Here is a 56,448-nt window from a genome sequence, read left to right on the forward strand (position 1 = left end):
GCTCGGCGCCGGCCATATCCCCGATTCACCGCTTCTCTGGTTTGCAAGCAACGTGGCGGAGCAGGCTTCGTGGGTGTGCGTAGCCCTGATGGCATGGGCCGCCTGGCGGTTGCCCGCGCAGCGGCTCTATGCACTGGCAGTGCTGGTCGCGGCCGCCGCAGCCTCCCTGCTGGCCCATGAGCTGGCGGATGCCTTCGCCATGCCGCGCCCTTTCGTCCTGGGCCTGAGCCCCGCACATATCGAGCATGGTGCCCGCGGTTCGCTGCCGAGTGCGCACGCCACCGTGATGTTCACCGTCGGCCTGGTGTTCTGCCTGCGGGCGGCGCTCAGGAAGATCGGCCTTGCAATCCTGGCAATCGCCGCCCTGACGGGCTGGGCCCGGATCTATGTGGGCGTGCATTTCCCCTTCGACATCCTGGCCGGCCTGCTGCTGGCAGGCGCCATCGCCGCGGTGTTCTGGTCGCTCCACAAGCTTGGCCGGCGATTCATCGCGCCGCTGATCACGCGCATCAGCCAGCGGGCCTAGAGCCGGGCTCAGCGCCCGCGACGGCGCCGGTTGGAGCGGCTGGTCAGCAGGCCCATCTGGCTGCGTTGCCGATCGATGCGCGCCTGCCGGCGCGCGTTCTCGCGCTCGACCACCTTGCGCTTGGTGTAGCCCGAGGCGTCGGCCCAGGCCCACCAGGCAGCGGCCAGTGCGAAGGGGATGAGCACGACCCACCAGCTCCATTGCGCGACGAAGCCGACCTCGAAGAACTTGAGGGCCACGCCAAGCAGGCCGAGGAAAAGAAACCACATGACAGAACCCCTCCGATCGTCCGGCCCGCATCAGAATGGGACCGTGCACCGCGCTACCTACAATCGCGTGGATCGACTTTAACGCACCCGCGTCATCGAACCCCATGAAAAGAACGCTTCTCGTCGCCCTCTTCGGCCTGGCCGCAACGTCCCCAGCGCTGGCCGACCTCGCACTGGCCACCTCCAAGAACTGCATGAGCTGCCATGCCGTCGACCGCAAGATCCTCGGCCCCTCCTTCAAGGAGGTCGCAGCCAAGTACAAGGACAACAAGGGCGCCGCCGACATGTTGGCGACCAAGATCGTGAAGGGCGGCTCCGGCGTCTGGGGCGCGGTGCCAATGCCCGCCAACAATCAGGTCAGCGAGGCCGAGGCCAAGAAGCTCGCGGCCTGGGTCCTGTCGACGAAGTAGCGGCGCCGGCTTCCTCAGACGGGCGGCGGCATGCCGCCGCCAGGCGTCACCACGGCTGGCGACCTCCGGTCGAAGCGGTCCTCGAGCTGGCCGATGTGAGCCGCCAAGGTGTTGTCGGTCTGGTCGGACCGTACCTTGATCATGGTCTCCAGTTGCTCCACGCGTGCCAGCAGCGCGGCATGCCGCTCGGCGTTGCGCGCCATGTGAGCGTTCTCCTGGGCTTCCAGGAAGTTGCGCAGCTCGGTAAAGCGCGAGGCCTCGGCGCGGTCGGCCAGGTCACGCTGGGCCTGCATCTCCTTCGTGTGGCGCCGCGTCTCGAGCAGCACCGTGGTCTGCAGGTAAACCACGTAGGCCACGAACAAGATGCCCAGGAGCACGGTGAGGCCCAGCATGATCAAGCCGAGCGGCGCCGTCACCTGCATGAAGCCGATCGACATCGCGGAGGGCGTGGCGAGCACGCTCCAGTTCAGGGCCGCGAGCGCCGCGATCAGCAGCACGACCACCAGCAGTACGGCTGTTCTCAGTCCCATGAAAGTGTCCCCTCAACATTCATTCGATGGACTGGTTGTAACGCATCCAGCGTCCCGCCCCTGTCGGACGGGGGCGCGGGGTGCCGGGCGTGGCGCGGTTAGTAGGCTTGCCCCAATTGCTCCAGGATGGCCGGATTCTCGAGGGTGGAGGTGTCCTGCGTGATGGCCTCGCCCTTGGCGATGCTGCGCAGCAGGCGCCGCATGATCTTGCCGCTGCGGGTCTTGGGCAGGTTCTCGCCGAAGCGGATGTCCTTGGGCTTGGCGATCGGCCCGATCTCCTTGGCCACCCAGTTGCGCAGGTCGGCTGCGATCTGCTTGGCCTCGTCTCCGCTCGGACGGCCGCGCTTGAGCACGACAAAGGCGCAGACCGCCTCGCCCGTGAGGTCGTCGGGACGGCCGACCACCGCGGCCTCGGCCACGAGGTCGGTCTTGGCGACCAGCGCCGACTCGATCTCCATGGTGCCGAGCCGGTGGCCCGAGACGTTGAGCACGTCGTCGATGCGTCCGGTGATGCGGAAGTACCCGCGGTCGGCACTGCGCACCGCGCCGTCGCCGGCGAGGTAGATGGTGCCGCCCATCTCCTCGGGGAAGTAGCTCTTCTTGAAGCGCTCGGGATCGTTCCAGATGGTGCGGATCATCGAGGGCCAGGGCCGCTTGATCACCAGCATGCCGCCGGCGCCGTTCGGAATGTCCTTGCCGGTCTCGTCGACGATCGCGGCCATGATGCCGGGCAGCGGCAGCGTGCAGGAGCCGGGCACCAGTGGCGTCGCGCCGGGCAGCGGCGTGATGACGTGGCCGCCGGTCTCGGTCTGCCAGAAGGTGTCGACAATGGGGCACTTCTCGCCACCGACGTTCCGGTGGTACCACATCCAGGCTTCGGGGTTGATCGGCTCGCCCACCGTGCCGAGGATGCGCAGCGAGGACAGGTCCCAGTTCTTCGGGTGCACCTTCTCGTCGCTGTCCGCGGCCTTGATGAGCGAGCGGATGGCGGTCGGCGCGGTGTAGAAGACCGTGACCTTGTGCTTTTCGATCATCTGCCAGAAGCGGCCCGCATGCGGGAAGGTGGGCACGCCCTCGAACACCACCTGCGTCGCGCCGGCAGCCAGCGGGCCATAGGCAACGTAGGTGTGGCCGGTGATCCAGCCGATGTCGGCGGTGCACCAGAACACGTCTTCGGGACGGATGTCGAAGGTCCAGTCCATGGTGAGCTTGGCCCACAGCAGGTAGCCGCCGGTGGCATGCTGCACGCCCTTGGGCTTGCCCGTCGAGCCCGAGGTGTAGAGGATGAAGAGCGGATGCTCGGCGCCCACCGGCTCCGGCGGGCATTCGCTGCCCTGCCCCTGGAGCACCTCGGCGAAGGTCTTGTCGCGGCCCTCGACCATGTTGCAGGCGGTCGCGGTGCGCTGGTAGACCAGCACGGTCTTGAGCGACGACTCGCAGCCGCCGAGCGCGATGGCGTCGTCGACGATCGCCTTGAGCGGCAGCTCCTTGCCACCGCGCAGCTGGAAGTTGGAGGTGATCACCGCCACCGCGCCGGCGTCGATGATGCGCTCCTGCAGCGCCTTGGCCGAGAAGCCGCCGAACACCACGCTGTGCGTCGCGCCGATGCGGGCGCAGGCCTGCATCGCGACCACGCCCTCGATGGTCATGGGCATGTAAATGATGACGCGGTCGCCCTTGCGGATGCCCTGCGCCTTCAGCGCGTTGGCGAACTGCGAGACCCGCGCCAGCAGTTCCTTGTAGGTGACCTTGGTGACCACACCGTCGTCGGCCTCGAAGACGATGGCGGTCTTGTTCTCGACCGGGGTGCCGATGTGCTTGTCCAGGCAGTTGGCCGAGGCGTTGAGCTCGCCGTCCTCGAACCACTTGTAGAAAGGCGCCCGGGATTCGTCGAGCGTGCGCGTGAAGGGCTGGGTCCACACCACGTTGGCCTTGGCCTGCCGGGCCCAGAAGCCCTCGAAGTCGTCGGCGGCCTCCTTGCACAGCGCCTCGTAGGCGGCCATGCTGTCGATGCGTGCGCCCTTCATCGCGCGGGCATCGGGCGGGAACACGCGGTTCTCGACCAGGAAGGACTCGATCGTGCTGCTCATTCTTTGCCTCCGGTATGTAGCTGGGAACTGACGGGCGCTAATGTCATCGCCCGCACTTACGGATGACTGACGCTCCCCATGTTAGCGGCTGCATCGTGACACGTCGGTGCCCCGGGGGCACTCTAGAATCGCGCGTTTCCCGCCCTCCACCCACCGGCCTGCCCACCGATGTCCAACCTCGACCCCACCCTCCAGCAACACGCCGGCAAGGCCTCGCCGCTGCGCCCCCTGCCCAACCTCATCTTCGCAAGCCGCTGGCTGCAGCTGCCGCTGTACCTGGGCCTGATCGTCGCGCAAGGCGTGTACGTGGTGCATTTCCTGGTCGAGCTGCTCCATCTCGTCGAAGCGGCCTTCGGCAGCGAGGAAGCGCTGAAGTCGCTGATTACCAGCATCGGCTATAAGACCACGGCGCCGGTCACCACGCTCAACGAGACGGTGATCATGCTGGTCGTGCTGGCGCTGATCGACGTGGTCATGATCTCCAACCTGCTGATCATGGTGATCGTCGGCGGCTACGAGACCTTCGTAAGCCGCATGAACCTCGAGGGCCACCGCGACCAGCCCGAGTGGCTGAGCCACGTGAACGCGTCGGTGCTGAAGGTCAAGCTGGCGACCGCCATCATCGGCATCAGCTCGATCCACCTGCTCAAGACCTTCATCAACGCCGACAACTACACCGATCGCGTGTTGATCGCGCAGACGGTGATCCATATCGCCTTCCTGCTGTCGGCGATGGCGATCGCGTTCACCGACCGGCTGATGGCACCGCCGCCCTCCGCCGGTCATTGAGACGGCGGGCATCTTCGCCGCGCTGATTCGCTCCTACCCCTTGCCCAAAGGAGGCCGTCCGAACAGGGTCGAGGCGTTGCTGATCGGCCCCAGCTCCGCAGCGGCCTGGAGCAAGCCGGGCGCGAGTTCGTGCATTCGCGCTGCGCTCAACCGCAAGCGTGGACCGGCGATGCTGATGACACCAATCGCTTCCCTGCGCCTTACGACCGGGGCGGCCATCGCGCTCATGCCGGGCGCGAAGACCTCGTCGATCATCGCGTATCCACGCACCCGCGCAGCATGTAGAGAACCGAGCAACGCCTTGATGGTTGTCGGCGCCTTCGGGCCGTAGTCGTCCGGGAGGCCGAAGCCCTGGCGCGACACCAGTTCGAGCGCGCGCTCGTCACTCAGTGTCATCAGCCAGGCATGGCCCGAGGCGGTGCAGGACAGGCGTGCATCCATTCCCATGTCCGGGTCGTAACGCAGGCCGGCTTGCCGCATCCCCTGCGCCTTCGCCACCCACGTGAGGCGGTCGTCGTCGACGATGGACAACCGCACCAGCTCGCCCGAAGACTGCGCCAGCCGCTCAAGCAAGGGCTCGGCAATATCGACGATGCCGGCACTGCTGAGAAACCCCAGCCCCAGCGAAACGATCTTGGTCGTGAGCACGTAGTCGCCCTGCGCCCGAGCTTGACGAACATAGCCGTGCCGCTGCAAGTCCACCAACAGTCTGTGGCAGGCGCTGAGCGGGATGTCCAACTCCGAAGACAAGGACGAAAGCGGAACGCCTTCCGGGTAGCGGGTGAGGTGCTCCAGCACGCCCAGGCAACGATCGATCGCAGTGCTCATCTCACTATACGGAATAGTTTTCCAGCCCGGAAAGACTTTCCCTATTGGGAGAAAGAATCGGAGCGAAGGCGGATTTTGCACTCCCCAGACCTGCCAGGAGATTCACTGTATGCGCAAGACCCTGCCAAAGGCCGATGCACCATGAGCGGCGCCCTCTTTGTTTTGAACGGCCCCAACCTCAATCTGTTGGGAGTGCGGGAGCCGCATCTCTACGGCGCGACCACGCTTGCCCAGGTCGAGCAGCTATGCCGCCGAGTCGCGCAAGAACTCGGCTTCGAGTGCGAGTTCCGCCAAACCAATCACGAAGGCGTCATGGTCGACTGGGTGCAAGAGGCGCGCGAGCGCGCCGTGGGCATCGTCATCAATCCGGCCGGACTGTCGTTTCGCTCCATCCCGCTGCTGGACGCGCTCAAGACGGTGGAGCAGCCGATCGCCGAGGTGCACGTAACTAACATCCACCGGCGCGATCCGCTCTACCAGCATTCGCTGGTCTCGCTCGCAGCCACCGGCGTGATCTGCGGCTTCGGCGCCGCAGGGTACGAACTGGCCATCCGTGCGGTGGCGAGCCGGCTCGCTCCAGCCGCCGGCTGACAATTCCGGCTGTTCCGATCCACAGACGACAAGGAGACCACAATGACACGTCCGATCCACCGCCGCATACTGCTGGGCGCAGGCGCCACGCTGGCCGCGGGAGCCGTCCTGCCCGCCTGGGGTCAAGCCGCACCGAAGACACTGCGCTTCGCCGCCGTGTTCTCGGACAAGGACATCCGTGCCGACATGATGAAGATGTTGGCCAAGGACATCGAACCCGATTTCAAGCTCGAGCTGCACCTGAACTCAACGCTGTTCCGCCAGGGTACGGAACTCGTCGCCCTGCAGCGCGACAACCTCGAGATGGGCAACATCGCCCCGCAGGACATCGCCAAGCAGGTGCCGGCATGGTCCGTGCTGACGTCGGCCTACCTGTTCCGGGACCCCAGCCACCTGAACAGCTTCTTCGCCAGCGACCTGGGTGCCCAGATGAAGAAGATGGTGGAAGACCAGGTAAAGGTCAAAATCCTCGGCCCGACCTTCTTCGGCACCCGCCACGTCGGCCTGAAGCCCAAGAAGAAGATCAACACCCCCGCCGATCTCGCCGGCATGAAGCTGCGCATGCCCCCTGGGGATGCATGGCAGCTCCTGGGTCGCTCGCTGGGCGCCAACCCTACGCCCATGGCCTACGCCGAAACCTACACGGGCCTGCAGACGGGCGCGGTCGACGGACAGGACAACCCGCTGCCCAATGTGCAGAACATGAAGTTCAACGAAGTGATGTCGCAGATCGTGCTGACGTCCCATCTCGTCGGCTTCGACCTCTTGACCCTGAACATGAAGGTCTGGCAGGGCATGGCGCCGGCAAGGCAGCGTGCCTTCCAGGAGGCGGCCGACAAGGCGATCGCCTGGAGCACGGCGGAGCACCAGAAGCGCGAGGCCGAACTGGCCGAGGGCTTCCGCAAGCAGGGCCTGGATGTCTACGTCCCCAGCATCAGTGCCTTCCGCGAGCATGCCCAGAAGGTGTACCTCGCCTCGGACGAGGCCAAGCAGTGGCCCGCGGGCATGCTCGACAAGATCAATGCAATGAAGTGAGCAGGCGCGTGCTGTCTCACCTGCTGGGGCGGCTGCACCGCTTCGCCGAAGCGGTGGCCGCCCTCATCCTGGCGATGATCTTCATCGCCTTCATCCTGCAGATCGTGCTGCGGTACGCATTCAACTGGCCAGTCGGCTGGACCACCGAGTTGTCGCTGGCCGGATGGCTTTGGCTGGTGCTCTGGGGCGCCGCCTTCGTGCTGAAGGATGACGAGGAGATCCGCATCGACTTCATCGCGGGCCGCGCGGGTCCGATGGGACGCCGCGTCATGGGCGTCATCGGGGCAGCGAGCATCATTGCACTGTTCGGCATGTCGCTGCCCGCATCGTGGTCGTACGTGACTTTCATGAAGGTGGAGAAGAGCTCCTACCTCGGCGTGCGGATGGACTTCATGTATTCCATCTACATCGTCTTCGCAATCGCCGTGATCCTGCGCAGCGCCCGCCACCTGGTGCGACTGCTTCGCGGCAAGGAGCCGGCACGGCCCGATCCCTCCACTTCCAGCTCTGCCCTGTGAACTTCACCAGTCCGTTTTCGCTGGCGCTCGCCACCATCGTGGGACTCAGCTTCCTGGGCGTCCCGGTGGGCCATGCCATGATCGGCGGCTCCGTCCTGTACCTTTATCTGAAGGGGATGGACATGGGGGCAGCCGCAGAGCAGCTCCTGAACGGCACCTATTCGAGCTTCCTGTTGCTGGCCATCCCGTTGTTCATCCTGGCGGCCACGATCATGAGTTCCGGCAGCATCCTGGACCGGCTGCTGCGCTTCTGCAACGCGATCGTAGGGCGCTTTCCCGGCGGGCTGGCGCAGGTGAACGTCCTGCAAAGCGTCGTGTTCGCCAGCATGTCGGGCTCTGCCCTGGCCGACGCCGCCGGCTCAGGCAAGCTGATGCAGGCCATGATGACGAAGGACGGCAAGTACACCCCCGGTTTCGCCGCGGCTCTGAGCGCCGTGTCTTCCGTCATCGGGCCGATCCTGCCGCCTTCGATCCCGCTGGTGCTGTACGCGCTCGTGTCCGGCACGTCCATCGGCTATCTCTTCATTGGCGGCGTGCTGCCGGGGCTCCTGCTGGGCGGCGTGCAGATGGCGCTCATCTACGTGCTCGCGAAACGCAGGCGCTTCCCGGTCGAACCCAAGGTCCCGCTGCGCGAGATGCCTCGCATCACGCGCGAAGCCTTCCCGGCGCTGATGCTGCCGGTCATCCTTTTAGGCTGCCTGTACAGCGGCATCACCACGCCCACGGAGGCCGCGGGAGTGGCGGCGGCCTATGCGTTGCTGATCTCGGCGGCGCTGTACCGCAGCATGCGTTGGGCTGACCTCTACCAATCGCTGCTGTCCAGCGCACGCATGAGCATCTCCATCGGCATGCTGATCGCCGGCGCCCTGGTGTTCAACTACGTCATCACGTCCGAGAACATCCCGGCCAGCCTCAGTGCCTTGTTGAAGGGCCTCGACCTGTCGCCGCTGGCCTATCTGTTGCTGGTCAACCTGATCCTGTTGGTGCTGGGTGCCTTCCTCGAAGGTTCCACCATCATCCTCGTCATGCTGCCCGTGCTGCTGCCGACTGCCACCGCGCTGGGGATCGATCCCGTGCACTTCGGCGTCATGGCCGTGCTGAACATCATGATCGGGCTGGTCACGCCACCCTATGGTCTGCTGCTGTTCATGATGACCAGGATCGCCAACGTGCCGTTGCATGAACTGCTGCGCGAAGCCTTCCCGTTCCTGATGGTGATGCTGGGCGCGCTCGCCATCGTCACTCTGTGGCCCGATCTGGTGCTCTTCCTGCCGCGGCTGGCGGGATATACGGGCTAAGGGCACCGGACCCGGCCGCGGCAGGGCCTCAGCGCCCCGTCATCTTCTCCGGCACCACCCACTGGTCGAACTGCTCGGCCGTCACATGGCCCGAGGCGATCGCCGCCTCGCGCAGGCTGCTGCCTTCCTTGTGCGCCTTCTTCGCAATGAAGGCCGCCTTGTCGTAGCCGATGTGGGTGTTGAGTGCCGTCACCAGCATCAGCGAACGCTGCACCAGTTCCGTGATCCGCTCGCGATTGGGCTCGATGCCGACCGCGCAGTGGTCGTTGAAGCTGCGCATGCCATCGGCCAGGAGCCGCACGCTCTGCAGGAAGTTGTGCGCCACCATCGGCCGGAACACGTTGAGCTCGAAGTTGCCCGAAGCGCCGCCGATGTTGATCGCGACGTCGTTGCCGAACACCTGCGCAGCCAGCATGGTGACCGCCTCGCTCTGCGTCGGATTGACCTTCCCGGGCATGATCGACGAGCCCGGCTCGTTCTCCGGGATGCTCAGTTCGCCGATGCCGCTGCGCGGTCCGCTGGCGAGCCAGCGCACATCGTTGGCGATCTTGTTCATGCTCGCTGCCAGCGTCTTGAGCGCCCCGTGCGCGTGCACCAGGGCATCGACCGAGGCCATGGCCTCGAACTTGTTGGGCGCGGTGACGAAAGGCAGGCCGGTGAGCTTCGCAAGCTCGGCGGCCACCTGCTCGGCATAGCCCTGGGGCGCATTGAGCCCGGTGCCGACCGCAGTGCCACCCAGCGCCAGCTCGCACAGATGCGGCAGCGCGGCCCGCACATGGGCTTCGCCGTGAGCCAGCTGGGCCACGTAGCCCGAGAACTCCTGGCCCAGCGTGAGCGGCGTTGCGTCCTGCAGGTGGGTACGCCCGATCTTCACGATGTCGGCGAACGCCTCGGACTTCTTCTGCAGAGTCTCGCGCAGCTGTGCGATGGCCGGGAGCAGCCGGTGCGTGAGCGCCTCGACCGCTGCCACATGCATGGCCGTCGGGAAGACGTCGTTGGATGACTGGCTGCGGTTCACGTCGTCGTTGGGATGCACCAGCCGCCCTTCCCCGCGCTCGCCGCCCAGCAGCTCGCTGGCGCGGTTGGCCAGCACCTCGTTCACGTTCATGTTGGTCTGCGTGCCGGAGCCGGTCTGCCAGACGACCAGCGGAAACTCCTCGGCGTGCTGCCCCGCGATGACCTCGTCGGACGCGGCGGCGATGGCCTGCGTCTTCTTCTCGTCCTGCAGGCCCAACGCGTGGTTCACCACCGCCGAAGCGCGCTTGACCTGCGCCAGCGCCTTGATGATCTCGCGCGGCTGCCGCTCGCCCGAGATGTCGAAGTTCTGCAGCGAGCGCTGCGTCTGCGCCCCCCACAGCTTGTCGGCCGGCACCTCGATGGGGCCGAAGGTGTCGCGTTCGATGCGGGTCTGGGTGGATATCGCCATGAAAAAAGCTCCGCTGTCAAAATGGAGGGCGCACCTGGCGCACCAGGGCAATCGCCCAGTATCGTTGCAAACAAGAATGGCTCGCATTGAGCGAGTGCTTTCCCCTCCCACGGACACAGCCATGACCATCATCCAGCAAGCCGACCTGATCGAATCGGTTGCCGCCGCGCTCCAGTACATCAGCTACTACCACCCGACTGACTACATCGCCCACCTGGCGCGCGCCTACGAGCGCGAGCAGAGCCCTGCAGCCAAGGACGCAATGGCGCAGATCCTCACCAACAGCAAGATGAGCGCCACCGGCCAGCGGCCGATCTGCCAGGACACGGGCATCGTCAACGTGTTCCTCAAGGTCGGCATGGAGGTGCGCTGGGGCGGCTTCACCGGCAGCCTTGACGACGCCATCAACGAAGGCGTGCGCCGCGGCTACAACCACCCCGACAACATGCTGCGCGCCTCGGTGGTCGCCGATCCGCAGTTCGACCGCAAGAACACCAAGGACAACACGCCGGCGGTGATCTTCACCGAGATCGTGCCCGGCAACACCGTCGAGGTCACGGTGGCCGCCAAGGGCGGCGGCAGCGAGAACAAGAGCAAGCTGGTGATGCTGAACCCCGGCGACAGCGTGGTCGACTGGGTGCTCAAGACCGTGCCGACCATGGGCGCCGGCTGGTGCCCGCCGGGCATGCTGGGCATCGGCATCGGCGGCACGGCCGAGAAGGCCGCCCTGCTCGCCAAGGAAAGCTTGATGGACGACCTCGACATGCACGAGCTGCTGGCCAAGAAGCGCTCGGGCGCAGAGCTCAGCAAGGTGGAGGCACTGCGCGTCGAGCTCTACGAGAAGGTCAATGCACTGGGCATCGGCGCGCAGGGACTGGGCGGCCTGGCCACGGTGCTGGACGTCAAGATCAAGATGTACCCGACGCACGCGGCCAGCAAGCCGGTGGCGATGATCCCGAACTGCGCGGCCACGCGCCACGCGCATTTCGTGCTCGACGGCTCGGGGCCGGTCTACCTGGAGGCGCCGTCGCTGGACCTCTGGCCCAAGATCGACTGGGCTCCCGACTACAACAAGAGCAAGCGTGTGGACCTCGACAAGCTCACGCCGGCCGAGGTCGCGAGCTGGAAGCCGGGCGACACGCTGCTGCTCAACGGGAAGATGCTCACCGGCCGCGACGCAGCGCACAAGCGCATCGCCGACATGCTGGCCAAGGGCGAGAAGCTACCGGTGGACTTCACCAACCGCGTGATCTACTACGTGGGGCCGGTCGATCCGGTCAAGGACGAGGCCGTGGGCCCCGCCGGCCCGACCACCGCCACGCGCATGGACGGCTTCACGGAGATGATGCTCGCGAAGACCGGGCTGATCGCGATGATCGGCAAGGCCGAGCGCGGCCCGGTCGCCATCGAGGCAATCCAGAAGCACAAGAGCGCCTACCTGATGGCCGTGGGCGGCGCCGCGTACCTGGTGAGCAAGGCGATCAAGACCGCCAAGGTGGTGGGCTTCGCCGACCTCGGCATGGAAGCGATCTACGAGTTCGACGTGGTCGACATGCCGGTGACGGTGGCGGTGGACGCCGGCGGCACCAGCGCCCACATCACCGGCCCGGCCGAATGGCAGAAGCGCATCGCCAGCGGCGAGTTCAAGACCATCATGATGGAAGCGGCTTGAGCATTCCGGGTGCTCTTTCCGATCGTCCGATCGGCGTCTTCGACAGCGGCATCGGCGGCCTCAGCGTGCTCAATGCGCTGCGCGACGCATTGCCGCACGAACGCTTCGCGTACTTCGCCGACACGGCCCATGCGCCGTACGGCGAGCGCGGCGACGCCTACGTCGCGCAGCGCACAGGCACGGTGGCGCGCTACCTGTGCGAGCGGCATGGCATCAAGGCGCTGGTGGTCGCCTGCAACACCGCGACCGCAGCGGCCATCCACGAACTGCGCGCCGAGCACCCGGGCCTCCCGGTCGTGGGCGTCGAGCCGGCCCTCAAGCCCGCAGTGGCCGCCAGCAGGACCGGCCGCATTGCCGTGCTCGCGACCCGCGTGACGGTGGAGAGCCGCAAGTTCGAGGCGCTGCACGCCTCGCTGGCCGGACAGGCGGACTTCCGCATCATCCCCTGCGACGGCCTGGCGGGCGCCATCGAGCGCGGCGACGGCGCCGGCATCGCGGCGTTGAGCGAGCGCTATTTGCGTCAAGCCGGCAGCTTCGGCATTGCGCCCGGCCAGATCGACACGCTGGTGCTGGGCTGCACCCACTACCCCTTCATCGCGGCCGAGCTGCGTCGCCATTGCGGCGAGGCGGTGCGCTTCATCGACACCGGCGCACCGGTCGCGCTGCAGACGCAGCGGCTGCTGGCGCAGACCGGGCAGCTGGCCACGGAAGGCGAAGGCGCCGTGGCGCTCCTGAGCAGTGCCGCGCCCGAAGCACTCGATGCCGCAGCGGCGCGCTGGCTTGCGCGGCCGGCCGCGCCTGCAGCCCAGGCCGGCGCCTGACCCCGCGGCGCGCGCATGCCTCGACGACTACTCGTTGGCTTCCTGCTGGCCCTGCTGAGCGCCGTTGGCCACGCGGCCTGCGACACCGGTCTCGCGGAGCGCATGCATGCCAAGCTGCACGCCAAGCGGGCTTTGGACCACGAACGTGCCATGTGCCAGCCCTGGCGCGGCTTTGCGGGCCGCTTCATCGTCGTGCTGCCGCTGCCGCGCCCTTCCACCGCCCCAGGCGTCACGCAGTTCGATCTGGACGTGCTGGTGGTGCAGCAGGCCGACAACGGCAATACCGAGCGCGCTACAGTCGTCAGCCGGTTGTTCGAGCCCGCGGCGATGAGCGAGGATGCCGTTCGCGTCGGCCAGATCAAGGTCGACACGGCGCGCTACACGCTCGCCAGCGACGCGCGCGCATTCGGCCTGCGCATCGTCCGCCAGGGCTCGTCGCGCGTGAATCCCTACTCGAACGAGACGCTGACGCTATACGTCCCGCGCGGGCCCAGGCTCGCCAAGGTGCTCGACGGGCTCGAGGTGGCGCTGGAGCGCGGCGAGTGGGATGCCAACTGCGCCGGCAATTTCGAGACCGTGCGCGGCAACCTGTCGATCGCTCGCGACACGAGCAACGGCTACGCCGACCTGCTGCTGCGCCAGACCCGCACCGAGACCCGCTCCAGTGCGCAAGGCGACGAATGCGTGACGCAGGAGCGCCCGGCGAAGTTCTCGTCGAGGATGCTGCGCTACGACGGGACGACCTACCGCGCCGCCAACAGCCCCGCCGCCGACTGAGGAGCCTCCCCGCGCAGCGCCGCCGCCCGGCCGCGCCGCATGTCGATGGGCAGCAACAGGAGCAGCCCCCCGATGAAAAGCACGCTGGTCGCCAGGATCGCGATGCGCTGGTTGCCACCGGTCGCCCAGGTGATGGCGCCGTAGCTCAGCGGACCGATGATCGCGGCCAGCCGCGTGGCAAAGCTCCACAGGCCGAAGAACTCCGCCAGCTGCTGCGGCGGCGCGAGCACGCCCGTCATGGCGCGCCCGGCCGACTGGCTCGAGCCCATGGCCAGGCCGGCGATGGTTGCAGCCCACCAGAACCCGCCCTTGGTCGTGACCGAGGCGGCAATGACGCACACCGCGATCCACGCCAGCAGCGCGCCGGAAAGCGCGCGCCGGTGGCCGATGCGATCCTGCAGATAGCCGAAGCCGAAGGCGCCGAGCGCCGCCGCGATGTTGAGGACGAAGATCAGCACCATCGTCTCGCTCGGGACGAAGCCGATCACCTGCTCCGCATAGATCGCCGCGAGCGTAATCGCCACCGCCACGCCGCCCTGGTAGCAGACGGTGCAGGCCAGCAGCCACATGAAGTCGCGGTAGGCGCGCGCCTTGCGGAAGGTGTCGCCCAACTGCTGCCAGGCGCTGCGACTGTCCGCCGCCGCCTGTGGCTGCGCGCGCTCGGGCAGCAGTGCAAAGGTGGCGCATGCGGCGAGACCGTAAATCGCCGCCGTGATCAGCATCGTGACCGGCACAAAGTGCGCAGCGGGCAGCCCTTTCGCCTGGGCCGACAGCACATAGGCCAGGCACAGCCCGAGCGCAAGCATGCCGCCGATGTAGCCGAAGCCCCAGCCCCAGCCGCTGACCTTGCCCATGCCTTCGGCCGTCGCGAGCTCCGGCAGGAAGGCGCCGGTCAGCGACTCGCCGTAGGAGTAGAAGGTGTTGGAGAGTACCACCAGGCCCATCGCCAGCGCGACTGCGAACGGGCCGCTGAACCTGGGCGTGATCGCCAGCGCCACGGTGCCGAGCACGCAGCCGGCGGTGACGATCGCCAGCACCATTTTCTTCGCCGCATGGAGGTCGGCCCAGGCGCCGATGGCCGGCATGCTCAGCATCACGATCGCGTAGGAGATGCTCAACGCGACCGTCCAGGCGAACGGGCCCCAAGGCGCCCCCTTGGCGATTCCGCCGACGAAATAGGCAGCGAACACCGCCGTGATCACGACAGTCGTGTAGCCCGAGTTGGCGAAGTCGTACATGGCCCAGCCGAAGACTTCGCGCTTACGCACGCCGGGACGAAGGGCAGACTGGGAAAAAAGGGCCAAGCGACTCTCCTCGAACAGAAGGTCGCCGAGCATAGCGGAGCGGCTTGACCGCCCCGTGGCTGGGACTCCAGCGCCTTCCGCTCAGTGCAGGTGGCGCGGGCGGCGTCCGCCGCCATGGCTGCCGCTGCCGGAGCCACCTGTGCCGCCACGCGGTCGCTTGCCGATCTCGAGGGAGTTCACCAGCGCGTCGAAGCGATCGCCGAAAAGCTTGTCGATTTCCGCCACGACGCCGCCGAGTTCGGCACCATCGAAGTGGCGCTCCATGAGATTCACCACATCCTCGACCAGGAGGTCGCGCTGCACCTGCATGATCGCGGCCGGGTTGGGGCCGATGAAGAGCATGAGGAAGTCATCGCGGGACTCTTCCTCGGGATCGCCCTCCTCCTCATCGAAGTCGGTGTCGTAGAAGGTGACCTCGATCGCAGCGCCCTGCTCGGCCAGCTCGTTGAGAGCCATGCACATTTCGTCGAGGGCCTGTCGAAAATCCTCGTCGCCGGCCACGGTCCAGCAGATCTGGAGCATGTGGTCCTTCTGCTCGAAGCGGATTCCCGGCTCCTCTTCATAGACACTGTTCGCGCCATCGGCCAGCGAGCGGGCACCGGCGTATTTCCAGAGGGGTTTCAGAGCTTCCTGAATTTGCTCGAAGCTCACATCGGAGCGAAGCGGCACATCGCCGTGGACGTGGATTTCGAACGGAGCGTTGTAGCGAGGCATGTCATGCTCCCTTGTGATGTGGTGGTGCCCGGAACCGGGATCGAACCGGTATGCCCCTTATGCAGGAAGCGGCGGATTTTAAGTCCGATGTGTCTACCAATTTCACCATCCGGGCGTCCGGTTGGATATGGACGATACCCGAAACAAAACAGCCCCGACAACGACGGTTGGAGGGGCTGTCTGATCGATACGGCTGGAGGGTGGAGGCGCGACCCGGAGTCGAACCGGGCTAGACGGATTTGCAATCCGTTGCATAACCGCTTTGCTATCGCGCCATGCGTTCAATCGTCGTTTTCTTCTTGGTCAGAACTCGCGAAAAAAAGGGAAGCTTGAAGCTTCCCTTTTTGAAAACTGGAGCGGGAAAAGAGTCTCGAACTCTCGACCTCAACCTTGGCAAGGTTGCGCTCTACCAACTGAGCTATTCCCGCGTTTCAAGCCTTCAATTATAGGGCATTTTCCGGAGGTCCCGCAAGACCGCCGCTCAATGCTTGATCGAGCCTTCCGCAGGCTGCGGGGCGCGCTGCTTCGCCTGCTCGGCCATGGCCGCGGCCGAAGCCGCGACCTCCTCGTCGGACAACGGCGTGGGCTGCTTCTCCAGCGCAATCTCGAGCACCTTGTCGATCCACTTCACCGGCACGATCTCGAGGCCGTTCTTCACGTTCTCGGGAATGTCCTGCAGGTCCTTGGCGTTCTCTTCCGGAATCAGCACCGTCTTGATACCGCCGCGCAGGGCAGCCAGCAGCTTCTCCTTCAGCCCGCCGATCGCCGTGACTTCGCCGCGCAGCGTGATCTCGCCGGTCATCGCGACATCGGCACGCACCGGAATGCCGGTGAGCGCGGACACGAAGGCGGTCGTCATCGCGGCGCCTGCGCTCGGGCCGTCCTTGGGCGTGGCGCCATCGGGCACATGGATGTGGATGTCGCGCTTCTCGAACACCTCGTCCTTGATGCCGAGCCGCCGCGCCCGGCTGCGCACCACGGTGCGTGCGGCCTCGACCGACTCTTTCATCACGTCGCCGAGCGAACCGGTTCGGCTGATCACGCCCTTGCCGGGCATCGTCACTGCCTCGATCGTGAGCAGGTCGCCACCCACCTCGGTCCACGCAAGGCCGACCACCTGGCCCACCTGATTCTGCTTCTCGGCCAGACCGAAGGTGTACTTGCGCACGCCGAGGAAGTCGTTGAGGTTCTGTCCCTCCACCACCACCTTGGGCGTCATCTTCTTGAGCAGCAGGCCCTTGACCGTCTTGCGGCAGATCTTGGAAAGCTCGCGCTCGAGCGAGCGCACGCCGGCCTCACGGGTGTAGTAACGCACGATGTCGCGCACGGCCTCTTCGGTGATCAGGAGCTCTTCCTCCTTCACGCCGTTGTTCTTCATCTGCTTGGGCAGCAGGTACTTGAGCGCAATGTGCGTCTTCTCGTCCTCGGTGTAGCCCGCCAGGCGGATCACTTCCATCCGGTCCAGCAGCGCCGGCGGGATGTTCATCGAGTTCGAGGTGGCGACGAACATCACGTCGGAGAGGTCGAAGTCCACCTCGACGTAGTGGTCGCCGAAGGTGTGGTTCTGCTCGGGATCGAGTACCTCGAGCAGCGCGCTCGACGGATCGCCGCGGAAGTCGGTGCCCAGCTTGTCGATCTCGTCGAGCAGGAACAGCGGATTGCGCGTCCCCACCTTGTTCAGGCTCTGCAGCACCTTGCCCGGCAGCGCGCCGATGTAGGTGCGGCGGTGCCCGCGGATCTCAGCCTCGTCTCGCATGCCGCCAAGCGCCATGCGGGTGTACTTGCGACCGGTCGCCTTGGCGATCGACTGGCCCAGCGAAGTCTTCCCCACGCCCGGCGGGCCCACGAGGCACAGGATGGGCGCCTTCACCTTGTCGACGCGTTGCTGCACGGCAAGATATTCGAGGATGCGGTCCTTGACCTTCTCCAGGCCGTAGTGGTCCTCGTTGAGCACCTCTTCGGCGTGCGCGAGGTCGTGCTTGATCTTGGTCTTCTTGCTCCAGGGCAGGCCGATCAGCACGTCGATGTAATTGCGCACCACCGTGGCCTCGGCCGACATCGGCGACATCAGCTTGAGCTTCTTGAGCTCGCCCTCGGCCTTCTTGAGCGCTTCCTTGGGCATCTTGGCGAGCTTGATCTTCTTCTCGATCTCCTCGATGTCCGCGCCCTCTTCGCCTTCGCCCAGTTCCTTCTGGATCGCCTTGACCTGCTCGTTCAGGTAGAAGTCCCGTTGGTTCTTCTCCATCTGGCGCTTCACGCGGCCGCGGATTTTCTTGTCGACGTTGAGGATGTCGACCTCGCGCTCCAGCTGACCATACAGGTTCTCCAGCCGCGACTTGATGTCGTCCAGGTCGAGCACCGCCTGCTTGTTGTCGAGCTTGAGCGGCAGGTGGGCGGCTATGGTGTCGGCCAGGCGGCCCGGGTCGTCGATGCTCGAGATCGAGGTCAGGATCTCGGGCGGGATCTTCTTGTTGAGCTTGACGTACTGGTCGAACTGCTGCATCACCGCGCGGCGCAGCGCCTCGACCTCGGTGCCCTTCTGCGCCGCGGCCTCAGGCGCTTCCACCGGCGTCACATTGGCGGAGAAATGGGTCTCGCCGTCGTCGATGCGGTTGACGCGCGCACGCTGCTGGCCTTCGACCAGCACCTTCACGGTGCCGTCGGGCAGCTTGAGCATCTGCAGGATGGTCGAGATACAGCCCACTTCGAACATGTCCTCGACCGAGGGCTCGTCCTTGGCGGCAGCTTTCTGGGCCACCAGCATGATCCGGCGCTCCGCTTCCATCGCGAGCTCCAGCGCCTTGATGCTCTTGGGGCGGCCAACGAAGAGCGGGATCACCATGTGGGGGAAGACGACCACGTCGCGCAGCGGCAGCAGCGGCAGGTCGATCTCGGTGGCAGGCAGGGGGGTATGACCGGACATGGAAATCCTTTGGTTGATCATGGAAAGATGGTCGGCCGCGCGCGCTTTTCAAGCCCGCGGGCACGGTAATCGCCGAAGACGCCGGTCGCCGGTATGGGAGGGGCCGGCCTGAAAGTCACTCAGTCAGGCCTTCTTGGCCGCCTCGCGATACACGAGGAGCGGTGGCTTGTTTTCGTCGATTGTGGATTCTTCGACCACGACCTTGTCGACATTGGTGGCATTCGGCAGCTCGAACATGGTGTCGATCAGCGACTGCTCCAGGATCGAGCGCAGTCCCCGGGCACCGGTCTTGCGGGCCAGCGCCTTGCGTGCGATCGCCTTGAGGGCCGCCGGTCGGATCTCCAGGTCGACCCCTTCCATCTGCAGCAGCTTGGTGAATTGCTTCACCACCGCGTTCTTCGGCTCGGTCAGGATCTGCACCAACGCGTCCTCGCTGAGCTCGGCGAGCGAGGCAACGACCGGCATGCGGCCGACCAGCTCCGGAATCAGGCCGAACTTGATCAGGTCCTCGGGCTCCACCTCGCGGAACACCTCGGTCAGGCTGCGCTGCTGCTTGCTCTTGACCGAGGCGCCGAAGCCGATGCCCGAAGCCTCGGTGCGGTTTTCGATCACTTTCTCGAGCCCGGCGAAGGCTCCGCCGCAGATGAACAGGATGTTGGTCGTGTCGATCTGCAGGAAGTCCTGGTTGGGGTGCTTGCGGCCGCCCTGCGGCGGCACGCTGGCCATGGTGCCTTCGATCAGCTTGAGGAGCGCCTGCTGCACGCCCTCGCCCGACACGTCGCGGGTGATCGAGGGGTTGTCGGACTTGCGGGAGATCTTGTCGATCTCGTCGATGTAGACGATGCCGCGCTGGGCGCGCTCCACCTCGTAGTTGCAGCTCTGCAGCAGCTTCTGGATGATGTTCTCGACGTCCTCGCCCACGTAGCCGGCTTCGGTCAGCGTAGTGGCGTCGGCCATCACGAAGGGAACGTCCAGCATGCGCGCCAGGGTCTGGGCCAATAGGGTCTTGCCCGAGCCGGTGGGGCCGATCAGCAGGATGTTGCTCTTGCTGAGCTCGACGTCGTCACCCTTGGCCTTGTCCTTGTGGCGCAGGCGCTTGTAGTGGTTGTAGACCGCCACCGAGAGCATGCGCTTGGCAGGTTCCTGGCCGATCACGTAGTTGTCGAGGTTGGCCTTGATCTCCAGCGGAGTCGGCAGGTCGCTGCGCGCTTCCCGCGATTCGTCGCCCGCGGGCAGCTCGTCGCGGATGATCTCGTTACAGAGATCGATGCACTCGTCACAGATGAAAACCGACGGACCGGCGATCAGCTTCTTGACCTCGTGCTGGCTCTTCCCGCAGAACGAGCAATAGAGCGTTTTTTCGCTGGAAGAGCCTTTTTTCTCGGCCATGGACAGGTGCCTCGTAACGGGGGTTTAACAATGATAGCGAAGAAGGAAGACCCTCGGCCCATCCCCGATCCGAACAAAAACGGCGTTTTCCGTGCGGAAAACGCCGTTTGTCGCCGGGGCGCCGCAGCGCTGTACGCGTCAGCTGCGCTTGGCGATCACCTGGTCGACCAGCCCGTAGTCCTTGGCCTCGTCGGCCGTCAGGAAGTAATCGCGTTCGGTGTCGCGGGCAATCTTGTCCAGGGGCTGGCCGGTACGCTCGGCAAGGATGCGGTTCATCTGCTCGCGAGTCTTCAGGATGTCGCGGGCGTGGATCTCGATGTCCGTGGCCTGGCCGCGGGCGCCGCCGAGCACCTGGTGGATCATGATCTTGGAGTTGGGCAGCGAGAAGCGCTTGCCCTTCTCGCCGGCCGCCAGCAGGAAGGCGCCCATGCTGGCAGCGAAGCCAACGCACAGGGTCGACACGGCCGGCTTGATGAACTGCATGGTGTCGTAGATCGCCATGCCCGCGCTCACGCTGCCGCCGGGCGAATTGATGTAGAACGAAATGTCCTTGTCCGGGTTCTCGCTCTCCAGGAAGAGCAGCTGCGCCACCACCAGGTTGGCGGTCTGGTCGTTGACCTCGCCCACCAGGAAGATCACCCGCTCCTTGAGCAGCCGCGAATAGATGTCGTAGGAACGCTCGCCGCGGCCCGATTGCTCGATGACCATCGGGATCATGCCGAGGCCTTGAATTTCCTGTGCGCTCATGTGTGCTCTCCAGAGAGGTTTGTACTGTACCCAGACGACATGGGGCCCATGCCTCGAAAGCACAAGCCCCCGGCAATGGCCGGCTGCGATCAGCCCTGCTGGGCCATCAGTTCGTCGAAGGACACCGACTTCGCGTTGACCTTGGCCTTGCCCAGCACGAAATCGGTCACGTTGTTCTCGATCACCACCGCCTCGACCTCGGCCAGGCGGCGGTTGTCGCTGAAGTACCAGCGCACCACGTCGGCCGGCTTCTCGTAGCTGGCGGCCAGCTCGTCGATGTGGGCCTTGATCTGCTCCGGCTTGGCCTGCAGGTTGTTGGCGCGCACCAGCTCGGCCACCACCAGGCCCAGGCGCACGCGGCGCTCTGCCTGCGGGCGGAACACGTCGTCGGGGATCGGCGCCTTGTCGGCATCCTTGATGCCGCGCTGCTTGAGCTCGGCGCGGGCGCCTTCGACCATACGGTCGACCTCGGCCTGCACGCTGGACTTGGGCAGGTCCAGCTCGGCGTTGGCGATCAGCGCGTCCATCACCGCGTTCTTGTTGCGCGCCAGCAGGCGGAACTTGACCTCGCGCTCGAGGTTGCGCTTGATGTCGGCGCGCAGGCCCTCGACCGTGGCCTCGGCGATGCCGAGCGCCTTGGCCAACTGCTCGTTGACCTCGGGCAGGTGCGAAGCCTCGATCTTCTTCACCGTGACCATGAAGTCGGCCTGCTTGCCCGCCACGTCCTTGCCGTGGTAGTCGGCCGGGAAGGACAGGGGGAAGGTGCGGCTGTCGCCGGCCTTCAGGCCACGCACGGCGTCCTCGAATTCCTTGAGCATCTGGCCTTCGCCGACGATGAACTGGAAGTCGTCCGCCTTGCCGCCCTGGAAGGTCTCGCCCTCGATCTTGCCCTCGAAGTCGACCGTCACGCGGTCGCCGTCCTGCACCGTGGCGTCCTGGGCGCGCTGGGCGAAGGTGCGGCGCTGCTTGCGCAGGATCTCGAGCGTCTTGTCGATCGCATCGTCGCCCACCTCGGCGCTGAGCTTCTCGACCTCGGCGCTGGACAGGTCGTTGATCTTGACGTCGGGGAAGACCTCGAACACCGCATCGAAGGCCAACTGGCCCTCGGGCGCCTCTTCCTTCTCGGTGATGCGCGGCTGGCCCGCCACGCGCAGCTTGGCCTCGTTGGCCGCCTGCGAGAAGGCCTCGCCGACCTTGTCGTTCATGACCTCGTAGTGCACCGAATAGCCGTAGCGCTGGGCCACCACCGTCATCGGCACCTTGCCGGGACGGAAGCCGTCCATCTTGACAGTGCGGGCCAGCTTCTTGAGGCGTGAATCGACCTCGGACTGGATGGTGCCGACGGGCAAGGTCAGCGTGATCTTGCGCTCGAGCTTGTCGAGGGTTTCAACGTTCACGGTCATTTGTGTCTTCCTTGAGAGGGTCTTGTTCTGGTGCGCGGGGCCGGACTCGAACCGGCACGTTCTTGCGAACGTCAGGACCTAAACCTGGTGCGTCTACCAATTTCGCCACCCGCGCGGTTCCAGTTTTTCAGGTGATGAATACGGAAGGCGGCCCGGAGGCCGCCTGCGCATTCGAGAAGCAGCCGGCCGGAAAAGCCGACCGCCTGAAATCGGTCAACCGCGTATTTTAAGCGCGAACCAGAGCCTCTTCGGCCTCCTTGGCCGGGTTGTGCTCATCCCGCCGGACGCGGAACCAGGCCGCGTACATCGCCGGCAGGGCGAGCAGCGTCAGGACCGTGGCAACGATGAGGCCGCCCATGATCGCGATCGCCATCGGCCCCCAGAACACGCTGCGCGACAACGGGATCATTGCCAGCACCGCGGCCGCCGCGGTCAGCACGATCGGCCGCAGCCGGCGCACCGCCGATTCGACGATCGCGTCCCAGGTGGGCACGCCGGCAGCCCGGTCGTGCTCGATCTGGTCGATCAGGATCACCGCGTTGCGCTGGATCATCCCCATCAGCGCGATCACACCCAGCAGCGCGACGAAGCCGAAGGGCCGATTCGACACCAGCAGCGCACCGGCCACGCCCGCGATGCCCAACGGGCCGGTCAAGAAGACCAGCATCGAGCGGCTGAAGCTGTGCAGTTGCAGCATCAGCAGCGTGAACACCAGGAACAGCATGATCGGCACGCCGGCCACGATCGAGGACGAGCCCTTGCTGCTCTCCTCCACCGCCCCCGCCACCTCGATGCGGTAGGCGCCCTGCCCTTCGGCACGCCACTTCGCCTCCAGCTTGCGCAGCGCCGGCAGCAACTGCTCGGTGACGGTGGCGCCCTGCAGGCCCTCGACGATGTCGCCCTGCACGGTGATCGCATAGTCGCGGTTCTCGCGCCACATCACGCCCGGCTCCCAACCGAACACCGGCCTGGCGATCTGCGTCAGCGGGATCGAGCGGCCCGAGCTGGTCGGCAGGTAGGCGTTGCCGATGTCCGAGATCGCCTCGCGCTCGTCGGGCTGCTGGCGCAGCACGATGTCGATCAACAGGTCGTTCTCGCGGTACTGGCCGATGTTGGTGCCACTGAACATGGTGCGCGACGCCTGCGCGATGGCCTGGCTGGTGACGCCGAGGGCGCGTGCCTTGTCCTGGTCCACCTCGAGCCGGATCACCTTGACCGACTCGTTCCAGTTGTCGTTCACGCCGCGCATGTTGGCGTTGTCGCGCATGATCGCCTTGACCTCGTCGGCATGCACGCGCAGCTGCTGCGGCTCCGTGCCGATCACGCGGAACTGCACCGGATAGGCCACCGGCGGACCGTTGGGCAGCAGCTTCACGCGCCCCCGGACCTCGGGGAATTCCTGGGCCAGCAGCCCCGGCAGCTTGAGCCGCACCGACTCGCGGTACTTGAGGTCCTTGGCCAGGAGGATCAACTGCGAGACGTTGGTCTGCGGAAACACCTGGTCCAGGGGCAGGTAGAAGCGCGGCACGCCGGAGCCGACCCAGGTGCTGACGGTGGTGATGCCCTCCTCCTTCAGCAGCCGCTGCTCGACCCGCTTCGTCACCTCCTCGTTGGCTGCGAAAGACGTGCCTTCGGGGAACCACAGCTCGACCATGATCTCGGGGCGGCTGGAGTCGGGGAAAAACTGCTGTTGCACCTTGCCCATGCCGACGATGCCGAGCGCGAAGGTCAGCAGCGTCGCGCCGATGGTCAGCCAGCGGTGCTCGACGCACCAGTTCACCGTGCGCCGGAAGGTGCTGTAGAACGGCGAATCGAACAGCTCGTGCGGTGGCTCCTCCGGGTCGTGCGGCTTCACCTTGAGGAGCAGGGTTCCGAGGTAGGGCACGAAGTACACCGACACCAGCCAGCTCAGCACCAACGCGATCACCGTCACAGCGAAGATCGCGAAGGTGTACTCGCCGGTCACCGACTTGGCGATCCCGATCGGCAGAAAGCCCGCGGCCGTGATCAGCGTACCGGTCAGCATCGGCTTGGCGGTGACGTCGTAGGCGAAGGTTGCAGCGCGCACCTTGTCGTAGCCCTCCTCCATCTTGCGCACCATCATCTCCACCGCGATGATCGCGTCGTCCACCAGCAGGCCGAGCGCGATGATCAGCGAGCCCAGCGAGATCTTGTGCAGCCCGATGCCGAAGTAGTTCATCGCCAGGAAGGTCACGGCCAGCACCAGCGGGATGGTGATCGCCACCACCAGCCCCGGGCGGATGTCGATGTAGTACCCGAAGCGCCCGCCCTTGTGCAGCCCGAGCGAGATGAAGCTCACCGCCAGCACAATCGCCACCGCCTCGATCAACACGCGCACGAACTCGTTGACCGAGGTCGACACGGCCACCGGCTGGTCCTGCACCTGCGCCAGCTTCACGCCCGCGGGCAGGCGCTTGTCGATGTCGGCGGTGGCCGCGCGCAGCGACTTGCCCAGCTCGATGATGTCGCCGCCCTTGGCCATGGAGATGCCCAGCGCGATCACCTCCTTGCCCTGGTGCCGCACCTTGACCTGCGGCGGATCGACGTAGGCGCGCCGGATCTCCGCGATGTCGCCCAGCCGGATCTGGCTGCCTGAACTGCCGCGGATCGGCATAGAGCGCAGTTGCTCCACGTTGGTGAACTGGCCGGCCACCCGCACCTGCAGCACGTCCTGGGGCGCCTGGATCGTGCCGGCGCTCTCGACGGCGTTCTGCTGTCCGAGCTGCGACAGCACGGCGTTGAAGTCCAGCCCCAGCTGCGCCAGGCGCTTCTGCGAGACCTCGACGAAGATCTTCTCGTCCTGCACGCCGAACTGCTCGACCTTGGCCACGTCCTTCACACGCAGCAGCCGCTGGCGCACGTCGTCGGCGAAGGTCTTCAGTTCGGCATAGCTGAAGCCGTCGCTCTCGAGCGCGTAGATCACGCCGTAGACATCGCCGAATTCGTCGTTGAAGAAGGGCCCCTGGATGCCCGCCGGCAGCGTGCCGCGGATATCGCCGATCTTCTTGCGCACGGTGTACCAGACGTTGGCGACATCGCCGGGCTTCGACGAGTCCTTGATCTGGAAGATGATCTGCGACTCGCCCGGCTTGGAGTAGCTGCGGATCTTGTCGGCGTAGGGCGCCTCCTGCAGCGTGCGCTCGAGCCTGTCGGTCACCTGCTCGGCCACCTGCTGCGCCGTCGCGCCCGGCCAGTAGGTGCGCACCACCATCGCGCGAAAGGTGAAGGGGGGGTCCTCGTCCTGGCCCAGCTGGAAGTAGGCCGCAAAGCCCAGCAACATCAGCACCAGCATCAGGTAGCGGGTCAGCGCCGGATGGTCCAGCGCCCATTTCGAGAGATTGAAGCCGGCCTTGCCGGCACCGGAAGCGGTGGTCTCGGAGGACGTCATCCCAACATCCTCAGCGGGTAGAGGAAACCGGCGTGACGTGCCCCGGCGCATTGACGGCTTCCTGCGTCGCCGCGGCAGGCGCCGCCGTCTTCTCGCGGTAGATCGACACCTTCTGTCCCGGCGACAGCACGTGCACGCCGGCCACCACCACCAGCGTTCCCGGCGCGAGGCCGCTGCCGATCACCGCCTCGTTGCCATCCGCGGTCGCCACCTGCACCGGCTGCGAGCGCACCGTCATGCTTGGCTTGTCGAGCACCCAGACCGCGCTGCCCTTGCCTTCCTGGCGCAGGGCGCTGGTCGGCAGCTTCAGCACCGGCGTGCCGCTGCGCGACAGGGCCTGCGGCCGGGCATAGACGGTAGCGCCCAGGGCCGGCGCCGTGGCGGCGTCGATGGCCACCTTGACCGTGTAGGTGCGCGTCACCGCATCGGCGCTGGCCGCCACCTCGCGTACCTTGCCTTGCAATTCCTGGCCGCCCGACCAGCCGCGCACGGCCACCGCCGACCCTGGCGTGACGAGCGCGGCACGGTCTTCCGGCACCGAGAACACCACGTCGCGCGCGCCGTCCTGCGCGATCCGCACGACGGGCGTGCCGGCGGTCACCACCTGGCCCGGCTCCGCCTCGATCGCGGTGATGATGCCCGGCACGTCGGCCACCAGCGTCGTGTACTGCGCCTGGTTGCCCTGCGAGGCCATCTGCGCCTGCGCCTGTTCCAGCTGGGCCTGCGCCGCCTTGTAGGTGCTCTCGCGCCGCTCCAGCTCGGCGGCGCTGATGAAGTTCTGCTCGCGCAGCCCGCGGTAGCGCTTGAGATCGGCCTGCGCCAGGTCGCGGTTGGTGAGTGCGGCAGCATGCTGGGCCCGCGCCGCCTCGGCCGCGAGCCGGTAGTCCTGCGGATCGAGCTGCGCCAGCACCTGGCCGGCCTTCACATGCTGGCCGAGCTCGGCCTGGCGGCGGGTGAGCTTGCCCGCCACGCGGAACCCCAGCCGCGATTCGATCCGGGCGCGCACCTCGGCCGAGAACTCGGGCTCGGTGTCGTAGGCGCTGGTGCCCACCGCCATCACCTTGACCGCGCGCAGCGGCTCCTCGGCGGGCTGGTGACGGGAACAGCCCGCGAGCGCAAGGGCAGCGACGAGCAGGAGGCCGGCATGACGGATGACGGGGGAAGCGGATGACGCGGTCATGGAACACCCTTGGCAGAAGATCGGGGTCATTAATGACCAGCCGGTTAGTAATCTAGGGTAAATGAGAACCGGTGTCAACGACAATCCGGCGCGTGCCTTCCACACCCCACCCCGCCGTCGCTGCGGCACCCGCCCATTACGAGAATTTCCCGGTCGCGTCCTGGCTGTGCCCGCCGCGGTTGCGGCCACCCATCGCGGCGATCTACGCCTTCGCCCGCACGGCCGACGACATCGCCGACGAGGGCGAGGCCGCTGCGACCCAGCGGCTCGAGGACCTGGGCGCCTTTCGCGCCGAGCTTGCTGCCGCGGCGCGCGGTGCTGCGCCTTCGGCGCGCTGGCCCGAGGTCTTCGGCCCGCTGGCGCATGCCATGCGCGACTTCGCCCTGCCCGAGCCCCTGCTGGCCGACCTGCTCTCGGCCTTCATGCAGGACATCGAGAAGACCCGCGACAAGGCGGGCTATGCCGATCGCGCGGAGCTGCTCGACTACTGCCGCCGCTCGGCCAACCCGATCGGGCGGCTGCTGCTGCATCTCTACGGCGTGGACGATGCCCCCGCCCTCGCCCAGAGCGACGCCATCTGCAGCGCCCTGCAGTTGATCAACTTCTGGCAGGACCTGAGCGTCGACCTGCCGCGCGGCCGCGTCTACCTGCCCGCGGCCGACCTCGCGTCGCAGGGTCTTGCGGCCGAGAGCCTGCGCAGCTTCAGGCCGCTGGCCCCGGCCGCGCCGCCGGCACCCGCGCTCGCGCTGGTCGCGGCCCAGGTGGCCTGGGCCCGCGAGCTGATGGACGAAGGCGCGCCGCTGGTACATCGTCTGCGCGGCCGCGCCGGCTGGGAACTGCGCTTCGTGGTGCAGGGCGGCTTGCGCATCCTCGACAGGATCGAGGCGATGGGCTTCGACGCGTGGTCGCGGCGCCCCACCATCGGCAGGACCGATGCACCGCTTCTTGCCTGGCGCGCCTTGCGGATGCGGAGACAATCGCCCGCGATGACGAGATTTCCACGATGACGCCCGAGCAGTACGTCCAGGACAAGGCGGCCGCTTCGGGCAGCAGCTTCTACTACGCCTTCCTGTTTCTCCCCAAGCCGCGGCGTGCCGCCATCACCGCCTTCTACGCCTTCTGCCGCGAGGTCGACGACGTGGTCGACGAGGTCAGCGACCCCGGCGTCGCCGCCACCAAGCTGGCCTGGTGGCGCAAGGAGGTCGCACAGGCTTTCGACGGCCACCCCCAGCATCCGGTCATGCAGGCGCTGATGCCGCACGCCGAGGTCTACGGCATCGAGGCGCGCCAGCTGCAGGAGGTGATCGACGGCTGCCAGATGGACCTGGACCAGACCCGCTACCTCGACTTCGCGGCCCTGAAGCGCTACTGTCACCTCGTGGCCGGCGTGGTGGGCGAAGGCGCGGCGCGCATCTTCGGCCAGACCGACGCGCAGACCACCGCCTATGCCCACAAGCTCGGCCTGGCGCTGCAGCTCACCAACATCATCCGCGACGTCGGCGAGGACGCGCTGCGCGGGCGCATCTACCTGCCGGTCAACGAGCTGCAGCAGTTCGACGTCAAGGCGCACGAGGTGCTCAACCGCCTGCACTCGGAGCGCTTCGTCGCCCTGATGAAATTCCAGGCCCAGCGCGCCCACGCGGCCTACGAGGAGGCCCTCGCCTTGCTGCCCGCGGCCGACCGGCGCGCGCAGAAGCCCGGCCTGATGATGGCCAGCATCTATCGCACCCTGCTGCGCGAGATCGAGCGAGATGACTTCAAGGTGCTGGACCAGCGCGTGAGCCTGACCCCGCTGCGCAAGCTCTGGCTGGCTTGGCGCGTGCAGGCGCTCGGCAAACTATGACAGCCCCCCGGCTTGCCACTTCGTGTGCTGCGCCACCCCCCGAGGGGGAGGCGCGCCTCGCCTTGGGGCGGCCCGGCGGCGGCCGCCTGTGACGAAGAACATCGCCGTCATCGGCGCAGGCTGGGCCGGCCTGGCCTGCGCCATCGAGGCCACGCGCGCCGGCCACGCGGTGACCGTGTTCGAGGCCGCGCGCACCCTCGGCGGCCGCGCACGCGCCCTGCCCGCGCAATTGCCGGGCGGCGAACCGGTCGTGCTCGACAACGGCCAGCACATCCTGATCGGCGCCTACAGCGCGACCCTCGGCCTCATGCGGGAGCTGGGCATCGATCCCGAGGCGGTGCTGCAACGGATGCCGCTGCGGCTGCGATTCGCCGACGGCGGCGGGCTCGCCGTGCCGCCCGGCTGGCCGCCGCCGCTGGACCTGCTGGCCGGCATCCTCGGTGCACGCGGCTGGTCGTGGCGCGACAAGGCCTCACTGGCGCGCCGCGCGCTCGCATGGCGCGCAGCTGGCTTTCTCTGTGACCCGCAGACCTCGGTCGACCAGCTGTGCGCTGGCCTGACGCCGCGCGTGCGGCGCGAGCTGGTCGAGCCGCTGTGCATCTCGGCACTCAACACGCCCCTCGAGCGCGCCAGCGGCCAGGTCTTCCTGCGCGTGCTGCACGATGCCCTCTTCACCGAACGCGGCGGCGCCGACCTGCTCCTGCCTCGCGTCGACCTGGGCGCCCTGCTGCCCGACGCGGCGGCGCACTGGCTGGCGAAGCACGGCACGCGGCTGCACACCGGCAAGCGCGTGCAAGCCATCGGCCGCGACAACACGGGCTGGCAGGTCGACGGCGAGCGCTTCGACCGCGTGGTGCTCGCCTGCCCGCCCTGGGAGGCCGCGCGCCTCGCAGAATGCGCCGGCCTGCTCGAGGCCGCCGGCTGGTCGCGATCGGCCCAGGCGCTGGAGCACGAAGCCATCGCCACCGTCTACGTCGCAGGTGGCGCGGCGCTCCCCGAGCCGCTGCTCGCGCTGCGATCGTCCGCCGGCGCGCCCGCCCAGTTCGTCTTCGACCGCGGTCAGCTCGGCGGCCCGCAGGGCCTGCTGGCCTTCGTGGTCAGCGCCAGCAGCGAGGCGCGCGAGCTGCTGCAGCAGCAGGTCGTGGCGCAGGCCCGCGAGCAGCTCGGGCTTGCCGATCTGCAGCCGCTGCTGACGGTTGTCGAGAAGCGCGCCACCTTCGCCTGCACGCCGGGGCTCGAGCGCCCGCCCGCCCGCATCGCGGCGGGCCTCCTGGCTTGCGGCGACTATGTCGAGGGTCCCTACCCGGCGACGATCGAAGGCGCGGTGCGCAGCGGCAAGGCCGCCGGGGCCCTCGGGCCCGCATAGGGGGCCTGCGGCGCGGCCGGCGAGATGCAGTGCTTGACCATCAGGCGGTACAGGGTCATGCGCGACACGCCGAGCTCGCGCGCCGCACGCGTCACGTTGCGCCCCACGCGCGTCAGCGTCAGGCAGATGGCGTCGCGCTCGGCCAGCGTACGGGCCGTATCCAGCTCCAGGCATGCCGGGCTCTCCACCTCGGCCAGCCCGAGGTCGGCCGGGCCGATCAGCCGCAGCTCGCTCATCACCACCGCCCGCTGCACGCGGTTGTAGAGCTCACGCACGTTGCCGGGCCAGCCGTGCGCCATCATGGCCGACAGCGCCTGCCGGCTGAAGCCCTGCACGCGAGTCTTGCCGGTGGCCGCGCAGCACCGGAAGAAGTGCTCCGCAAGCATTGGCACGTCCTCCATCCGGCGGCGCAGCGGCGTCAGTTCGAGGGACAGCACGTTGAGCCGGTAGAACAGGTCGTCGCGGAACCGCCCCACGGCGACCGCCTCCGCCAGGTCCACGTGCGAGGCCGCGACCACCCGGACATCCACGCGCAGGCTGCGTACGCCGCCGACGCGGCTGATGGTCTTCTCCTGCAGGAAGCGCAGCAGGTTGGTCTGCAGCTCCAGCGGCAGGTCGCCGATCTCGTCGAGGAAGATGGTGCCGCCATTGGCCGCCTCGATCAGCCCGCGGCGCTCCGACGAAGCGCCGGTGAAGGCGCCGCGCTCGTGGCCGAACAGCTCCGACTGGATCAGCGAGGGAGAGATGGCGCCGCAATTGACCGCCACGAAAGGCCCCGCCGAGCGCAGCGAGCATTGATGGATGGCGCGCGCCGCCAGCTCCTTGCCGCTGCCGCTCTCGCCGCCGATCAGCACCGGCGCATCGGTCGCTGCCACCCGTCGGATCTGCTTGCGCAGGCGCGTGATGGCCGGGCCCTGCCCCACCATGCCCAGCGTGTCGGCCGCATGCGTCTGGGTCTCGTGCCGTCGCCGCAGCAGCGCGCGGCGGGCGGCATGCTCCATCATGAGCGTCAGCTCGCGAGCGTCCGGCGGCAATAGCGCGTGGTCGAAGAAGCAGCCCAGCACCAGGTCGCGAAAGCCCGGGGACTCCAACGCGCAGGGCCCGCACACCACCACCCACTCGGTGCCCTTCGAGGCATTGACGCAGGCCTCGATCGCCGCCTCCGGCACCGGCAGCGAATCGCCGATGACCAGCAGTGCTACCGGGAAGCGCCGATGCGTTTGCAGCCGGCTCGCGGCTGCCAGGTCTGCGGCCTGCGCAATTTCCCAGCCGCCGGCAAGCAGCGCGTCGCGCAGTTCGCGTGAATCGCCGCCGAGTGCGACGTACAGGAGGGTGAGGTGCTGCATGGCGCGCTTGAGAACTAGAAGGACATCGGCAGCCGAACGGTCAGGGTGAGGTCGGGCGTGTCGCGCGTCAGCCCGGCTCCTACCGTCACGTTCAGCGAGGTCTTGTCGCTGATGCGATAGGCATAGCCCAGCTGGAGCGACGCCAGCTGCGTGCGCACCGATGTCACGACCGGCATGCCGTTCTGCGTGGTCTTGCCGATGGAGTTCAGGTCCACGCCGACGCTGAAGGAGGAACGCTCGTTGAGTGCCAGCCCCATGCCGAAGTTGACGCCGAAGACGTTGCCCGGCTTGACGTTGCCGTGAACTCGCGCTCGCCGTTGAGCACCACCCGGCTGAGGTTGTCGCGGCCCGCGTTGTAGGTGTAGGTGAAGCTGCCGAAGAACACGGCCGGATCGGAGGGCATCAGCCAGGTCAGCCCCGCCTGCAGCGAATAGAAGCCGGAGCCGGTCGGCAGGTCCAGCGGCAGGCCGGTTCCGGTGGTGTTGCCGATGCAGCGCGTGACGCAGTCGGTCACCACCTCGAAGGGGTCCTTGCCGGTGCGGGTCTTGAAGCGCAGCGAACCGATCATGTAGGGCCAGTCGCCCTTGCCCTCGTTGAGCTGGTAGCGCGCCGCCAGCTCGACGTCGCCGATCGAGTTGCCCCGCGTGTCGAACACGCGCTCGTTGGCCGAGCCGGTGAAGATCTCGCGGCTGATGGTGGAGTCGGAACGATGGACGTAGGGAATCTTGGCCTCGAGCTCGAGCCGGTTCGTGACGCCCCAGCGCCCGGTCGCCGCCGCCGTCACCGTGTTGCGCTTGACCTCCCGCACATCGACCAGGCCGATCAGCAAGGCAGGAATCACGGTGTAGCCCACCAGGGCGACGCGATTGTTCGACGAATACGCGTACTGCAGAGAAGGCTCGAAGACGAACTTGCCGCGCGGCGTGAGGATGCCCGGCTGGTCGAACAGCGGCGCGACTTCGGGCATCGCTGACCCTTCGGTGCTGGGCGCCACGCCGACGCGCACGGGCCGCGTTCCGGTGTCTGGCGCTGCAGCCGTGGCGGCCGCGGGGGTGGGAGAGGTCGGAAGTGGCACCTCGGTCCGCTGCGGTGCACTGCGCGCCTCCTGGGTCTGCAGGCGCTCTTGCAGCGCGCGGTAGTGGGCCTCCTGTTCCTGCGCCTGCTGCCGCAACGCTTCGATCTGCCGACCCTGCTCCTGCAACTGCTGCTGGAGGGCCTCGACGCGCTTGGCGGTGCTCTGCGTCCGAGCGGCCGCTCCGCCCTGCGCCTGTGCGACGGCGCCGGACATGACCATCGACGAACAGGCAAGGAACGCCAGCGTCCTGCACGGGTGACTCGTCTCCATGTGACCCCTCCCTTGTTGCTTGTTCGCTGCGGGTGATGTCGCGCCGAAGCGTAAACGCATCTTTCAAATCGCTGCAAGATGCAAGTTGAAAACAAAGGTAATGATGACGGCTCCTCGGCCGGCGGGGTGTCTCAGATCTGATGCACTCGGCCCTCGCGCACAAACCGGTTCGAAGCGCGGCGCATCGCAAGGCCAGACGCCGGATTGCAGTCGCTGCGCCCGGGGCGCGAAGGCGATGTTGTTCGAGCGGGCTGTCACAGCCGCGAGACGGCCGAAGGGCATAGCGTGCCAGACGGCCCGGCAGTTCACCGAGCCAGACACCCCCGGCGGCCTGCACGCCATGCCGGGACTACCGTCAACTCTTCGTGACAAATCGCAATTCGCAAGCGCCCTGCGGCCCGGAACGAGGAGTTGCGGGCGCTCCGTGCATGCACCTCTTCCCTCGGAAAAGGCAAGGTTCGCAACGAGCCGCAAGCCACTGGCATCGAAGTTGCACGGTGCCCTGCGATTGCGGCGACGCAATTCATTCTGAGCTTTGTCCATCAACAGTTGGAGACCTTATGAAGAAGACAATCCTGGCTTCGGCCCTGACAGTTGCGTTCGGGTTCAGTGGTACTGCGCTCGCCAACGACTCGGACCGACTCTCGCTTCAATTGACTGGCGAGGGCGACAACACGAGCACTGCCACAAGTACACGCACGAGCACCAGCACGCGCACAAGCACGCGCACCGACAGCAGCACCAACAAGGACTCGGGTGACGCCTATGCCAACGCCACGCGCTCGGCGGCGCTCAACAACGGCTCCACCGGCACCTTCAGCAACGCCTTCAACGTGACGAAGGCCACGGCAAGCAGCAACCTCAGCGGCACGGTGAGCGGCAACAGCATCTACGGCATCGGCAACCATGCCCTCAACGTCGGCTCGGCTGCAGGCGGCGACGGCAAGGGCGGCTATGGCGGCGTGGGCCGCGGCGGCACTGCCAGTGGAAGCGGCCAGGGCGGCAACGGCGCGGTCGGCAATGGCGCAGTTGGCGCGGCGGGCGGCACCGCATCCAACGGCGCGATCAACCATGGCAGCGCGACCAATGGCAGCGCCCGCGCCGGCAGCGGCGGCTGGGGCGACGGGGGCAGAGCGAACGGCCTGAATGCCAGCGGCCTCGTGCGCGCGAACGGCGCCAGCGGTGGCGACGGCGCTGCAGACGCGGCGGCAGCCGGCGGCAGCGGCGGCAACGGCGGCTCGTCCGGCAGTGCCAACGGCACGGGCGGTTCCCCAAGCGCGAACGGCAACGGTATCGCCGGCTCGGGCGGTGGTTCGGCCGGCGAGGCCAATGGCACCGCCGGCACGACCGGTGCGGGCGGCGCGGGCGGCGCAGGCAATGCGGCGGCGTCAGCCTCGTCCGGTGCGGGCGGCGCAGGCGGCGCGGGCGGCACGGCGACCAGCACCAACAGCGGCAGCCGCACGGGCGGCGCGGGCACCGGCGGCGCCGGCGGCGCGGCGACCAACGGCAGCGCCACCAACGGCAGCGCCAGCAACGGCAACAACACCGCGGGCAGCGGCGGCTCGGGCGGCAGCGGCACCGGTGGAGCGGGCGGCGCGGGCAGCGGCGGCACGAACACCGCGCATGGCGGCACCGGCGGCGTGGGCGAAGGCGGCACGGGTGGCGCGGGCGGGACCAACACGGTCAACGCCGGCACCTTCAACATGTCGAACACCATGACGAGCGTCGGGCAGTCGGCCGCCGGCATCATGATCGCGAACCAGAACAGCGGCCTCTCGTCGCTGGTCCAGCAGAGCGTGAATGTGCAGGCCAACCTGTCCGTGGGACGCTAGACGTTAGCGGAGAGAGCGGAGGACCTCCGCGCGGCCTGCAGCAATGCTGCGGCCGCGCGGACGGTTGCCGCTTGTCCGCCGGAGAGACACCATGAAATCCATCGCACTCTCCCGATCCGCCGGCGCGATCCTGCTGGCCTTCGCGCTCGCGGCTGCCGCTGCGGCGCAGACCTCGGTGGCGCCTAAGGAAACGAATGCGCCCTGGAAACCCGTCGACGCCAAGGCGCTGGACAAGTACCGAGGCGGGCAGTCGGTCAGCAACGAGATGGAACTGAGCGGCGTCACCGCCGGCAACGCGGCGCACAACGTTGCGACCGGCAACAACGCGATCAGCTCCGGCTCCTTCGCCAACATGAACGGCCTGCCGGTGGTGATTCAGAACACCGGCGCCAACGTGCTGATCCAGAACGCGGTCATCCTGCACCTGCAGATGAACTGAGGAAGCGGCGATGCGCAGCCTGCTGCTCACCCTCGCCCTCGCCCTCCCGGCCGCCGGCCCGGCCGCGGCTCAGCTCGCGCACCTGCCCGCAATGGGCTCGGGCGACGTCATCATGCCGGTCACCAGCATGCGCCAGGCGCGATTGGCCAGCACATTGCTGCAGAAGTACGACTTCTCCTGCGGGTCGGCGGCGGTCGCGACCTTGCTCACCCATCACTACGGCTATCCGGTGACGGAGCAGGTGGTGTTCGAGCAGATGTACGCGCGCGGCAACCGGCAGAAGATCCATCGCGAGGGCTTCTCGCTGCTCGACATGAAGAACTTCCTGGCGGCGCACGGCTTCCAGGCCGACGGATTCGAGCAGCCGCTCGACAAGCTCAACGAGGCGCGCGTACCCGCAATCGTGCTGATCAACGAGAACGGCTACCACCATTTCGTCGTCATCAAGGGCGTGCAGCGCGACCGCGTGCTGATCGGCGACCCGGCCCAGGGCACGCGCGCGATGCGTCGCGAGGCCTTCGAGGCGATCTGGAAGAACGGCCTGCTCTTCGTGATCCACAACCGGATGGAGAAGGCGCGCTTCAACCTCGCGTCCGACTGGCGGGTGGCGCCGCGCGCGCCGCTGGGCGGCGGTGTCAATCGCGACGGCATGGCCGGCATCACGCTGCCAAAGCTGGGGCCAGGGGAGTTCTGATGAGCCCCGCACCGCCGCCCGAAGAGGCTCGCACCGCAGCCGAAGGCGAAGGTGGAGGCGAAGGTTGCCTTGTCAGACGCGCCGCGCCGCTGCTGCTGGGCGCCCTGCTCAGCCTGGCCCCGGCGCTCCCGGCGCGAGCCGATGCGATCTGGCAGGCGGTGAGCAACCGTACGCTGGACAGCCAGCGCGGCGGCTTCGACGTCGGCGGCGGCCTGCTGGTGAGCTTCGGCATCACCCGCGCCGTCTACGTCAACGGCGACCTGGTGACCCAGACCTCTCTCAACTTCGGCCGCGTTGCCGACCTCACGCCGGCGCAGGCCACCCAGCTCGCCCGGCAGATGACGGCCCTCAACCTGGTCCAGGTCGGGCCGGGCAACAGCGTCGCGAGGGACGTGCTGGCCGGCGGCACGGGCACGATCATCCAGAACACGCTGAACAACCAGCACATCGTGAACCAGACCGTGATCGACGCCCGCAGCAACGCGATGGGCATGATCAAGAACCTCAATATCCAGAACACGCTGAGCGATGCGCTGAACCGCTCGGCCGCGGGGCGTTGACAGGCCCTCGGCGCCTTCCTACCAGCCCCAGAGCAGCCGCCGCGCCACCCAGCCCGTGGTGCCGCGGGCAAGGCGCACCTTGACCCATTCGCCGCGGCGCTGCAACGTGCGCAGCACGTCGCCGTAGCGCGCCTTGCCAACGATGCGGCCTCGCGTGCTCGGCGTGCTGCGCAGGTTCGCGGCGCTCGCCGTCACGATGTGATGGGGCGTTCGCTTCGTCCGCGAGCTCAGCACCCAGGCCCGGTCGTTCTCGAAGTCGCGCACCCGCAGCCATGCACCCCTGCGGCCGACGATTTCGAGCGGATAGCCGCGGCTCACGATCCACGCCGTGTCGTAACGGCTGCCGGGTCCGCTGCGAAGGTTCACCTCGTCGCGTACGGCGCTGACCATCTCGCGGGCCTGCGCCGCGAGCGGCAAGGCGAACGACAGCAGCGTGAGAAAGGCAAGGAGAAATGCAGGCAGGCGGCGGGCGTCGATCATTCGGTGGAATCCTTTCCGGAGTTATGAAGAAGAGATGAAGACAGGCCGCGTCACGTCGGCGCGGCCAGCCCTTCAGGGCCTCCTCGTCCGCAGAAGTTCCGCCGAATGGATGCGGGAAATCCTCAGGCCGGATCCAGCGCCCGGCACAGCGCATGCAAGTCGGGCACGATCAGCTGCGGCCGCGCGTCGTGCTCCCAGGGCCGTTCCTCGCGCACCAGCCAGGCCGCCTGCATGCCCGCGCCGAGGGCGCCCACCACATCCAACGCCGCATCGTCGCCGACATGCAGCACGTTCTCGGGGAGCAGCCCGACCGAAGCGGCAGCGGCGCGGAAGATCGCCGGGTGCGGCTTGCCGCGGCCGAACTCGCGGGCACTGAAGGCGGCGCGGAACCAGCGCCCCACCCCGGCCAAGTGGATATCGGCATTGCCGTTGGAGACTGCGACGAGCGGGTAGCGCTCGCTGAGCCATTCGAGCGCGGGCAAGGCGTCGTCGTAGAGCGTCACGCGCTGGCGCTCGGCGAAGAAGACTTCGAAGGCCGGGTCGGCCAGTGCCGGGTCCTCGTGCGCGCGCTTGAGCGCGGTGCGGATGGATTCGCGGCGCAGCGCGCTCAGGTCGTGCGCCAGGTCGGAACGCTCCTTCTCGGTGGCCTCGCGGAGTTCGCGCAGCACGCCGGGTGTGATGAGCAGGTTCGCGGTCTTCGGCGCCTCGCGCAGCAGCCATTCGTGGAGGGCGCGCTCGGCACGCTCGATGGTGGGCCAGATGGGCCAGAGCGTCTCGTCGAGGTCGAGGGAGATCGCGGCAATGCGCTTCACGTCGAGCGCCGGTGAGTCGGGGGTGGCATGGGGCATGGCCGAGAATAGCGCATGCCTTTTCGCCCCGAAGCTCCTGCCGCCCAAGACCAGGAGCGCACTGCCGTGCTCTGGTGCAACCTCGGATCGCCCGACGAACCCACCGCGCGGGCGGTGCGTCCGTACCTGGCCGACTTCCTCGGCGACCCACGCGTGGTCGAGATTCCGAAGGCGCTCTGGGCGCCGATCCTGTACGGCATCATCCTGCGCACGCGGCCGGCCAAGTCGGCGGCCAAGTACGCCAGCGTCTGGATGCCCGAGGGCGCGCCGCTGAAGGTCTGGACGCAGAAGCAGGCCCGGCTGCTGGCCGGCTGGCTGGGCGAGCGCGGCCACCGCGTAACGGTGCGCGAGGCCATGCGCTACGGCCAGCCTTCGATCGCTGCGCAGCTCGATGCCCTCAAGGCCGAAGGTGTGACGCGGGTGCTGGTGCTGCAGGCCTACCCCCAGTACTCCGGCACCACCACCGCCAGCGTGATCGATGCGGTCAATGCCTGGAGCGCGCGCATGCGCCGCGTGCCGGAGTTCCGCTTTGTCAACGACTACCACGACGAGCCGCTCTACATCGAGGCGCTGGCCCGCAGCGTCGAGGACCACTGGAAGCACCATGGCCGGCCCGACCGGCTGCTGATGAGCTTCCACGGGATTCCGGAACGCAACATCCGCCTCGGGGATCCTTACCAGGCGCATTGCCTGACGACGGCGCGCCTCCTGGTCGAACGCCTGGGACTTGCGGAGTCGCAGTACAGCGTCACCTTCCAGTCACGCTTCGGCCGCGCGAAATGGCTGGAGCCCTACACCGAGCCCACGCTGCGCGAGCTGGGCGCATCGGGCGTCGCGCGCGTCGACGTGCTGTGCCCCGGCTTCCCGGCCGACTGCCTGGAGACGCTGGAAGAGATCGCGATGGAAGGCCGCGACGCCTTCCTGCAGGCGGGCGGCAAGGAGTTCCACTACATTCCCTGCCTCAACGACCGCGGCGACTGGATCACGGCGCTGGCGGCCATCGCCGAGCGCCATCTGAGCGGGTGGCCGACTCGGGCCTGAATCCCGTATTCCTCAGAACCGCCCCAGGTAGTCCATCTTTCCCAACGGTACGCCGCTGTGCCGCAGCACGTCGTAGGCGGTGGTCACGTGGAAGAAGAAGTTGGGCAGCGCGAACTGCAGCACGTAGCGCTGCGCGGTGAAGTTCAGTTCGTTGCCGCGTGCCTTCATCGTGACGGGGCGGTCTTCGAAGCCGTCGACCAACCCGCGGTCCACGCTCTGCAGATAGTCGACCGTCTTCGCGACGCGGGCCTGCAATTCCGGATAGGTGGTCTCGGTGTCGGGAAAGCTCGGCGCCGTGAGGCCGGCGATCCGCGCCGTGCCCAGCTTGGAAGCGTCGCTCGCGCTCTGGATCTGGCCCGCAAGCGTGAACATGTCGGGCGCGAGCCGCGCATTGACCAGCACCGTGGGATCGATGCCCGAGGCCTGCGCATGCGCGAGACCCTTGTCGAGCAGATGCGAAAGCTGGCCGAGTCCGCGGAGAAAGACCGGGACCGAGATGTCGTAGAACGAGAGCGCCATCGATGACTCCGAGTTGATTCGGGGTCCGATTGTGGCGAGCTTGTGCACTACGCGCCGGCGGCGCGGACAAAGGCCTCGATCGGCTCGAGATGAGCGGGCACGTTCAGCGCCGGCGCGTGACCGCAGCCCGGCACCTCGATGATCTGCAGGCGCCCTGCCGCCCCCGGGCCACGGCGCTGCATCTCGGCCAGCGTTTCGGGCAGCACCAGGTCGGAATCCACCCCGCGCAGGCACAGCAGCGGCACTTCGATCGCATCGTAGTGCGGCCACAGCACGTAGTCCTCCGGGTGCGCGACGAACTGCCGCACCATGGCCGGGTCGTAGTGCGGTGTCACGCGGCCGTCGGGCAGGCGCCGCGTGGAGGTCTCGGCCAGGCGCCGCCACTGCGCGTCGCTGAGCCAGCCGTAGGGCTTGTAGACCGTGCGGAAGAAGGCCTCGAGCTCGGTCACCGTGTCGAAGGCCGGCGGCTGGCCGGCATAGGAGCGGATGCGCTCGACCGCCGCATCCGCGATCTGCGGCGCGTTGTCGTTGAGCACCAGGCTGGCGATGCGCGCCTTCATGCGCGGCTCGACCAGCCCGCCCGCGCAGACCATGCCGATGGCGCCGCCCATCGAGGTGCCGACCCAGTGCACCCGCTCGAGCGCCAGCGCATCGCACAGGCCCGCCGCGAGGCGCGCGTAGAAGGCCAGCTGGTATTCGTCGTCGGGCACCGGGCTCCACTGGCTCAATCCGCGGCCGAGGGTGTCGGGGCAGACCACGCGGAAGCCGCGCTCGGAGAAATGCACGGCCAGCTCGTCCATGTCGCGGCAGGTGCGCGCCAGGCCGTGCCAGGCGACGACCACCGGATCGCCCTGCCCGCCCCAGTCCATCCAGTGGATCTCGCGGCCGGCGATCTGCAGGTAGTTCGATGTCGGTGCGTTCATCGCTGGGCCCTCGCGCGAAGCCGGCCGACGATGCCGGTCGGGAAGTAATAGACAGAGAGCACGAAGAGCAGGCCCAGCCAGAGCAGCCAGCGGTCCGGCGACAGCAGCGCCGCCAGCCAGGAGACGCTGCTTACCGCCTCGCTGCCCAGCCGCAGCAGGTCCTGCAGGTAGCTCTGCGCCACCACGAAGAGCGCGGCGCCGATGGCCGCGCCGTACATCGTGCCCATGCCGCCGATCACCACGATCAGCAGCACGTCGATCATGATCTCGAAGGACAGCGAGGTGTCCGGCCCGTTGTAGCGCAGCCAGATCGCCAGCATCGCGCCGGCCAGCGTGGCGAACAGTGCCGACAGCACCGAGGCGGTGGTGCGGTAGACCACCACCCGGTAGCCGATGGCCTCGGCGCGGAACTCGTTCTCGCGGATGGCCTGCAGCACGCGGCCGAACGGCGAGTTGACGATGCGCAGCAGCGCCAGCACCAGCACCACCGCGGCGACGAAGAGCAGGTAGTAGCACAGCAGGCGGCCGTCGAGCGAGACGCCGAGGAATGGCTCCTCGGCGAACTCGAAGGACGGCGAGATCAGCTCCGGCAGCTTGAAGGTCAGCCCGTCCTCGCCGCCGGTGAAATCCGACAGCTGCGAGGCCAGCGTCTGGAAGGCCGAGGCCACTGCCAGCGTGATCATCGCGAAGAAGATGGCCCGCACGCGCAGCGAAAACAGGCCGATGGCGAGCGACAGCAGCAGCGACACGACCAGCGCCGCGCCCAGCCCCAGCAGCAACGCGCCCCAGCCCGGCCCCAGCCGCGTCGCGGAGATCGCGATGCCATAGGCCCCGATGCCGAAGAACATGGTGTGGGCGAAGCTCACGATACCGGTGTAGCCCAGCAGCAGGTCGAAGCTCGCGACCAGCACGATGAACACCAGCACCTTGGCCGCGACGCTCAGCGCCTTGACGCCCGGGAAGACGAAGGGCGCGAAGGCGAGCCCGATCAGCAGCAGCACCAGCAGCACGGCCAGGACGCGGCTGCGCGGGAGCTCGTTGGAGAGGAGGCGGCTCAGCATCATGTCGCCCTCTTCACCGGCTGCTCGCAACCGGATACACGCCTTGCGGCCGCCACAGCAGCACGGCCACCATCAGGGCGATGCTGGCGAACTGGGTGGCCACGGGCAGAAGGAAGCCGGTGTAGTTGGTGAGCAAGCCGACCAGCAACGCGCCGATCAGCGCGCCGGTGGTCGAGCCGAGTCCGCCGATGATGATCACGATGAAGATCAGCACATTGACCTGCGCGCCCATCTGCGGGATCAGGTTCTGCTGGAACAGCCCCCACATCACGCCGCCCAGCCCGGCCAGCGCGCTACCGACCACGAAGACGCCGATGAACAGCCGCCCGATGCGGTAGCCCAGCGACTCCACCATCTCGCGATCCTGCACGCCGGCGCGGATCAGCAGGCCGATCTTGGTGCGCGCCAGCGTCCAGGCCAGCACCCCGAAGACGACCAGCCCGACCGCCACCGCGAGCAGGCGGTACTTGCTGATCGCCGCATCGCCGACCAGCAGCGAGCCGCGCAGCCCATCGGGCAGCGGCAGCGGGATCTGCCCCGGACCCCAGATCACCTTGATCAGCTCCTCGCCAATGATCATGCCGCCCATGGTGATCAGGATCTGCTTGAGGTGCTGGCCGTACACCGGCCGCACGATGAAGCGCTCGAAGGCCAGGCCGATCGCGCCGGCCACCGCCATCGCCACCAGCATCGCGGGGAACACCGCGACCAGGTTGCGCCAGACCTCCTGCGAACCGGTCCAGTCGCCCATGCCGCCGAGCACCGTGCTGGCGACGAAGGCACCCAGCGCGATGAAGACGCCATGGCCGAAATTGAGCACGTCCATCAGGCCGAACACCAGCGTCAGGCCCGAGGCGATGATGAAGATGATCATGCCCATGGCGAGGCCGGCGACGGTGAGCGTGAGCCAGGTCGAGAAGGAGCCGGTCAGCGGCAGCGCGACGAGCGCGAGCACCGGGACCAGCAGCAGCGGCTTCCAGTCGAAGTCGAGTTTCATAAGGCCAACCCCAGCAGCGAGCGCTGCAGTTCCTCGTCGGCCGAAAAAGCCGCCATGCTGCCGCTGTGCACCACGCGGCCGTTGTCCATCACCGCGACCGTATCCCCCAGGCGCTGCGCGAAATGGAGGTTCTGCTCGACCAGCAGGATCGTCACGCCGCTCTTCTTCAGCGCGCCGAAGGCCTCGATCATGTTGTTGATGATCGCGGGCGCCAAGCCCTTGCTGGGCTCGTCGACGATCAGCAGCTCGCGCGGCTCGACGATCGCGCGCGCGACCGCGAGCATCTGCTTCTGCCCGCCCGAGAGCTTGCCCGCCGGATGGTTCCAGAACTTCTGCACCGCGGGGAACAGCTCGAAGATCCATTTCAGGCGAGCCTCGTCCATCTGCTCGGCGTTCTTCGCGCCGCGCGCCGCGAGCAGCATGTTCTCCTTGACCGTGAGGTCGGAGAAGATGCCCATGTTCTCGGGCACGTAGGCAATGCCGAGATCGGCGATCTGCGGCGTGTGCAGGGCCGTGATATCGCGCTCGCCGAAGCGCACGCGCCCTTGCGAGGCATGCCACAGGCCCATGATGGTCCGCAGCGTGGTGGTCTTGCCGGCGCCGTTGCGGCCCAGCAGCATGGTGAGCTGGCCCTTGGGAACGGCGAGGTCGACGCCATGGAGGATGTGGTAGGCGCCGATGTGCGTATGAACGCCTTCCAGCGTCAGCAAGTTCGCGCTCATCGGGTTTGCTCCTTCACCACGCCCAGATACGCCTCCTGCACCACCGGCGAGGCGATCACCTCCGCGGGCTCCCCATCGGCCACGAGCTGCCCGTTGTGCAGCACGATGATGCGATCCGCCAGCTCGCGCACCACGTCCATCTTGTGCTCCACCAGCAGGATGGTCTTGCTGCGGTCCTTCTTGAGCGCGCGGATCAGGTCCAGGATCACCGGCGCCTCGGCCGCGTTCATGCCGGCCGTCGGCTCGTCGAACATGAACACCCTGGGCTCCAGCGCCATCAGCAGCGCGACCTCCAGCTTGCGCTGGTCCCCATGCGGCAGGTTGGCCACGGTCGCATGCTCCCTGGCCTTGAGCGCGACCTCGGCCAGGATCTGGTCGGCCCGTTCGGTCAGCGCGCGGTGGTCGCTCCAGATGCTCCACAGGTTGAGTCCGCGCCGGTGCGGCCCCTCGCGCGTGGCCTGCACCGCGAGGCGCACGTTCTCCAGCACCGTGAGGTTGGGAAAGAGGTTGGTCAGCTGGAAGGCCCGGCCCAGCCCCGCTCGCGTGCGCGCCGAGGCGCTCAGGCCCGAGAGCAGTTGACCGTCGAGCGACACCGTGCCGGTACTGGCCTTGAGCTGCCCCGAGATGAGATTGAAGTAGGTGGTCTTGCCCGCACCGTTCGGACCGACGATGGCGGTCAGCGTGCCGGGTGCGAAGGCGCAGCTCACCGCGTTGACCGCGACATGGCCACCAAAGCGGATCGTCAGATCCTTGGTTTCGAGCATGGGGATGGGGGAAAGAAGGATGCGGGTACCGGACGCAGTGCGCCCACTGCGTCCGGCGTTCGCTTTTCTCAGCGCTTGTTCTTGATCGGAATGGCCATCTCCGACGCCTTGATCTCGTGCACCAGTTCCGGCACGCCCCAGGCGAAGGCCGGGTCGGCCTTGATCTTGAAGTGGTACATGCTCTGCAGCGCCTGGTGGTCTTCCTTGCGGAAGGTCATCGGGCCCTTGGGCGTGTCGAAGGTCATGCCTTCCATTGTCGAGATCAGCTTGTTGGTGCTGGTGTCGCCGCCCGTTTTCTTGAGCGCCGTCACCACCGCCATCGCGGCGCTGAAGCCGCCGGCGGTGAAGAAGTCCGGCGGCGTCTTGAATTCCTTGTAGTGCGCCGCGACCAGGGCCTCGTTCACCGGGTTCTTCGGGATGCCGAAGTAGTAGTAGGTCGCGCCTTCCATGCCCGGGAACTGCTTGTAGCTGGCCATGGCGGGCAGGATGTTGCCGCCGGTGGCGATCTCGATGCCGTAGCGCTTGAGGTCGAGGTCGGCGATCTTGAAGGGGTTGCCCGCGCCCGCCCATACGATCCAGATCACCTTACGGCCCGGCAGGTCCTTGAGCTTGTCGATCAGCCGCTGCGCGCCGGCGGTGAAGTCGGTGGTGTTCTGCGGCAGGTATTCCTCATGGACGATCTTGGCCTTCTTGACCGCGTCCTTGAAGGCCTTCACCCCGTCGCGGCCGAAGGCGTAGTCCTGCGCCAGCGTCGCGATGCTGACGCCCGGCTTGTCCAGCGCGACCGCGTTGCTGATCGCGTCCTGGCTCGAGTTGCGGCCGGTGCGGAAGATGTACTTGTTCCACTTGTCGCCGGTGATCGAGTCGGCCACCGCGGGCTCGACCAGCAGGATCTTCTTGTACTCCTCGGCCACCGGCAGCATCGCCAGCGCCACGCCCGAGGAGGTGGGGCCGACTGCCAGCGCCGCCTTGTCGTCCGCGTAGGCCGCGGCCAGCAGCGACTTGCCGAGGTCGGGCTTGCCCTGGTCGTCTTTCTCGATGACCACGATCTTCTTGCCGTTGACGGCCATGGTGCCGCCGGTGGCGTAGTCCAGGCCCATCATCAAGCCGGTCTGCGTCTGCTTGCCATAGGCTTCCAGCGGGCCGGTCTTGCTGTAGACGTGGGCGATGCGAATCTCGTTGGACTGGGCGAGCGCGGGGGTGGTCAGCGCGGAGGCGCCCAGAGCGGCGACGGCCGCGAGGGCGACCAGATGACGACGGTGCATTCTTTGTCTCCTGAGGATGGATGACTGAATATTGCACAGTTCATGCCAACTGCAATCGCGTTGGCAGGCAAGGACTTTCCCTCAGGCGCCGAATGGAAAGACTGGAATCAGGACATTCGAATTGCCTTGATTTCAGGCAATTGCATGTTTCTCAGTCAGGGTTTTCCAGGGCCCAAACTCGACAGTTGAATCAGCCCCGGGGCCAAGGGGCGACCTTGCAATCAGGCGCAGTCGACGTATGTTCCCCACGGGGTCTCGATGATTCCGCAGATGGCGCCCGTGTCCGTAGGAATCCACGCAGCGCTGGAGGTACCGGGCGAATTCGGGTTCTGTGGAGTTGCCAGCACCGTGCCGTCGAACGCCATTACGCCACCCGCTGGCGGGAATACCAACCCGGGAAAGCGGTCCATCATCGAGCCGACGAGATGACCGCGACCGAGCGCGTCATATTGAACAATCTTATGGTCTCCAAAGTTGTAGTAGTCGTGATCAACCACGACGCGTGAGCCGTCATCGAAATAGGTGGTTGCATACTCGGCTCGACCGTTCGCTCCGAAGTGCGATTCGATACGAGACCAACGCTGCGAGCCGTTCTGGTCATAGTCATACGTATTGCGGCTGCCATCGTCCATGGTGATATTGGCCCAGTCCTCGCGCCCCTGCGCATCCGTGAAGTTCTCCCAGATGCGGTCGGCGCGCTGGTGGGTCTGGTCGTAGTCGACCCAATGGACGCCGCCGTCATCGTGGGTGACCCTCGCCCAGTCTTCGCGCCCCTGCGCATCCGTGAGGTTTTCCCAGATGCGGTCGGCGCGCTCGTTATTCTGGTCGTAGTCGGTCCAGTTGCGGCTACCGTCATCCAGAGTGACATAGGTCCAGTCGGTACGGCCCAGAGCATCCGTATGGGTCTGCGAGATGCTGTCGCCGCGCGCGTTGGTCTGGTCATAGTCCGTCCAGTCGCGGCTGCCGTCGTCCTGGACCACATCAGTCCAGTCGGTACGGCCCTGGGCGTCGAAGTGCATCTGCGTTGTGCTGTCCCCGCGCTCGTTGTTCTGGTCGTAGTCGGTCCAGTCGCGACTGCCGTCGTCGTGGATCACATCAGCCCAGTCGGTACGGCCTTGCGCATCGAAGCGCATCTGCGTTGTGCTGTCTCCGCGCTCGTTGTTCTGGTCGTAGTCGGTCCAGTCCGTGCTGCCGTCGTCCAGGGTGGCGTACGTCCAATCGGTGCGAGCCTGAACATCGAAATGCGTCTGCCAAGTGCGATCACCACGCGTGTTGGTCTGGTCGTAGTCCGTCCAGTCCGTGCTGCCGTCGTCCTGGGTGACGTAGGTCCAGTCGGTACGACCTTGAGCATCGACATGCGTCTGCCACGTGCGGTCGCCGCGGACGTTGGTCTGGTCGTAGTCATAGAACGTGCGGTTGCCATCGTCGATAAAGACATTGGCGTAGTCTTCGCGACCCTGGGCGTCCAAGCGCGACTCGATACGGCTCCAGGCCTGCGTGCTGTTTTGGTCGTAGTTCGTCATGTCGCGAGTGCCGTCGTCGCGGCGCACGTCGAGCGAATCGATGCGGCCCAGGGTGTCAAAGGCCGCGGTGCGGCTCGCATAGTCGGCATCGTTTCCTGCACCATCGACCTGTGTCGAGCGCGTGGCCACGCCGTCGGCGTTGTATTCGTTCGTTTGGGTATCCGCGGCGTTGTCGCCCTCGCCCCGAATCGTCTCGGTGAAGCTGCCGTCGTTGTTCAGACGCAGTTCGGAATGGGTGGGGTCCTTGGTGGGCGTGCTGTTTGGCGGTGTTTCGAAAAGCTCCGGATGGCTTTGCTTGTACTCGTGGGCCGGGGTACCTGGCGTGTGCAGTGGGTCTGTCAGTGCATCGGAGGGTGATCGGCGACCGTCCGCATCGGTGTCGAAAAGTGTCCTGCGTTCGGCTGCCGGAATCAAGTTGATCGGAAGCGAAGTGCGCGATGTGGTGATTCCCGTCACGCCACCAGCTTGCAGAACGCTCTGGACAAAGGTCGTGCAGTTCTCACCACCCAGGGTGGCGAGGCCGTTGTAGGTGTGATCGGCAGCCTTCCACACGTCCACCGCACTATTTATTGCATCGTACTGCTCGTTGTCGATGGAGATCGTCTTACTCCAGCCTACGTCATCGATATACCCGGCGCGGCTGTTGTCGCGATCACCACGCGCATGTGTCGTCAAGCCCTCTCCAACTTTCCCGGAACCATGCGGGTCACCGGGAGTGCTGGGTGCGAATCCGTAATAGTCAACGTGCCCATTGCCGTCGTCAACTTTGATGAAGGTATGCGGCGTGCCGACATTGTCGACGAAGACTGTAACGCTCGGTTGTCCCATGGTGTGCTTCCTTTTGGTAGTTTGGCAGTTTTTTCAGGAATCTCGATTGACTATTCGATCGCTCTTGAACTAAAGAAGGGTCGATCAATGAGAATATGAGGCTTCAGAAGATCAAGTTCCTTTGCATCGCGTAATACAGAGACGCGCAATCGATACTGACCTGGAGGCTGATCGCGGAATCCCGACAAGGTGCGGGTAATGGCTGCGCCAGAGTAGGTTCCTCCACTTCGTTCGCTCAGACTGTCGAGCGCATGTCGACTCGCAACAGCCCCATCCTCTCGCAAGAGTTCCCATTGCAGATTGAAGCCCGGAGATGCATCGCGACAGAACTTGGGCGGTCTAAGCGTCTCAATCAAGCAAGTGTTGGAGGCACCTTTCAGTTTCTCTTCCAATGACACGCCTTGATCATTCCTTACGAATCCGATCGCCACAGTCCACCGTTCGTCAGGCCCCTTGATCGTGAAAGGCTGTGTCGTGTGGGTGTATCCCATCCGCAGCTGGATGGGCTCTGCCAGCAGCGCCGACGGAAAGTGCCTCGCCACTGGCACCGGGTTGTCCGGTGTGGTCAGCACCTTCGGCGGGCTGATCCAGCAGCCGGGAAGCGCCAGAGCGATTGCGCACAGCACGCTCGCCGCAGCTACGCGAAGCCAGCGATGGCTCGTGATGCGCAAACGCATCAAGCGCATGCTTGATGGCATCGTGACGCTCGGTTCTTCCATGGTGTGTTCCTCTTTGGCGGGCTGGTAGATGTGAAGGAGTTCGATTGCTACTCAATTGCCATCGAAACTGAAGAATGGTCGATCGATGAGGATGTGGGGCCTCAGGTAGTCAAGCTCCTTCGCATCGCGCAGAACGGTGATACGAAGACGGTAGGCGCCAGGGCGCTGGTTCGAAAATCCCGACAGGGTGCGAGTGATGGCATTCGCGCTGTAAGTTCCACCGCCACGCTTGGCGAGGTTGTCTCGCTCACGTTGTACGACGACAACGCCGTCTTCTCTCAGCAATTCCCAACGTAGATGAAAACCTGGGGTTTTGTTCTTGCATGTTCGTGGGCGCATCGCTTCGTCTGGACCATTGGTCCAACACATGTCGGATCCACCGACGAGTCTTTTCTGAACGGTAAGTGCGCCGTTGGCTGCAACGAATCCCAGCGACGTAGACCATCGTTCGTTGGGCGCTTTGATCGTGAAAGGCTGCGTCACATGGGTGTACCCCTCGCGCAGCTGAATGGGCTCGGCCAGCAGCGCCGACGGAAAGTGCTTCGCCACCGGTACCGGGTTGTTCGGAGTGGTCAGCACCTTCGGCGGGATAACCCAGCAGCCAGGCAGCGCCAAGGCCAGCGCCCACAGCAAGCCCGCTGCGGCTGCGCGAAGCCAGCGTGTGTAGTCGGCGAATACCGTGACGCCCGGTTGACTCATGAAGTGCTCCCCATTCATTGCAGCGGCTGATGGGGGCGAATGTTCGCGCAGACCCTGCGCAGTGCATAGATGTCAAATGTCCCTCTACTTGAGCAAGGCGATGAGCTCCGTCCTCTTGTTCACACCCAAGCGCGCATAGACCTTTGCCAATTGATTGCGAACGCTCTTTTCCGTGATCCCCACCGACAGCGCGATCGCCTTGTTGCTCTTGCCGGCGGCAAGCTGCCGCACGATCTCCTTCTGCCTCGGCGTCAATGAATCGAGCCGGTTCGTCGCGGGACGCTGCTCGAGTGCGATTTGCGACAGCATCAGGTCATTGAGCACCGGCGCGATCAGCGTCAGCGCTTCGAGGTGCCAGTCGCTCAGCGGCGTCCTGACACCGGCGAAGCCGAAATAGGTTCCTGCGTTGGCCCTGACGTTGAGCACGCCGTGCCCCGCCACGTTGCCGAGGCCGAAGCGTTCAATCTCGTCGAGCTCGAAGGTGCTCGCATAGGGGGGTGGATTGTTCGGATCGATGTAGAAGGGCCGGCGGGTCGAGAACCACCACGCCAACGACGCACGCTGGCTCAATTCGAAAGTAGTCGCGATCTGCCGCAGGTAGGCTTCATCGTGGCCCGTAGCAAGCATGTGTGTGACCATGAGCTGCCCCGCGACGAGCTCGCCATGCCCAAGCACAACGCCCTCGAACGGGAAGAACTCTCGCAGCGGCCCTTCCACCCAAGCGATCAGGCTGCCGGATGAAGCGAGTGGATGGGTCACAGCAGTGACCCAGGCTTTCAGATCATTCTTGGTGAGATGTTGCATCGATCGACTTCCTGCCTCCTGCCTCACCGCTCCCGCATGCTCCGCCGAATCCCATCCAGCAGCGGATCGAACAGATAGCGCTACGCACTGCGCTCCCCCGTGGGAATGAACACCTCCGCCTGCATGCCGGGCGAGAGCACCAGCGGCTGGCCGGCCAGCTTGCTCGCAGCCTGCAGCGCTTCAGGACTCACGGTGACGTGCGCCACGTAGTACGGCGCACCTGGATTGGCCGAACGAGGGTCGGTCAACCGGTCGGCGCCCACATAGCTAAGCCGCCCCTCGACCTGTGGCGTGGAGCGGGCGCGGTAGGCGGTGAGCATCACGTGCGCGACGCCTGCGCTGGCTTGCACACGCTGTACGTCCCGGATGTCCGTCGGCGCGATGCGCGCCTCGATGATCAGCTCCGAGCCGGCCGGCACGATGTCCATCACCGGCTCGCGCGGCCCGATGGCGGCGCCGACGGTGTGCGCCTTCAGGTCCACCACCTCTCCGGTGACCGGGGCCACGAGCCGCTGCCGCGTCTGCGCATCGAGCGCCGGACGCAGCGCCTGCTCGGTCTGCGCCAGTTGAGCGGTCACGTCTTTCAGCTCGTCCGCCGCGGCTCGCGCGAATTCGGTCTTCTGGGCCGAGAGCTTGAGACGGATGTCCGCTTCCTTTTGGCGCGCCTGTGCCAGTTGGCTCTGACTGGCCTGCACGCGGGCGCGGTAGTCGGCCACGACGCGCTGGAGTTCACTCAGTCTCGCGTCACTGATGAATCCATCGGCCTTGAGCTTCTCGTTGGCGGCAAGGTCGTGCTGGGCGAGTTTCAAGGCCGATTCGGTCGTGGCGATCAGTTCGCCCTGGGTCGCGATCTCGCGCTGGATCTGCGACAACTGCTCGCTCAACCAACGCGCCTGTTCGGCCTGCTGGTGGGCGCGGGCACGAACAACAGCATGACCAGGGTTTCACCGCGTCGGCTGGTCAGCACTCGATCGTAGATTTGCAGCGTGATGAGCGTCGGGATCACCAGCAGCAGATGAACCGCCGAACTGGCGACCAATACGCCAATGACTTCGGCGGACGCAACCCGCAGGCTGCCGAAAACGGCCTGTTCTTCTTTCAAGATTCTTGTGACTCCCTGTCCAGAAATGCCGGCTCCGAATCAACACAAACTGATTCGAAGGCTGGCCGATCTGGAATATCGCTGCTGATTCTTAAGGTGCGCTTTACAGGCGCCCGGGCGGCACTGTACTGCGACCAGAGATCACCCGATCAGGGGATTGACTGGACCTCGCGCCTGCTATGCGGCTCTATCTACAGGCTCACGCAAGCCGCGGCGCACCCGAAGGCGCAACCAGCACTCAGTCCCGGCCGTCCAGCCGCTCGTAGAGCGTCGCGCGCGAGATCTTCAGCAGCCGCGACGCCGCCAGCTTGTTGCCCCCCGTCGCCGCCATCGCCGCGGCAATGGCCTTGCGCTCCAGCTCGGCGACCTGCTCGGCCAGCGGGCGCAGCAGCAGGGCCTTGTCGTCGCCCGCGGCCCGGCCCGGCGCCGGCTGCAGCGGGTCTGCCGCGGCGATCTTCTCCTGCCCGGTCTCGCGCAGGATGCGCTCCAGCTGCGCCGCGTCGATGCGCTGCGAGTCGCTGCGCATGGTGACCTGCTCCAGCACGTTGCGCAGCTCGCGGATGTTGCCGCGCCAGTGCTGCGCGGCCAGCAGCGCCAGCGCGTCGGGCATCAGCTCGGGCGGCGCCTCGCCGCTGCGCAGCGCCATGTCCTCGCCCAGCGCCTCCACCAGCGCGGGGATGTCGGCGCGCCGCTCGCGCAGCGGCGGCACGCGCACCGGCAGCACGTTGAGGCGGTAATACAGATCCTCCCGGAAGCGCCCTTCCCGCACCAGCGCGGGCAGGTCGCGCGAGGTGGCGGCGATCACGCGCGCGTCGAAGGGCACCAGCTTGTTGGAGCCCAGCGGCTCGATTTCGCCCTCCTGCAGCGCGCGCAGCAGCTTGGCCTGCAGCGGCAACGGCATGTCGCCGATCTCGTCGAGGAAGAGCGTGCCGCCGTCGGCCAGCTTGAACTTGCCCTCGCGCGCCTTGCGGTCGGCGCCGGTGTAGGCGCCGGGGGCGACGCCGAAGAACTCGGCCTCCAGCAGCGTGTCGGGCACGGCCGCGATGTTCACGCTGACGAAGGCGTTGCGGGCCCGGGCAGAGGCGGCATGGATCGCGTGCGCCAGCAGTTCCTTGCCGGTGCCGGTCTCGCCCAGCAGCAGCACCGGGCTGGAGGACTGCGCCGCGCGCCGCGCATGGCGCTTGACCTCCACTGCCGCCGGACTGGCGCCGATGAAGCTGGCGAAGGTGTACTTGGAGCGCCGCTGGCCGTCCGCCGACTGCTGCCAGAGCGGGTTGTTACGCTGGCTCGCGAGCTCGCGCCGCGCGTCGTCGAGGTCGCGCTGCAGCAGCGCGAACTTGCTGATCAGCGGCTGCAGCGTGTCCTCGGGGTGGTCGAAGAGCACGATGCCGATGGCGCCGATCACCGCACCGGCCGCGCCGTCCTCGCGCTCCTCCCGCAGCGGGATGCGGCTGACCACGAAGGTGCCGGCCTTGTTGGTGAGCAGGTCGATCAGGATCGGCTCGCCGGTCTCCAGCACGCGGTTCATCAGCGTGTTGGGCACCACCTCCTCCACCGGATGGCCGAGGAACTGGTCGATCGAGGAAAAGCCCAGCGCCGGCAGGAAGCGGCGGTAGCCCTCGTTGACCCAGACGATGCGGCCGCTGCGGTCGACCAGGAACATGCCCTGGCTGATGCTGGAAAAAAGATGAAACATCGAGCGCGCTGCCAGCGCCAGGATGCCTTCGGCATCGAGCGGCAGTGCGGCGGTAGGCGCGGTGATGGCTGACATGGCGCGATCCTAGCTCCTGCATCAATGGACGCCTCGAACGTCATCAATGGCGCCTCCGCAACCGGATACGATGCAGGGCTTTTCGATCCGCAGTAGGGGCTTGAACGCTGGCGCGCCCAGTCTTGTTATGCTGCGCGGCTTGCCCGGCCAACCCGGCTGCATCCGGCCCAGCGACGCGACCTACCCGATCGCCAGCCACGCCACTTTTAGCGGAACCTCATGAGGAACTCCCGGCTTCGCGCGCTCTGCTTCGCGCTTCCATTCGCGCTCTCTCTGGCGCTCTCGGCCTGCACGCTCCCGCGCCCGCCCGAGAAGGTCACGGCACGTACGCCCGCCCACTGGAGCACGCCATTGCCGCACGGCGGCTCGCTGCCCATGCTGGCCGACTGGTGGCGACAGCTCGACGATCCGCTGCTGGTCGAGCTGATCGACGCGGCCCAGGCCGCCAGCCCCAACGTGGCCAGCGCCGCCGCGCGCATCGCCGAGGCGCGGGCCTCGCGCGTGGCTGCCGGCGCGGCGCTGGCGCCCAACCTCGGCGCCAATGCCTCGGCCAGCCGCAGCAACTCGCCCACCAGCGGCTTCGGCGGCCTGGGCGGCACCGGCAGCACTGGCACCAGCTCGGCGAGCACGTCGATCCCGGCGATCACCACCCTGCAGGCCGGCCTGCAGTCGAACTGGGAGGTCGACCTGTTCGGCGGCCTGCGCGCCAACCGCGACGCCAGCCAGGCCCGGCTCGACAGCGCCGACGCCAAGTGGCACGAGGCGCGGGTCTCGGTGGCGGCCGAGACGGCCAACGCCTATTTCGGGGAGCGCGCCTGCCGGCGCCAGCTCGTCGTAGCCATCGCCGACACACAGTCGCGTGCCGAGACCGCACGCCTCAACGACCTGTCGGCACGCGCCGGCTTCACCGCGCCCGCCGATGCCGCGCTGGCGCGCGCCGGCGCCTCCGATGCCTCGGCCAGGCTGACCCAGCAGCGCGCCCAGTGCGCCCTGCTGCAGCAATCGCTGGTCGCGCTCACCGGCATCGATGCTCCCGCGCTGCAGGCCCGGCTGGACGCCGCGCCGATCGAGCGCACGCTGCCGGCCGTGCACCCTGTCGGCAGCGTGCCTGCCGAGGTCCTGGCCCAGCGGCCCGACGTGTATGCGGCCGAGCTCGGCGTGGCCTCTGCCAGCGCCGAGGCCGGCGCCGCGCTGGCGCAGCGCTTCCCGCGCCTGACCCTGCAGGGCTCCATCGGCCGGCTGCAGTTCCGCACCAGCGGCTTGCGTGAGACGGTCGACACCTGGAGCATCGGCCCGGTGGCGCTGTCCGTGCCGATCTTCGACGGCGGCACCCTGGCCGCCAATGTGGACGCCGCGCGGGCCCGCTACGACGAAGCCGTCGCGCTCTACCGCAGCAACGTGCGCCAGGCGGTGCGAGAGGTCGAGGAGGCCCTGATCAACCTGCAGAGCACCGACCAGCGCGCCGGCGACGCCGACGCCGCCGTGCAGAACTACCAGGCCTCCTTCGATGCCACCAGCGCGCGCTACCAGAGCGGGCTGGCCAGCCTGTTCGAGCTGGAAGACTCGCGCCGCACGCTGTTCGCGGCGCAGACCGCGCGTGTCTCGCTGCAGCGCGAGCGCGCCGAGGCCTGGGTCGCGCTCTACCGCACCACCGGCGGCGGCTGGTCCCGGCCGGGCACCGACGCCACCACAAGAACCTCCTCGATCGCGAAGCCAGCGAAGCAGATCCCATGACAAGAATGAAGCGTTCCACCCTCCTCGTCATCGCGGCCGTACTGGTGCTGCTGCTCGCGGCCGCCGCCTTCCTGTTCTCGCGCGGCAAGCCGGCGGAGCAAGGCGCCGCCAAGCCGAAAGAAGCCGCCGCCCAGCCGAGGCCCGCGCTCACCGTGACGGTGGCCAAGCCCGAGACCAGCGAGCTCACGATCACGCTGGCCGCCAACGGCAATGTCGCGGCATGGCAGGAGGCAAGCATCGGCTCCGAGTCGACCGGGCTGCGCCTGGCCGAAGTGCGCGTCAACGTGGGCGATACGGTGAAGAAGGGCCAGGTGCTCGCCACCTTCTCGCAAGAGACCGTGCAGGCCGATGTGGCCCAGGCCCGCGCCTCGCTGGCCGAAGCCAGGGCCACGGCGGCCGACGCTGCCGGCAACGCCGCGCGGGCCCGAACCCTGCAGGCGACCGGCGCCCTGAGCCAGCAGCAGATCAACCAGTACCAGACGGCGGAGCAGACCGCCAAGGCGCGCGTCGAGGCGGCCGAGGCCGTGCTGGCCGCGCAGCAGGTGCGCGGCCGCAATACCCAGGTGCTGGCGCCCGACGACGGCGTGATCTCGTCGCGCACCGCCACCGTGGGCAGCGTGCTCAGCGCCGGCACCGAGCTGTTCCGGTTGATCCGCCAGGGCCGCCTCGAGTGGCGCGCCGAGGTGACCTCGGCCGAGCTCAGCCGGGTCGCCGTCGGCACCCCGGCCGTGATCGTCAGCGCCAGCGGCGCCCAGGTCGAGGGCAAGGTGCGAAGCATCGCGCCGACGGTGGATCCGCAGACGCGCAATGCGTTGGTCTACGTCGACATTCCGGGCGTCCAACAGACGAGCGCCGTCAAGGCGGGCATGTTCGCGCGCGGCGAGTTCCAGCTCGGCCGCAGCAGCGCGCTGACCGTGCCGCAGGCGGCCGTCGTGCCGCGCGACGGCTTCAACCACCTGCTCCTGCTCCAGCCCGACAACCGCGTCGCGCAGCTGAAGGTCGAAACCGGCCGCCGCGTGGGCGACCGCGTCGAGATCACCACCAAGCTGCCGGACGATGCGCGCGTCGTGGTCCAGGGCGCGGGCTTCCTGAACGACGGCGACCTGGTGCGGGTGGTGGATGCGCTGCCGGCGAAGCGGAGTGCGCCCTGATGAACGTCTCAGCCTGGTCCATCCGCAACCCCATCCCCGCGGTGATGCTGTTCGTGCTGCTCACCTTTGCCGGGCTGCTGTCCTTCAACGCGATGAAGGTCCAGAACTTCCCCGACATCGACCTGCCCACGGTGACCGTCTCGGTCGCGCTGCCGGGCGCGGCGCCCTCGCAGCTGGAGAACGACGTAGCGCGCAAGATCGAAAACTCGATCGCCACTGTCCAGGGCCTCAAGCACATCACGACCAAGGTGCAGGACGGCGCCGCCACGCTGATCGTCGAGTTCCGCCTCGAGAAGCCGGTGCAGGAAGCGGTCGACGACGTGCGCTCGGCGGTGCAGCGCGTGCGCGCCGACCTGCCGGCGGACGTGCGCGACCCGGTCATCAACAAGCTGGACTTCGCGGCCCAGCCGGTGCTGGCCTTCACCATCGCCTCCTCGCGCATGGACCCGGAGGCGCTGAGCTGGTTCGTCGACGACACCGTGACCAAGAAGCTGCTGGCCATCAGCGGGGTGGGCGCGGTCAACCGGGTGGGCGGCGTCACGCGCCAGATCCACGTCGACCTCGACCCGGGCAGGCTGCAGTCGCTGGGGGCGACCGCGGCCGACATCTCGCGCCAGCTGCGCCAGGTGCAGACCGAGAGCGCCGGCGGGCGCACCGACCTCGGCGGCAGCGAGCAGCCGGTGCGCACGCTGGCCACCGTGCGCTCGGCCGAGGAGCTGCGCGACATGCAGATCCCGCTGTCGGACGGCCGCAGCATCCGGCTCGACCAGGTGGCGCGCGTCTCCGACACCATTGCCGAGCCGCGCGCCGCCGCCCTGCTCGACGGCAAGCCGGTGGTCGGCTTCGAGGTCGCGCGCAGCCGCGGCGCCAGCGAGGTCGAGGTCGGCGGCGCGGTGCAGAAGGCCCTGGCCGAGCTGCGTGCGCAGCATCCCGACATCCAGCTCACCGAGGCCTTCAACTTCGTCGACCCGGTGCAGGAGGAATACGACGGCTCGCTTCACCTGCTCTACGAAGGCGCCCTGCTGGCGGTGATCGTGGTCTGGCTGTTCCTGCGCGACTGGCGCGCCACCTTCGTATCGGCCGTCGCGCTGCCGATGTCGGCGATCCCGGCCTTCGTCGGGATGTACCTGCTGGGCTTCTCGATCAACGTCGTCACGCTGCTGGCGCTGTCGCTCGTGGTAGGTATCCTGGTGGACGACGCGATCGTGGAGGTGGAGAACATCGTGCGCCACCTGCGCATGGGAAAGACGCCCTACCAGGCGGCGATGGAGGCGGCCGACGAGATCGGCCTGGCGGTGATCGCCACCACCTTCACGCTGATCGCGGTGTTCCTGCCCACGGCCTTCATGAGCGGCGTGGCCGGCAAGTTCTTCAAGCAGTTCGGGTGGACCGCCTCGCTCGCGGTCTTCGCCTCGCTGGTGGT

51 protein-coding genes, 4 tRNA genes and 1 pseudogene (2 of these 56 running past the window's edge) are annotated in these 56,448 nt (G+C 67.1%); 21 read left to right on the forward strand and 35 right to left on the reverse strand.

Annotation, left to right across the window (positions count from 1 at the left end):
• Positions 1–526, forward strand: the 3' portion of a protein-coding gene (locus E5P3_RS16215; RefSeq protein WP_162586911.1) for a phosphatase PAP2 family protein. Its footprint begins 41 nt before the window's first position; the window shows 526 of its 567 coding nt (coding positions 42–567); the start codon falls outside the window, past its left edge; its stop codon occupies positions 524–526.
• An 8-nt stretch (positions 527–534) separates the two neighbouring features.
• On the opposite strand, the gene E5P3_RS16220 is transcribed toward E5P3_RS16215, so the two are convergent.
• Positions 535–795, reverse strand: a complete 261-nt coding sequence (locus E5P3_RS16220; protein ID WP_162586912.1) for a TIGR04438 family Trp-rich protein — start codon at positions 793–795, stop codon at positions 535–537.
• A gap of 104 nt (positions 796–899) precedes the next feature.
• On the opposite strand from E5P3_RS16220, the gene E5P3_RS16225 reads away from it, so the two are divergent.
• Entirely contained in the window at positions 900–1,205 is a 306-nt protein-coding gene (locus tag E5P3_RS16225; protein WP_162586913.1) for a c-type cytochrome, read from the forward strand.
• A 14-nt stretch (positions 1,206–1,219) separates the two neighbouring features.
• Here E5P3_RS16225 and E5P3_RS16230 read toward each other — a convergent pair whose 3' ends face one another.
• Both E5P3_RS16230 and acs read right to left on the reverse strand, forming a co-directional pair.
• Positions 1,220–1,735: a LapA family protein gene (locus E5P3_RS16230; RefSeq protein WP_162586914.1), complete on the reverse strand. Its 516-nt coding sequence runs from the start codon at positions 1,733–1,735 to the stop codon at positions 1,220–1,222.
• Between the two features lie 98 nt (positions 1,736–1,833).
• Positions 1,834–3,825 carry an acetate--CoA ligase gene (gene acs / locus E5P3_RS16235; protein ID WP_162586915.1) on the reverse strand — a complete coding sequence of 664 codons (1,992 nt, stop codon included), beginning with the start codon at positions 3,823–3,825 and terminating at the stop codon, positions 1,834–1,836.
• Positions 3,826–3,993: 168 nt separating this feature from the next.
• Here acs and E5P3_RS16240 point away from each other — a divergent pair, with 168 nt between their 5' ends.
• Complete coding sequence (locus tag E5P3_RS16240; protein ID WP_162586916.1) at positions 3,994–4,614, forward strand: YqhA family protein; 621 nt, start codon at positions 3,994–3,996, stop codon at positions 4,612–4,614.
• A 33-nt stretch (positions 4,615–4,647) separates the two neighbouring features.
• Here the strand turns inward: E5P3_RS16240 and E5P3_RS16245 are convergent, their stop codons facing one another.
• Positions 4,648–5,442: an IclR family transcriptional regulator gene (locus E5P3_RS16245; RefSeq protein WP_162589711.1), complete on the reverse strand. Its 795-nt coding sequence runs from the start codon at positions 5,440–5,442 to the stop codon at positions 4,648–4,650.
• Positions 5,443–5,583: 141 nt separating this feature from the next.
• Here E5P3_RS16245 and E5P3_RS16250 point away from each other — a divergent pair, with 141 nt between their 5' ends.
• Genes E5P3_RS16250 through E5P3_RS16265 form a run of 4 tightly spaced genes read left to right on the forward strand, consistent with a single transcriptional unit; the run spans position 5,584 to position 8,884 of the window.
• Positions 5,584–6,033, forward strand: a complete 450-nt coding sequence (locus E5P3_RS16250) for a type II 3-dehydroquinate dehydratase (protein WP_162586917.1) — start codon at positions 5,584–5,586, stop codon at positions 6,031–6,033.
• A gap of 42 nt (positions 6,034–6,075) precedes the next feature.
• On the forward strand, positions 6,076–7,068 hold the full coding sequence (dctP, locus tag E5P3_RS16255; RefSeq protein ID WP_162586918.1) for a TRAP transporter substrate-binding protein DctP: 993 nt from the start codon (positions 6,076–6,078) through the stop codon (positions 7,066–7,068).
• On the forward strand, positions 7,065–7,586 hold the full coding sequence (locus tag E5P3_RS16260; RefSeq protein ID WP_232073160.1) for a TRAP transporter small permease: 522 nt from the start codon (positions 7,065–7,067) through the stop codon (positions 7,584–7,586). The genes dctP and E5P3_RS16260 overlap by 4 nt, the downstream gene beginning before the upstream one ends.
• A complete protein-coding gene (locus E5P3_RS16265) occupies positions 7,583–8,884 on the forward strand; it encodes a TRAP transporter large permease (RefSeq protein WP_162586920.1) in 1,302 nt (433 codons plus the stop codon). The genes E5P3_RS16260 and E5P3_RS16265 overlap by 4 nt, the downstream gene beginning before the upstream one ends.
• A 28-nt stretch (positions 8,885–8,912) precedes the next feature.
• Here the strand turns inward: E5P3_RS16265 and fumC are convergent, their stop codons facing one another.
• A complete protein-coding gene (fumC, locus tag E5P3_RS16270; protein WP_162586921.1) occupies positions 8,913–10,310 on the reverse strand; it encodes a class II fumarate hydratase in 1,398 nt (465 codons plus the stop codon).
• Positions 10,311–10,431: 121 nt separating this feature from the next.
• On the opposite strand from fumC, the gene E5P3_RS16275 reads away from it, so the two are divergent.
• Genes E5P3_RS16275 through E5P3_RS16285 form a run of 3 tightly spaced genes read left to right on the forward strand, consistent with a single transcriptional unit; the run spans position 10,432 to position 13,580 of the window.
• Positions 10,432–11,982, forward strand: coding sequence for a fumarate hydratase (locus E5P3_RS16275; RefSeq protein ID WP_162586922.1), 1,551 nt, complete (start codon positions 10,432–10,434; stop codon positions 11,980–11,982).
• A 2-nt stretch (positions 11,983–11,984) separates the two neighbouring features.
• Entirely contained in the window at positions 11,985–12,803 is an 819-nt protein-coding gene (murI, locus tag E5P3_RS16280) for a glutamate racemase (protein WP_162589712.1), read from the forward strand.
• A gap of 15 nt (positions 12,804–12,818) precedes the next feature.
• Complete coding sequence (locus E5P3_RS16285; RefSeq protein ID WP_162586923.1) at positions 12,819–13,580, forward strand: hypothetical protein; 762 nt, start codon at positions 12,819–12,821, stop codon at positions 13,578–13,580.
• On the opposite strand, the gene E5P3_RS16290 is transcribed toward E5P3_RS16285, so the two are convergent.
• From E5P3_RS16290 to E5P3_RS16345, 12 genes are all read right to left on the reverse strand, one after another.
• A complete protein-coding gene (locus E5P3_RS16290) occupies positions 13,547–14,884 on the reverse strand; it encodes an MFS transporter (protein WP_162586924.1) in 1,338 nt (445 codons plus the stop codon). The genes E5P3_RS16285 and E5P3_RS16290 overlap by 34 nt on opposite strands.
• An 81-nt stretch (positions 14,885–14,965) precedes the next feature.
• Entirely contained in the window at positions 14,966–15,598 is a 633-nt protein-coding gene (locus E5P3_RS16295) for a DUF6806 family protein (protein ID WP_068673211.1), read from the reverse strand.
• A 22-nt stretch (positions 15,599–15,620) separates the two neighbouring features.
• Positions 15,621–15,713 (reverse strand) — tRNA-Leu (locus tag E5P3_RS16300).
• A gap of 86 nt (positions 15,714–15,799) precedes the next feature.
• Positions 15,800–15,873 (reverse strand) — tRNA-Cys (locus E5P3_RS16305).
• 77 nt (positions 15,874–15,950) lie between these two features.
• Positions 15,951–16,026, reverse strand: a tRNA-Gly gene (locus E5P3_RS16310).
• Between the two features lie 53 nt (positions 16,027–16,079).
• Complete coding sequence (gene lon, locus E5P3_RS16315) at positions 16,080–18,521, reverse strand: endopeptidase La (protein ID WP_162586925.1); 2,442 nt, start codon at positions 18,519–18,521, stop codon at positions 16,080–16,082.
• 123 nt (positions 18,522–18,644) lie between these two features.
• Positions 18,645–19,910, reverse strand: coding sequence for an ATP-dependent Clp protease ATP-binding subunit ClpX (clpX, locus tag E5P3_RS16320; protein ID WP_162586926.1), 1,266 nt, complete (start codon positions 19,908–19,910; stop codon positions 18,645–18,647).
• 138 nt (positions 19,911–20,048) lie between these two features.
• Positions 20,049–20,657, reverse strand: coding sequence for an ATP-dependent Clp endopeptidase proteolytic subunit ClpP (clpP, locus tag E5P3_RS16325; RefSeq protein ID WP_068679693.1), 609 nt, complete (start codon positions 20,655–20,657; stop codon positions 20,049–20,051).
• An 89-nt stretch (positions 20,658–20,746) separates the two neighbouring features.
• A complete protein-coding gene (tig, locus tag E5P3_RS16330; protein ID WP_162586927.1) occupies positions 20,747–22,060 on the reverse strand; it encodes a trigger factor in 1,314 nt (437 codons plus the stop codon).
• Between the two features lie 28 nt (positions 22,061–22,088).
• A tRNA-Leu gene (locus E5P3_RS16335) sits at positions 22,089–22,175 on the reverse strand.
• A 111-nt stretch (positions 22,176–22,286) separates the two neighbouring features.
• Complete coding sequence (locus E5P3_RS16340; RefSeq protein ID WP_162586928.1) at positions 22,287–25,469, reverse strand: efflux RND transporter permease subunit; 3,183 nt, start codon at positions 25,467–25,469, stop codon at positions 22,287–22,289.
• Between the two features lie 10 nt (positions 25,470–25,479).
• Complete coding sequence (locus E5P3_RS16345; RefSeq protein ID WP_162586929.1) at positions 25,480–26,649, reverse strand: efflux RND transporter periplasmic adaptor subunit; 1,170 nt, start codon at positions 26,647–26,649, stop codon at positions 25,480–25,482.
• Positions 26,650–26,741: 92 nt separating this feature from the next.
• On the opposite strand from E5P3_RS16345, the gene hpnC reads away from it, so the two are divergent.
• The 3 genes from hpnC to hpnE all read left to right on the forward strand — a co-directional run bounded on the left by hpnC (position 26,742) and on the right by hpnE (position 29,858).
• The gene (gene hpnC, locus E5P3_RS16350) at positions 26,742–27,656 is read left to right on the forward strand and encodes a squalene synthase HpnC (RefSeq protein WP_443083286.1); all 915 of its coding nucleotides are present in this window, start codon (positions 26,742–26,744) and stop codon (positions 27,654–27,656) included.
• Positions 27,653–28,492 carry a presqualene diphosphate synthase HpnD gene (gene hpnD, locus E5P3_RS16355; protein ID WP_162586930.1) on the forward strand — a complete coding sequence of 280 codons (840 nt, stop codon included), beginning with the start codon at positions 27,653–27,655 and terminating at the stop codon, positions 28,490–28,492. The genes hpnC and hpnD overlap by 4 nt, the downstream gene beginning before the upstream one ends.
• 88 nt (positions 28,493–28,580) lie before the next feature.
• A complete protein-coding gene (gene hpnE, locus E5P3_RS16360) occupies positions 28,581–29,858 on the forward strand; it encodes a hydroxysqualene dehydroxylase HpnE (protein WP_232073162.1) in 1,278 nt (425 codons plus the stop codon).
• On the opposite strand, the gene E5P3_RS16365 is transcribed toward hpnE, so the two are convergent.
• Both E5P3_RS16365 and E5P3_RS16370 read right to left on the reverse strand, forming a co-directional pair.
• Positions 29,792–31,204 (reverse strand): sigma-54 interaction domain-containing protein, encoded by a 1,413-nt coding sequence (locus E5P3_RS16365; RefSeq protein WP_162586931.1) that lies wholly within the window; start codon positions 31,202–31,204, stop codon positions 29,792–29,794. The two genes, hpnE and E5P3_RS16365, sit on opposite strands and share 67 nt — an antisense overlap.
• Positions 31,205–31,218: 14 nt before the next feature.
• Positions 31,219–32,549, reverse strand: a pseudogene (locus E5P3_RS16370) (transporter).
• Between the two features lie 560 nt (positions 32,550–33,109).
• On the opposite strand from E5P3_RS16370, the gene E5P3_RS16375 reads away from it, so the two are divergent.
• The 4 genes from E5P3_RS16375 to E5P3_RS16390 all read left to right on the forward strand — a co-directional run bounded on the left by E5P3_RS16375 (position 33,110) and on the right by E5P3_RS16390 (position 36,074).
• On the forward strand, positions 33,110–34,381 hold the full coding sequence (locus E5P3_RS16375; protein ID WP_162586932.1) for a hypothetical protein: 1,272 nt from the start codon (positions 33,110–33,112) through the stop codon (positions 34,379–34,381).
• 91 nt (positions 34,382–34,472) lie between these two features.
• Entirely contained in the window at positions 34,473–34,820 is a 348-nt protein-coding gene (locus E5P3_RS16380; protein ID WP_162584105.1) for a hypothetical protein, read from the forward strand.
• 10 nt (positions 34,821–34,830) lie between these two features.
• Positions 34,831–35,514, forward strand: coding sequence for a C39 family peptidase (locus E5P3_RS16385; protein ID WP_162586933.1), 684 nt, complete (start codon positions 34,831–34,833; stop codon positions 35,512–35,514).
• Positions 35,514–36,074 (forward strand): hypothetical protein, encoded by a 561-nt coding sequence (locus tag E5P3_RS16390; protein WP_162586934.1) that lies wholly within the window; start codon positions 35,514–35,516, stop codon positions 36,072–36,074. Before E5P3_RS16385 ends, E5P3_RS16390 begins: the two co-directional genes overlap by 1 nt.
• Before the next feature lie 18 nt (positions 36,075–36,092).
• Here the strand turns inward: E5P3_RS16390 and E5P3_RS16395 are convergent, their stop codons facing one another.
• Positions 36,093–36,554, reverse strand: a complete 462-nt coding sequence (locus E5P3_RS16395; protein WP_162586935.1) for an SH3 domain-containing protein — start codon at positions 36,552–36,554, stop codon at positions 36,093–36,095.
• A gap of 122 nt (positions 36,555–36,676) precedes the next feature.
• Positions 36,677–37,402, reverse strand: coding sequence for an HAD family hydrolase (locus E5P3_RS16400; protein ID WP_162586936.1), 726 nt, complete (start codon positions 37,400–37,402; stop codon positions 36,677–36,679).
• Positions 37,403–37,417: 15 nt separating this feature from the next.
• Here E5P3_RS16400 and hemH point away from each other — a divergent pair, with 15 nt between their 5' ends.
• On the forward strand, positions 37,418–38,443 hold the full coding sequence (hemH, locus tag E5P3_RS16405) for a ferrochelatase (protein WP_162586937.1): 1,026 nt from the start codon (positions 37,418–37,420) through the stop codon (positions 38,441–38,443).
• Positions 38,444–38,455: 12 nt separating this feature from the next.
• Here the strand turns inward: hemH and E5P3_RS16410 are convergent, their stop codons facing one another.
• From E5P3_RS16410 to E5P3_RS16475, 14 genes are all read right to left on the reverse strand, one after another.
• Positions 38,456–38,962 (reverse strand): DUF1993 domain-containing protein, encoded by a 507-nt coding sequence (locus E5P3_RS16410; RefSeq protein WP_162586938.1) that lies wholly within the window; start codon positions 38,960–38,962, stop codon positions 38,456–38,458.
• A gap of 47 nt (positions 38,963–39,009) precedes the next feature.
• Positions 39,010–39,885 carry an alpha/beta fold hydrolase gene (locus tag E5P3_RS16415; RefSeq protein ID WP_162586939.1) on the reverse strand — a complete coding sequence of 292 codons (876 nt, stop codon included), beginning with the start codon at positions 39,883–39,885 and terminating at the stop codon, positions 39,010–39,012.
• Positions 39,882–40,946 carry a branched-chain amino acid ABC transporter permease gene (locus E5P3_RS16420; RefSeq protein ID WP_174263140.1) on the reverse strand — a complete coding sequence of 355 codons (1,065 nt, stop codon included), beginning with the start codon at positions 40,944–40,946 and terminating at the stop codon, positions 39,882–39,884. Before E5P3_RS16420 ends, E5P3_RS16415 begins: the two co-directional genes overlap by 4 nt.
• A gap of 13 nt (positions 40,947–40,959) precedes the next feature.
• Positions 40,960–41,943, reverse strand: coding sequence for a branched-chain amino acid ABC transporter permease (locus tag E5P3_RS16425; RefSeq protein ID WP_162586941.1), 984 nt, complete (start codon positions 41,941–41,943; stop codon positions 40,960–40,962).
• Positions 41,940–42,665, reverse strand: a complete 726-nt coding sequence (locus E5P3_RS16430; RefSeq protein ID WP_162586942.1) for an ABC transporter ATP-binding protein — start codon at positions 42,663–42,665, stop codon at positions 41,940–41,942. The genes E5P3_RS16425 and E5P3_RS16430 overlap by 4 nt, the downstream gene beginning before the upstream one ends.
• Positions 42,662–43,429, reverse strand: coding sequence for an ABC transporter ATP-binding protein (locus E5P3_RS16435; RefSeq protein WP_162586943.1), 768 nt, complete (start codon positions 43,427–43,429; stop codon positions 42,662–42,664). Before E5P3_RS16435 ends, E5P3_RS16430 begins: the two co-directional genes overlap by 4 nt.
• Before the next feature lie 68 nt (positions 43,430–43,497).
• A complete protein-coding gene (locus tag E5P3_RS16440) occupies positions 43,498–44,694 on the reverse strand; it encodes a substrate-binding domain-containing protein (protein ID WP_162586944.1) in 1,197 nt (398 codons plus the stop codon).
• Between the two features lie 221 nt (positions 44,695–44,915).
• On the reverse strand, positions 44,916–47,045 hold the full coding sequence (locus E5P3_RS16445; RefSeq protein ID WP_162586945.1) for a hypothetical protein: 2,130 nt from the start codon (positions 47,043–47,045) through the stop codon (positions 44,916–44,918).
• A 50-nt stretch (positions 47,046–47,095) separates the two neighbouring features.
• Positions 47,096–47,764, reverse strand: coding sequence for a hypothetical protein (locus tag E5P3_RS16450; protein WP_162586946.1), 669 nt, complete (start codon positions 47,762–47,764; stop codon positions 47,096–47,098).
• Positions 47,765–47,815: 51 nt separating this feature from the next.
• Positions 47,816–48,463, reverse strand: coding sequence for a hypothetical protein (locus E5P3_RS16455; protein WP_162586947.1), 648 nt, complete (start codon positions 48,461–48,463; stop codon positions 47,816–47,818).
• Positions 48,464–48,547: 84 nt separating this feature from the next.
• Positions 48,548–49,267, reverse strand: coding sequence for a helix-turn-helix transcriptional regulator (locus E5P3_RS16460; RefSeq protein ID WP_162586948.1), 720 nt, complete (start codon positions 49,265–49,267; stop codon positions 48,548–48,550).
• Positions 49,268–49,347: 80 nt separating this feature from the next.
• Positions 49,348–50,151, reverse strand: coding sequence for an HlyD family efflux transporter periplasmic adaptor subunit (locus E5P3_RS16465; RefSeq protein ID WP_162586949.1), 804 nt, complete (start codon positions 50,149–50,151; stop codon positions 49,348–49,350).
• Positions 50,148–50,369, reverse strand: coding sequence for a hypothetical protein (locus E5P3_RS16470; protein WP_162586950.1), 222 nt, complete (start codon positions 50,367–50,369; stop codon positions 50,148–50,150). Before E5P3_RS16470 ends, E5P3_RS16465 begins: the two co-directional genes overlap by 4 nt.
• A 238-nt stretch (positions 50,370–50,607) precedes the next feature.
• Complete coding sequence (locus E5P3_RS16475) at positions 50,608–52,140, reverse strand: sigma-54 interaction domain-containing protein (RefSeq protein WP_162586951.1); 1,533 nt, start codon at positions 52,138–52,140, stop codon at positions 50,608–50,610.
• Between the two features lie 219 nt (positions 52,141–52,359).
• Here E5P3_RS16475 and E5P3_RS16480 point away from each other — a divergent pair, with 219 nt between their 5' ends.
• The 3 genes in view from E5P3_RS16480 to E5P3_RS16490 are tightly spaced (each overlapping or abutting the next) and all read left to right on the forward strand, a layout consistent with a single transcriptional unit that may run on beyond the window.
• Positions 52,360–53,874, forward strand: coding sequence for an efflux transporter outer membrane subunit (locus tag E5P3_RS16480; protein WP_162586952.1), 1,515 nt, complete (start codon positions 52,360–52,362; stop codon positions 53,872–53,874).
• On the forward strand, positions 53,871–55,025 hold the full coding sequence (locus tag E5P3_RS16485) for an efflux RND transporter periplasmic adaptor subunit (protein ID WP_162586953.1): 1,155 nt from the start codon (positions 53,871–53,873) through the stop codon (positions 55,023–55,025). The genes E5P3_RS16480 and E5P3_RS16485 overlap by 4 nt, the downstream gene beginning before the upstream one ends.
• Positions 55,025–56,448, forward strand: partial view of an efflux RND transporter permease subunit gene (locus tag E5P3_RS16490; RefSeq protein WP_162586954.1) — the 5' portion only. 1,735 nt of this gene lie beyond the right edge of the window; the window shows 1,424 of its 3,159 coding nt (coding positions 1–1,424); the start codon lies at positions 55,025–55,027; its stop codon lies beyond the right edge, outside the window. The genes E5P3_RS16485 and E5P3_RS16490 overlap by 1 nt, the downstream gene beginning before the upstream one ends.

This window comes from Variovorax sp. RA8 (genome assembly GCF_901827175.1).
Classification (GTDB): Bacteria; Pseudomonadota; Gammaproteobacteria; order Burkholderiales; family Burkholderiaceae_C; genus Variovorax.

Coding starts and splice junctions, on each gene's coding strand:
- E5P3_RS16220 (WP_162586912.1), bottom strand. CDS start 795: ATGTGGTTTCTTTTCCTCGGCCTGCTTGGCGTGGCCCTCAAGTTCTTC.
- E5P3_RS16225 (WP_162586913.1), top strand. CDS start 900: ATGAAAAGAACGCTTCTCGTCGCCCTCTTCGGCCTGGCCGCAACGTCC.
- E5P3_RS16230 (WP_162586914.1), bottom strand. CDS start 1,735: ATGGGACTGAGAACAGCCGTACTGCTGGTGGTCGTGCTGCTGATCGCG.
- acs (WP_162586915.1), bottom strand. CDS start 3,825: ATGAGCAGCACGATCGAGTCCTTCCTGGTCGAGAACCGCGTGTTCCCG.
- E5P3_RS16240 (WP_162586916.1), top strand. CDS start 3,994: ATGTCCAACCTCGACCCCACCCTCCAGCAACACGCCGGCAAGGCCTCG.
- E5P3_RS16245 (WP_162589711.1), bottom strand. CDS start 5,442: ATGAGCACTGCGATCGATCGTTGCCTGGGCGTGCTGGAGCACCTCACC.
- E5P3_RS16250 (WP_162586917.1), top strand. CDS start 5,584: ATGAGCGGCGCCCTCTTTGTTTTGAACGGCCCCAACCTCAATCTGTTG.
- dctP (WP_162586918.1), top strand. CDS start 6,076: ATGACACGTCCGATCCACCGCCGCATACTGCTGGGCGCAGGCGCCACG.
- fumC (WP_162586921.1), bottom strand. CDS start 10,310: ATGGCGATATCCACCCAGACCCGCATCGAACGCGACACCTTCGGCCCC.
- E5P3_RS16275 (WP_162586922.1), top strand. CDS start 10,432: ATGACCATCATCCAGCAAGCCGACCTGATCGAATCGGTTGCCGCCGCG.
- E5P3_RS16285 (WP_162586923.1), top strand. CDS start 12,819: ATGCCTCGACGACTACTCGTTGGCTTCCTGCTGGCCCTGCTGAGCGCC.
- E5P3_RS16295 (WP_068673211.1), bottom strand. CDS start 15,598: ATGCCTCGCTACAACGCTCCGTTCGAAATCCACGTCCACGGCGATGTG.
- lon (WP_162586925.1), bottom strand. CDS start 18,521: ATGTCCGGTCATACCCCCCTGCCTGCCACCGAGATCGACCTGCCGCTG.
- clpX (WP_162586926.1), bottom strand. CDS start 19,910: ATGGCCGAGAAAAAAGGCTCTTCCAGCGAAAAAACGCTCTATTGCTCG.
- clpP (WP_068679693.1), bottom strand. CDS start 20,657: ATGAGCGCACAGGAAATTCAAGGCCTCGGCATGATCCCGATGGTCATC.
- tig (WP_162586927.1), bottom strand. CDS start 22,060: ATGACCGTGAACGTTGAAACCCTCGACAAGCTCGAGCGCAAGATCACG.
- E5P3_RS16340 (WP_162586928.1), bottom strand. CDS start 25,469: ATGACGTCCTCCGAGACCACCGCTTCCGGTGCCGGCAAGGCCGGCTTC.
- E5P3_RS16345 (WP_162586929.1), bottom strand. CDS start 26,649: ATGACCGCGTCATCCGCTTCCCCCGTCATCCGTCATGCCGGCCTCCTG.
- hpnD (WP_162586930.1), top strand. CDS start 27,653: ATGACGCCCGAGCAGTACGTCCAGGACAAGGCGGCCGCTTCGGGCAGC.
- E5P3_RS16365 (WP_162586931.1), bottom strand. CDS start 31,204: ATGCAGCACCTCACCCTCCTGTACGTCGCACTCGGCGGCGATTCACGC.
- E5P3_RS16375 (WP_162586932.1), top strand. CDS start 33,110: ATGAAGAAGACAATCCTGGCTTCGGCCCTGACAGTTGCGTTCGGGTTC.
- E5P3_RS16380 (WP_162584105.1), top strand. CDS start 34,473: ATGAAATCCATCGCACTCTCCCGATCCGCCGGCGCGATCCTGCTGGCC.
- E5P3_RS16385 (WP_162586933.1), top strand. CDS start 34,831: ATGCGCAGCCTGCTGCTCACCCTCGCCCTCGCCCTCCCGGCCGCCGGC.
- E5P3_RS16390 (WP_162586934.1), top strand. CDS start 35,514: ATGAGCCCCGCACCGCCGCCCGAAGAGGCTCGCACCGCAGCCGAAGGC.
- E5P3_RS16395 (WP_162586935.1), bottom strand. CDS start 36,554: ATGATCGACGCCCGCCGCCTGCCTGCATTTCTCCTTGCCTTTCTCACG.
- E5P3_RS16400 (WP_162586936.1), bottom strand. CDS start 37,402: ATGCCCCATGCCACCCCCGACTCACCGGCGCTCGACGTGAAGCGCATT.
- hemH (WP_162586937.1), top strand. CDS start 37,418: ATGCCTTTTCGCCCCGAAGCTCCTGCCGCCCAAGACCAGGAGCGCACT.
- E5P3_RS16410 (WP_162586938.1), bottom strand. CDS start 38,962: ATGGCGCTCTCGTTCTACGACATCTCGGTCCCGGTCTTTCTCCGCGGA.
- E5P3_RS16415 (WP_162586939.1), bottom strand. CDS start 39,885: ATGAACGCACCGACATCGAACTACCTGCAGATCGCCGGCCGCGAGATC.
- E5P3_RS16420 (WP_174263140.1), bottom strand. CDS start 40,946: ATGCTGAGCCGCCTCCTCTCCAACGAGCTCCCGCGCAGCCGCGTCCTG.
- E5P3_RS16425 (WP_162586941.1), bottom strand. CDS start 41,943: ATGAAACTCGACTTCGACTGGAAGCCGCTGCTGCTGGTCCCGGTGCTC.
- E5P3_RS16430 (WP_162586942.1), bottom strand. CDS start 42,665: ATGAGCGCGAACTTGCTGACGCTGGAAGGCGTTCATACGCACATCGGC.
- E5P3_RS16435 (WP_162586943.1), bottom strand. CDS start 43,429: ATGCTCGAAACCAAGGATCTGACGATCCGCTTTGGTGGCCATGTCGCG.
- E5P3_RS16440 (WP_162586944.1), bottom strand. CDS start 44,694: ATGCACCGTCGTCATCTGGTCGCCCTCGCGGCCGTCGCCGCTCTGGGC.
- E5P3_RS16445 (WP_162586945.1), bottom strand. CDS start 47,045: ATGGGACAACCGAGCGTTACAGTCTTCGTCGACAATGTCGGCACGCCG.
- E5P3_RS16450 (WP_162586946.1), bottom strand. CDS start 47,764: ATGGAAGAACCGAGCGTCACGATGCCATCAAGCATGCGCTTGATGCGT.
- E5P3_RS16455 (WP_162586947.1), bottom strand. CDS start 48,463: ATGAGTCAACCGGGCGTCACGGTATTCGCCGACTACACACGCTGGCTT.
- E5P3_RS16460 (WP_162586948.1), bottom strand. CDS start 49,267: ATGCAACATCTCACCAAGAATGATCTGAAAGCCTGGGTCACTGCTGTG.
- E5P3_RS16475 (WP_162586951.1), bottom strand. CDS start 52,140: ATGTCAGCCATCACCGCGCCTACCGCCGCACTGCCGCTCGATGCCGAA.
- E5P3_RS16480 (WP_162586952.1), top strand. CDS start 52,360: ATGAGGAACTCCCGGCTTCGCGCGCTCTGCTTCGCGCTTCCATTCGCG.
- E5P3_RS16485 (WP_162586953.1), top strand. CDS start 53,871: ATGACAAGAATGAAGCGTTCCACCCTCCTCGTCATCGCGGCCGTACTG.